Genomic DNA, 57,671 nt, shown 5'->3' on the forward strand with positions numbered 1-57,671 from the left:
TATACTAACCTTTGTAAAATAATATAAAATCTTTAAATTTGAGGAAGGGAGGATCTAACTTAGAAAAGCTAAAAAAATTGTCTTGACAATGGGGAGCATTATAATTTCTGCTTCTTTAACTTCTTCTCCACAATAAACCTCAAACATTCTTCCGTCAAAGGATAGAAACTCGTGCTGTATTCATAAGGCTGGCTTTTCATTCCGCCCCTCGCCCATTGGGTTATACTCCCGACAATCGCATTGGTAAAATAATTTACAATCATATCGAATTCAACGGGTGCAATTTTATTTTCCCCCAGTACTTCTTCCGTTTTTTCCTTAATAGATTCATATATAATCCTGAAAAAATGCTCGCTGAGATTGTTTTGCACATTTGAAGTAAGAGCGGCAACATAAAAGTCCCTGTTTTTATACAAGTGCTCCACAAGCTCATCTAATACCGAATTGTCATGATTAACATCCGTAAGACTTGCAAACTCAGTATCAAAAATCCAACAGACCAAATCCTGTTTATCTTTAAAATGATAATAAAAAGTTTTTCGATTAAGACCGCATGCATCTACAATTTCTTGAACGCTTATTTTGTCCAAAGGAATATTCAGCATAAGTTTCTTTAATGTTTGAGCTAGCAACTGTTTGGTAAGCTCGGGCTTTGCCATCATCAATCACCTCATATACGCAAATTAGCTATAACTTATCCGAAAATTACACACTTTAGGCCATTTGTGTAAAAACCGGACACTTAGTTAAAAATATTGGTTTTTTTAATCTTATCTCATGGTAAATTATTTGTAAAGACAGTTGGAAATTAAAGCTTAATGCTTTAACGTCACTGTTCCAAGCCAAAACATTAAGACATAATATTTACTGGCTAATTTAGGTTATGCTAAAAATCAATAATCAAAATAAAACAATAAGGAAAGGACGTGGCAAATGAAACATTATTTCGAAAGTATTGAAGCTGTATTAAATCAAATGGAGAGCTCCAAAAACGGTATTGACCCGAAGGAAGCTTCTTTGCGGCTTGAAAAACACGGCCGCAACAAGCTGGACGAAGGCAAGAAAAAGACCGTCTTTGCCAGATTTTTAGACCAACTGAAGGACCCCATGATCATTGTTTTGATTGTAGCCGCCATTATCTCAGGCTTCGCCGGAGAGCCGGCCGACTCAATCATCATACTGATGGTTGTAGTTGTAAACTCAATACTGGGCGTAGTACAGGAAGGAAAAGCCGAAAAAGCTATTGAAGCTCTGCAGAAAATGTCATCTCCTTACTCAAAAGTCAGGAGAAACGGTCAGGTGATGCAAATCAAATCCGCGGAAATTGTGCCTGGTGATATAGTCCTTATTGAAGCAGGTGATGCTGTGCCTGCAGATATGAGGATAATAGAAGCCTCAAGCTTGAAAATCGAAGAAGCATCCCTTACCGGAGAATCAGTACCTATTGAAAAAGCTGCCGATGCAATACCTCCATCGGATAAGGATATTCCCCTTGGCGACCGCCGCAACATGGCCTACATGGGTACCAATGTTGTATACGGCCGCGGTGAAGGTGTCGTAGTCAGCACCGGAATGTCAACAGAAATGGGAAAAATCGCAAACATTATTTCCAGCACAGAAGAGGAAAAAACACCTCTGCAAAAGAAGCTTGCCGGATTAAGTAAGGTACTTAGTGTGGCTGTACTGGGAATTTGTATATTCATATTTGTCTTTGGTGTATTAAGAAACGGAGGTTTCTCAGGAGATAATGTTCTGGAGACGTTTTTGCTGGCAATCAGTCTGGCCGTTGCTGCAATCCCTGAAGGTTTGGTAGCGGTTGTCACCGTTGTTCTTTCCATCGGTGTCACAAAAATGTCCAAACGCAATTCCATCATCCGAAAACTTACCGCAGTTGAAACGCTGGGATGCACACAAATTATCTGTTCCGATAAGACAGGTACTCTGACCCAAAATAAGATGACTGTTGTGGATTCCTTTGGGGATGTGCAAAAGCTCGCTGCCTCCATGGCTCTTTGTAATGATGCCGCTCTATCGGGAGAAAACGGAGAAGTAATCGGCGAACCTACAGAAAGCGCCCTTGTACGCTATGCTTTCGATATGGGGATCAATAAAAACGAACTGGAAAAGACAATGCCCCGCGTTGCAGAAGCCCCCTTTGATTCCGTTAGGAAAATGATGTCCACAGTCCACAAGACCGAGAACGGAAAATTCATTCAGTATACAAAGGGAGCACCGGATGAGCTTCTCAAAAACTGCACTCACATACTCACAAAAGACGGTGTGGTTCCTCTGACAGATAAGCATCGCACGGAAATTCTTAATGAAAACAAAAGAATGGCGAATAAAGCCCTTCGCGTATTGGCATCGGCAATGAAAGAGACAGATTCTTTGCCTTCCGATATATCTCCGGAAAGCTTGGAGCATGATTTAACATTTATTGGCCTTGCAGGTATGATTGACCCTGTACGTCCTGAGGTAAAAGCAGCAATCGAAAAATGCCGCCAGGCGGGTATACGCCCTATTATGATTACTGGAGACCATAAAGATACTGCAGTAGCTATTGCAAAAGAACTGGGCATTATATCCGATGAAAACCAAGCAATCACAGGAGCGGAATTATCCGAAATATCGGACAGCGAATTTGAAGAAAAAGTAAAAAATTACTCCGTCTATGCCAGAGTACAGCCTGAACACAAGGTTCGAATTGTGACTGCATGGAAAAAACGCGGAAAGATTACTGCAATGACGGGAGACGGCGTTAATGATGCTCCGGCTCTTAAATCTGCTGACATAGGTGTTGGCATGGGTATTACCGGTACCGACGTTACCAAGAATGTGTCCGATATGGTTCTGGCTGACGACAACTTTGCTTCAATTGTCTATGCAGTTGAGGAAGGACGCAGGATATATGACAACATACGTAAATCCATACAATTCCTGTTGTCTTCAAACTTAAGCGAAGTTATTGCGCTGTTCATAGCTACCCTCAGAGGATTTATACTGTTTTCGCCCATACACATTCTGTGGATTAACCTTGTAACCGACTCTCTACCGGCTATAGCACTGGGTATGGAAGAAGCGGAAGAAGATATTATGAAAAGGCCTCCTCGAAGCACAAAAGAAGGTATTTTCGCCAACGGCTTAGGATTTAATATTATATATCAAGGTATTGCCATTGCAGTTTTAACGCTTATATCCTACTTTATAGGCAACGCACATTCCCATATAACCGGAATGACGATGGCGTTTTTGACAATGTCCACATGTGAGGTTTTCCAATCCCTCAACCTAAGGTCAATGACAAAATCCATTTTCACATTGAAAACCCACAATAAAGTTTTATTTGGCGCAATGGTGCTGGCTTTCGCTTTATCACTGTTTGTAATATATGTACCGGGCATAAACAACATATTTAAGCTGACACCGCTTTCGGGAGTAAACCTTCTTATTTCAATTGCCTTAGCCTTTGCGATTATTCCTATTGTGGAAATAGTTAAGCTTATAATATCCTTGGTAAAGAAAGCATAATAATGGAGGGGGACACATTACCCCTCTATTATTTATCAAAGATTAAAGAATTTGAGGTGACAAAATGAATTGGCTACGAACATTTATGGCGGACAGATACGGCAGTGACCGTCTTTCCATATTTTTAATCATCCTATCCATAATATTAAACTTTATCGGAAACCTGCTGAAAACTCCCGTGTTTGGCCTGATTGGCTATATTCCCTTGGCTATAAGTATCTATAGAATGTTATCAAAAAACATAACCCGGCGCAGAATGGAAAATTACAAATTTGTGATGTTTACGGATTCTTTTACTGCATGGTTCAAAAAAGCAGTAGACAATATAACAATACGTATCAGGGATGCAAAAACACACAGATATTTCTCATGTCCCGATTGCAGGGCAAAGTTGCGGGTACCTAAGGGCAAGGGAACAATTATTATTACCTGCCCCAAATGCAAAACTGAATTCAAGAAAAAAACATAAATTAAAAATGATTAGACCGAAACATGGAAATGACCAGCCCCAATATAATGGCTACTACAACTCCCAGCCCAATCCGTAGTGCCATAACATTTACAAAATACATTTCGCTTCCTGGGCTTGCACTCTGGCTGGAGCCTATAATAATCCCCGTAATAATAATACTTACGGCAAGAAGTACTACGCTTAGAGACATCCGATTGAAATTTCTGTCCAGCCTCTTCATAATTTTGTCAATGTCTTTAATTCCCAACTGCAGAGTGTAGTCCCTGTCTTCGTATTTTTCCAAAATGCCTAATAGAATGGAAGGAAATTCACTAAACAGGTCCACCACATCCCGGTAATTTAGAGCATTCTTTTTGATGCTGTCGGTAACATTTTTTATCGAAAAGGATTGATAAATAAGTTTCTTTGCTATGGGCTTTGCAATTTCTATAGTGTTAAGGTCCGGTGCCAGCTTTTCCAAAACTCCCTGGGCCGTTCCAAGGGTTTTTGCCAGCATGGCAAATTCACGGGGTATCTTTATTTCATTTACAAAGGCAATATTAAATACCTCATAGAACAGGTCAACTATTTTTATTTCACTCCAAGGCATAGCAATGTATTTATCAATCATTCTATCAATGTCTTTTTCAAACCTTTTTAAATTACGTCTTTCGGACATTTCTCCCAGGTCAACAATCGCTCGGGCAACTATCTTGCTGTTTTTGGTGGAAACACCTACAAAGAAATTCGATATAATTTTCTTTCGAGACTCACTGATTTTTCCGACCATCCCCAAATCCAAAAAAACTATTGTGCCGTCCCTAAGAATTCTGATGTTCCCGGGGTGCGGATCTGCGTGATAAAATCCATCCGTTAATACTTGATTGCATATTGATGTAGCAAGGTTTTTGGCAAGCTCCACCTTGTCAATTCCCGCTTTTTCCAATCCCTCAATGTCACCAATCTCAATACCTTCAATGTACTCCATCGTAAGCACACGCCTAGTAGTATATGTCCAATTAATCTCGGGAACTCTTGCAATCCCTTCTTTAGCAAAATTCTTCCTGAAAGTCTCGGCATTTTCTCCCTCTCTGGTAAAATCCAGTTCGTTTTTTATGGTGTTTTCAAAGTCTATTACCATTCCGATAAGATCGTAAATTTTCCCGTATTTTGTGTGATTTTCAATAAAATGCACAAGGTCCTTAAGAATATTTAAATCCAACGCTATATTTCTCTCTATACCCGGTCTCTGAACTTTAACCGCAACCTTCTCTCCCGATTTAAGCTTTGCACAATGAACTTGGGATATGGAAGCCGCCGCAATAGGTTCCTTTGAAAACTCCAGGTAAATATTCTCAAGCTTATCCTCAAATTCGCTTTCTATTACTGTCCTGACTTCATCAAAGGAAAAGGGATGCACGGACTCTTGAAGCTTCTTTAATTCTTCGATAATGTCGGATGGAACCACATCGGGTCTTGTACTGAGTATCTGCCCTATCTTTACAAAGGTTGGGCCAAGTTCTTCACAGGACAGCCTTATCCGTTCACCCATAGAGAGTCTTGAGCTATCATCCTCTCCTTCATCGGATGAAATCTTTTTTCCCATCTTTAAATAGTCAAAAATCCCCAATTGGTCAAACAACAGCCCAAAGCCATGTTTGGCAAAAACAGATATTATTTCTTTATATCTCTTAATATTGACCCTTTTGCTTATAACCATGTCATCCCCCGGTTTTTTGCCCTAGTTTCATTTAAAATGCTTTTTATTTCCCGCTCTTATATTTTACCACTTTTAGTGTTGGATATTTACACTATTAACTAATCTAATATTATCACGGTGCAAGGAAAACAATCAACAATTGCCGGAAAATCGGAATAAATACCATAATCTTTTCAAATTTAATAAGGCCCGATAGAGGCCTTATTGAAATTTCCAAAATAAATTATCCATTACTTTTATTTTATCTTATATTTTGCCAATTTGTCGTCGAGCTCCTTCACAAGTTCGCTAAGGCTGTTGGAAGCCTCCCTCATATCGGCAATATACTTTATCTGGTCCTCTGTTGTCATTGCCACCTCTTTGCTGAACGCCGCCGTTTCCATCGAAACTGCCGAAATGTTTTCAATTGCCGAAATTACCTCTCTTTTATCATTCTGCATTTTTGCAACTGCCTGATTTACATCATTGATTCTTAGAACTATGGAGTTTATTGCGTTGGCAATGTCGCTAAAAGCACTGTCCGTCTGGTTAACAGCTTCATTTTGGTCTGCCGACACTCTTCTCATTATTTCCATTGACTCTATCGCCAATACAGATTCTTCCTGTATACTGTTTACCAATAAGTTAATCTCTTCTGTAGATTTCCTGCTCTGATCGGCAAGTTTTCTTACTTCATCGGCAACTACGGCAAAACCTTTACCCGCTTCTCCCGCCCTTGCTGCCTCTATCGCTGCATTCAGCGCCAACAGGTTTGTTTGCTCCGCTATATTTTCAATGGACTCAACAAAGAGCCCTATATCTTTTATACCGTTTGCAAGCTTTTCAACAACTGAAAATATCTTTTCCGTCGTTTCATAGTTTTCCTTGGATCTGTCCCTCAATACTTTAACCGACTGCAATCCAATGTTGTTCAATTCGCTGATTTTTCTTGTATCATCGGTAATGCTGTTATAGTTTTGATACACCAAAGTGATCTGCTCCGATAACTTATCCATAACCTGTACACCTTGTTGTGCCTCATTTGCTTGGGAGGATGCTCCTGTAGCTATTTGTTCCACCGTTTTGGATATTTCCTCTATGGCCTTTGATGCCTCCTCTGCGCCGGAACTAACTTTCTCCGTGGATTTCATAATAAGGGATGAAAGTGAGAGGAAGCTTTCAATCAATGCGCAAATCTCTTTTAACATAGAATTGACCGCCACAGTTATTTTTTTCACTTCGCCGGTGTCTTTGGTCTCAATGTGGTGAGACAAATCCCCCTGATTTACCTTTTCCATATCCGTATTGATTTTATTAACTATTCTTCTGAAGGTAATATCGGTTGCTATTTTTATTACAATTGCTACAAATGCGCACACAAATATATTGGTAAATAGAGCCGCTATTCTCCTTCCCGACATTATATAAATAAATATACCGTTGCCCATTGCAAGTATCGCAGAAATCAAATAGGCCACCTGTAAAGGACTGTTGGAACTCCTAAGCTTTTTCATACATTGCACCCTCCCATGGATTTAATTATATATCTATTCAAATTGAAGGCTGTTCAGTATAAGTTGTGAAGAGTCCTTTTAAATAGACTTGCCAAATTATGATGATGTTTGGTAAACATTTAAAGAAAATTTTATGTAATTATGTAATTTCTACATTCACAATTAAAATCCTTCTCGATTTTAAATAATATTTTCTATTTAATATAAAAAAATGCATTAAAAAACGCTTACCCATTCGGATAAGCGTGAATATTCTTGGTTGCGGAGGGAGGACTTGAACCTCCGACCTTCGGGTTATGAGCCCGACGAGCTACCAACTGCTCCACCCCGCGATATTTTAAATGGTGCCGGAGACCGGAATCGAACCGGTACGGGATTATAAGTCCCGCAGGATTTTAAGTCCTGTGCGTCTGCCAGTTCCGCCACTCCGGCAACTCTGAAACTTCCTGTTCAAACGACTTTTTTATTATAATATATGTTTTTTGCGATGTCAACACTTTTTTTCACGGGGATTATTTCCAATTACAATGAAATATCTGCCTTTTTATCCTGCTCATTCAGCCTTAAAAGCCAATACACTCAAAAAGAGACTTTTATTCACCAATAAAAGTCTCAATAATACTATGCATCATATTCTATTAAATATTACAGGTAAAAAATGCAAAAAACAACCTAAACCTTGGTTTGTTACCAAAGCTTCATATAATCAACCTTTTCGCGTGGAAAACAGGTTTACTGTACAAACTTTCTGTATCCTCCGCCGCCCCTCTTTGATTCAAAATTCTTTTTGAGGTCATGCATTCTTTCATCACTGTCTCTCATGAATTTAGCAAGACGCTCTTCAAAGGTAAGGTTGGACGAATTATGACTACCCCACTCCACTTCCTCAGGTTTAGTAGATTTTGCAACCGATTTTTTGGGGTCTAACGCCCTCTTAATAGACAGGCTGATTTTTCCGTTTTTGTCCACAGAAATAATTTTGACCTTTACCGTTTGATTTTCTTTGAGATGAGACTTAATGTCCTTTACGTACTCCTCAGCAACTTCAGAGATGTGAACCAAGCCGGTCTGACCGTTTGAGAGCTGAACGAAAGCCCCGAAATTAGTAATCCCCGAAACTTTGCCCTCAACAATTTTACCTACTTCAACGAGCATAAATTAATTAATCCTCCTGATTAAATAAAGTACTTTGATTATATAATATGACATTGACTTACGTCAAGTATCATGAAATTCTTAAATCAAGGAAAATAGAGGGTAATCAGCATCAGACTACCGATTCACATCAACAAAGACCCTTTCTCCGTTCTTGACCATTCCAAGACTCTCACGGGCAATCTTCTCATTATACTTCTCCGATGCAACTTCTTCTTTCTGTCTGAGAAGTTTCTCATTAAGTTCTTTTTCCTGTTCTATATTCTCTTGAATCTGTTTTAACTGTTGTCTCTGGGAATGAATTATTGCCTGTTGTCTGACAAGAACAGTCCCAATATAAAACACCAACGCTCCAGTTATAATAATTAAACCCCAATTGTGTTTTTTTCCTTTGTTCATTAATTGCCCTCTCCCTGCTAAAAGCAATGTGGATTATTTAACAATATAATATTATACACCTATTATAATTCTACGTGTATTAGTAAAATCCTCCTTTCCTATATTTTTTTCCTAAGATTATTAAATATCCTTCCCGACATTTTTATTTTGCTCAATTTCCTTTTGCTTGCTCCTTTTATTTTTCCGGCACCCCGGGTAATAGCTTTATATGCTTTTTTTGCCGGCACGCCCAGTATTTTTAATATTATCCTTATCGGAATCAACAGGATACCGCAAAAGGTAATAGCCACCTTGTATATTGTTCTAATAGCAAACAAGAATACAGCCATGACTATTCTGCTTAAAAGCAAAGCGTACAGGACGATTCCATTGGCTATCCCCAATATGAGGTATCCTCTTAATTCACCCTCATTGCTCCTGTATATGATCGCGAAAAGAATTAATGCTACAATAATCCAGTAAATAAAGTCCTCGAAGTACACAATGAGGTTACTTGATTTTATAGCCTTCCTTCTAACCCTGAAAATATCATATATGAATGCTACAATCATGCCTCCAAGGACACAATTCAAAAACACATATGCTTGGTTGCTAACAGATACCCACAATTTGATCACTTATCCTATCTGAACATTTTTGCAAAGAAGCCCATTCCTTTTGATCTTCCGTCTTTGTCGCTGTACTCAAGACTCGTTATATACCCTTCAATACTGAGTTCTGAGCTTTCCACGCTTAATTTGTTTATATGAAGGTCTTCTCCCCGTACAATTAAAAGTCCCAATTCCGTGTCGGCCACAACCATTTCATCGTTAAAGCTCTCCACATCAACAACTCCCGATATGCTAAGCCTTTCTCTGTTTTCAAGTATAAGGTTATGCATCCCGGTCTTTTGCACCTTTTTATCATCAACCATACCTTATCCCTCCAATTTTATGTTACACCTTTAAATATTTATGCATGTACAATAATAAAAATGACTCTTAACAATCAATTTCACAAATAAAATAAAAAGGCATCTTTCTTTCAATGCCTTTTTGTTGAATTGCCTAGTTACAATCACCTAATAATATACATATCTTTCGATTCCGATTTTAAAACGTGCTCACTTATCGCTGTCACTTCAACCCTGGTAGTATTGTTCCCGAACCGGATTTCTATGATGTCTCCAACCTTCACCTCAGCACCGGGTTTTACCACCTTGCCGTTTATCATCACTCTGCCCTGTTCACAGCCTCATTGGCCAATGTACGTCTTTTAATAAGTCTTGAAACTTTAAGGTATTTGTCAATTCTCATAATAAAATCCCCCTCAAACCTCTTTCATTTCTCTTAAAAAGGCAAATAAAAAGGCTTCACCCTAGGAAGCCCTTTTACCTCAATTTTATTTTACAAACACTGTACTTTATAATACTCTAGTTTAGTGTTCAAATCTTATTTGTTAACTAACTCTTTTAATGCCTTTCCAACCTTAAATACCGGTGTTTTAGTAGCAGGAATTATAATTTCTTCTTTTGTCTGAGGATTTCTTCCTTTTCTTTCAGCCCTTTCCTTTACTTCAAATGAACCGAATCCTACCAACTGAATCTTATCTCCTTTTGCCAGTGCTTCCTCAACACTTTCAATAAAAGCGTTAAGAGCCTTTTCCGCATCCTTCTTTGACAATTCACTCTTTTCTGCCATGCTTGCTATTAATTCCGTTTTGTTCATATTATAATCCTCCTGTTTATTATATTGGATTTGATTTGAAACTTTATTTCTTTATTAAAATAAATACCATGCTTTGTAAATCCTAAGTAATTTTTATTCGCTGAAAACTTTGAAATTCCTCCTTTCTTTCAGTATTTTAAGAAAATTTTTCTTGATTTTCGGTCTTCGCTTTATTCCATAGCTCGTCCATCTCTTCAAGGGACATTTCCGTAAGGGTTTTCCCGGATTTTGCTGCCTCTTTCTCAATAAACTCAAATCTTTTTATGAACTTGTTTATCGAACCGGCCAGCGCAAGTTCCGGCTGAACCTTCAAAAATCTAGATAAATTTACTATGGAAAATAATACATCCCCAAGTTCATCATTTATTCTTGCCACATCTTTACTCTTATATACATCTCTCAATTCGTTTATTTCTTCATAAACCTTTTCAAATACACTGTCTGCGTCTTTCCAATCGAATCCCACCTGGCTGGCTTTTTGCTGAACCTTGTAACTTCTCATCAGCGCCGGGAGATTTGAAGGCACATCCTTGAGCACCTCCGTTTGGCTTTTCATTCCCTTTTCCTTTTTCTTTATTTCCTCCCAGTTGGTTAAAACCTCATCGGCAGTATCCGCTTTATCGGTACCGAAAACATGGGTGTGCCTCTGTACCATCTTCCTGCAGATACCCGATATTACATCATTCATGTCAAACTCTTTGTCCTCACTTGCTATTTGAGCATGAAAAACAATCTGCAGCAAAAGGTCACCCAATTCCTCACAGAGCCTTTTTTTGTCATTTAAATCTATTACCTCAAGGACTTCATATGTCTCCTCGATAAGATACTTTTTAAGACTCTCGTGGTTTTGCTCCCTATCCCACGGGCATCCGTTTTCACTTCGCAGCAGCCTCATAATTTCAAGCAAATCATCAAAAGTATATTTCTCTTTTATCATATCATCAGCTCCCTGGCAGTACTTGGCTGTATTAATTATACCAAATGAGGCCAGCAATTGCCATAAATATATAAAGTCATTAATCTTCAAAGCAAAAATAAGTTTTAAAAAATAACAGGCAATCCTAAGCGGTTACCTGTTATTTTTTAGGAATAAAAACCTATCCATATTTACCTCTTTTTCCAAAGAGCACTGCAGTCCGTATAACTTTAGGCTATTGCTTATTGTTCCATTTGTTTTCCTAAGAAACCTGCAGCTGTTTGAGCAAGCTTTGCCTCGACTTCACCCATGCGAACATCAGGATCCGTTGATAAGAATATTACTGCTCCAATGGGGTCACCCTCTGAAATAATCGGAGTCACTACCTGTGAATAATATTTTGTTTCTCCCGATTCGTCGGCTAAAATGCTTATAGCTTTTTCCTCAGGTGCTTTTACAACAAGAGTAGTTTTTTCTTCTATTATTTTTTCAACTTCCGGACTTAAGGATTTTTCAAGATATTCTTTCTTTGATGCTCCCGAAACTGCAATTATTGTATCTCTATCTGAAATACAGGTTATATGACCACTTGTCTTATGCAAGGATTCAGCATACTGAGCAGCGAAGTCGCTTAATTCACCTATTGGCGAATATTTCTTTAATATTACTTCACCTTCTCTATCGGTAAATATTTCGAGAGGATCACCTTCTCTGATTCTCAATGTTCTTCTGATTTCCTTCGGGATTACTACTCTTCCGAGGTCATCTATCCTTCTAACTATTCCAGTTGCTTTCAATTTATTATACCTCCTTTTCTAATATAGTTATTAGTACAGTTTTATTATTAATATTTTATTGGAGTTTTATACATTACAGGTGAATTATGATAACTAAAATAATTATGAAAGTCCTTGCCAGAAATATGTAGAAATAATTGACTTTAATTGGTAATTTCAAGAAGGCAGCAAAAAGAAAGGAGGCCAGAAAGTAGTAAAATGAGTAAAGTGACGGTAAATTAAGCAGCATAAAAGCAAAAATGCAGAGCGGTACATTTGAGGAAATTACTCCAACTCGCATGTCAAAAGAAGGGAAACTTGCAGCATAATCGTGAAATTATATATTTTGATTTGCGTAAATTTTATTTTATAAAGGTAAAGGATAACTTATTTTTTGGTAACCGGCTGAGTAACAGGAGGAGCAATAATGACTTCTTGGTTGTAAGTGAATATTTTATCGCTGTATTCCTTTCCCGCCCAGCTTTTAACTATATCATACGACTCCTTGTATATCTCATAATCCTCCGGCTTGTGGGCATCGGATGCTACAAATTGCACCAGTTTCAGATCAATAAGCTTTTTGGTAAATTTTTTAACGTTGGAACCATGAATTCCAACTATACTTGCAGCATCCAACTGGACAAGACAGCCTGTTTCTATCAATTCAATGAATTTTTGCATGTTCTTTACAAAGTACATATTCCTTTCCGGATGAGCTATGATGGGAACTATTCCTTCCGAATGCAATTTCAAAACAGTTTCATTGATATTAACCGGCATTATATCGAAAGGCAGCTCAAACAGCAAATACTTGGAATTGTTCAGGGTGTATTTTTCTTTGTACAAAAACACATCATTAATTGAAGAAATCAAAATACCTCATAGCCCAAAAACAAGTCTATTCCAAAGTCTTTTATCCTGGATTTGACTTTATAGAAATTTTCCAGGACATTGTCGGAATTATAAACGTTTTTTTTGTAGTGGGGGGTAACAATAATTTTGTCCACTCCTATTTTATCCGCTTCCAGTATCATTCTTACAGAATCTTTAATTGTTGTTGGCCCGTCATCCACCCCAAAAATAACATGGCAGTGTATATCAATCATATTCTCCCCTCTTTAAACTCTTTAAATTCTTAATTAATTGCGACCATTTTTTCATGTATTTTTTTCTGGAGTTGTAATAGTCATAACTACCATAATAGTTTTTGTACTCTGACTTGCTTATTTTGTTTAAAACAGCACCTAAAATATTGGCATTGGCTTTTACCAACTGTTCTTTCATTCTTAAAGCATTTTGGCATCTTACTGCGTTTGCTTCAATAACAATAATCGTTCCATCTACCTGAGCGGCAATAATAGCCGCATCTATAACGCTTCCTAAAGGTGGAGTATCGATAATAACCGTATCATAAATCTGCCTTACTTCTCGAATTAAGTTGCTGAATCTGTCGGAGGTTATAAGTTCTACGGGATTGTTGGTTTTAATACCGCAGGTTATAAAGTCGAAGCCGTCAATATCGGTTTTATTTATTATTTCATTAAGTTCTGCCTGGCCTAGTATATAATTGGTAAGACCTTTTAAATTAGTGCTCATGAAATATTTGAAAGGCATTGGCTTACGTATATCCGCGTCAACATATAAAACCTTCATTCCAGCCTTAGCCATTGAAATTCCCAAATTTATTGATGTTGTTGATTTCCCCTCACCCGGACTATAACTTGTAACAGCTAAAGTTGTGATTTTTTTGCTGGATTCGCAAAACTGAATATTTGCCCTCAAAACATTATATGCTTCTTCTACTGTTTGATTCAAATCATACTTAATTACATAGCTAATTTCCGACAATTGTCAGCACCCCCCTATTTGATGTTAAATGTGGGTATAGTCCCAAGTACATTCAGTTCTAAATATGTTCCTATATCCTCAGATGTTTTGATGGTTTCATTTAATATTTCAAACAGATAAAATGCGCCTACAGCTGCACAAAGGCTTATCAAAAAAGCTATCAGCGTGTAAAGCAAAGGCTTGGGTTTTACCGGACTTCTAGGAACCTCGGCCGGGTCAACAACGCTTACATTGGCTATTTTTGTTATGCTTATTGCTTCTTTAACAAATACTTCGCAGACTTTGTTTGAAAGTTCCTTGCTTCTTTCGGGGGATGTATCTCTTACCTTTACTTCCAAAACTCTGGTATCGTTTTTTGAAGTTACAGTAATATTCTTAGCCAATTGTTCAGGAGAAATATCTGTTATATTCAGTTCTTCCAATGTGGTTTTAACAATGAGTTTGCTTTTTATAAGTTCTCTATAGTCTTTGACCAATTGCTGATTCTTCAAAAGCTCATTATAAGTTACATCTTCTTCGGAAGCTGCGTTTTGACTGATTATATATAAGGTTGTAGATGCCTCATATACCGGAGCAATAAATGCCACGCTTACCAAAACGGTAATAATGGATACAACAATTGGAATCAAGATTATAAACACTATCTTTCTTTTTATCATTACCAAAAACTGTTTTAGTTCCACTATGAATCACCTTTTTCAAGATTATTGATTTTAAAATTGAGCTATTTAATAGTATTCGTTTGGCATAAAAAAATTACCATGTCAATGTGACTTACTAAGAAACAAATACTCAAGCCGCAGTTATAAACTATTTTTTAGCATAATATGCGGCTTGAGCTAACATGCTTTAAATTCTAGTTTTCAGCTTTGCCGTTTCGTATCCAGAATATTTTTGCCAAAATTCCGGCTATAACTCCAAGTATCGTTGCTACTATTACACTAAGAATTCCGTATTTTAAAGTAAAATGTAGGCATTCAAAATGCTCAAAAAGGTCTTCTACTGTGAGCACATCATTGAAGATGCGCAACCCGATAAGGTTGATTATAAAAATAAGCAAATCAAATATTAGTGCAGTGGCTACAATTGTTCTTTGTCTTACTCGAGATAACCAGTTATAGAACCACTCAGAGATTAATCCCGGAACCAGAATCATCAAAAAGTAAATAATCGCATTCAGCACTATCATGTTTTATACTCCTTTCCATATGATTCAATTAATCTATTTTATAATACTCGGAATGAAGATTTATGGTTCCATACATTGACAAAAAATAATTGGACCATTTTCAATGAAAAGATAACCGCCTGGAATTTTTAATTAACATCTATTATCAATCTTACATAATATGAAGCATGCTAATTATTTTTGAAAGAACTGTAAGAACATAAAGCCATTTATATATTTTTCTTATAAGCCGCTTTTATGTAGCTTCTGTAATTGGGAGGTTTAGATATGAAGAATTTAAACAATAGAACATTTCTTGTTGCGGATTGTCTATTCGTAAACATGGCTTTATTCATCGGCCTTATAATAAGGTTTGATGCAGACATTCCGGAAGCTATGTCGGGAATGATTCCTTTTAATTTTCTTATTACAACTATAGTAAGCATACTAATATATAATATATTCGGTATTTACTCAATGCTGTGGAACTATGCAAGTGTCGAAGAGCTTTTAAAAATATTTTGGTCAACAATAACATCAACAATCGTACAACTTCTCTTGGCAACATACTTTAATGTGTTATTCCCCGTTTCGGTATATATCATAAGTTGGATGATTACATTTTATCTTGTAGGATCAGTAAGATTCATCGGCAGGATAACCAAAAGTATAAAAATAAAAAACCAAAAAAAGCACACAAAAAAAAGAATAATGATTATAGGCGCGGGCGATGCCGCTTCGCTGCTTATTAAGGAAATGAAGAACAATAAACGCAGTACTTATGAACCGATAGTTGCAATTGATGACGACCCCAAAAAACACAATACTCAAATAAACAGTGTTCCTATTGCAGGGGGCAGAAATAAAATTATAAAGACTGCAAAGGAAATGTCTATAGAAGAGATAGTTTTAGCCATACCCTCAGTTTCGAAAAAGAAAACACTGGAAATTATAAATATATGCCAAAAAACAGATTGTAAACTAAAGGTATTGCCGAGTGTATACAGCCTTGTAAACGGAGAAGTAAGCATCAAGGAAATAAGAGACGTTACCGTTGAGGATCTTCTTCCAAGAGATGAAATTTCCCTTTCCATAGAAGAGATATCCGGCTATCTTAAAGGTGAGACCATTTTGGTTACCGGAGGAGGAGGCTCGATTGGTTCCGAACTTTGCAGGCAAATAGCATCCTTTGAGCCCGAAAGCCTTTTGGTATTTGATATATACGAAAACAATGCTTATGAGCTCCAAAATGAACTTATTCAAAAATATAAAGACAAGCTGGACATTAAAGTGATAATAGGTTCGATAAGGGATAAAAAAAGATTGGATTATGTGTTTTCGCGCTACAGGCCGGGCATAGTGTTTCATGCGGCAGCTCACAAACATGTTCCGCTAATGGAATTTAATCCTCAGGAAGCTGTCAAAAACAATGTATTCGGCACATTAAATCTTGCCGAATGCACCCACCAATATAATTGCAAAAAATTTGTGCTTATATCGACCGATAAAGCGGTTAATCCAACAAGTATAATGGGAGCAACAAAAAGAATTGCCGAGCTTATCATACAATATATGAACTCAATAAGCAAAACCAAATTTTCTGCCGTAAGGTTCGGCAATGTATTGGACAGTAGCGGAAGTGTCATTCCCCTTTTTAAAAAGCAAATTGAACATGGAGGTCCCATAACAATAACCCATCCGGAAGTTACCCGGTATTTTATGACCATTCCTGAGGCAGTAAGCCTTGTCATTCAATCCGGAGCAATGATGGAAGGGGGAGAAATATTTATACTTGACATGGGTAAACCGGTTAAAATTATTGACCTTGCCAAGTCATTAATTTCTTTATCGGGATTAAAACCCGGTACTGATATAGATATTGAATATATCGGATTAAGACCCGGTGAAAAGCTGCATGAGGAACTGCTTATTTCAGAGGATGGAGTAGGCATAACAAAAAATGACAAGATATTCATCGAAAAGAGCAAATTGATTGACTTTGACCGGTATATGCAGGAGATAAAAGATTTCGAGTTTGATAATTTGGATGATACCGAAAAAGTAATAAGTTTTGTTAAAAAGCTGGTCCCGACATACCAGAAAGATTTGTAACCGAAACTTGGGAAGCTGCATATTATGTAACAAAATAAAAAGTTGGAAACACAAAAGCCCTTGTTGCTAAACTGATATACCTAAAGATAAACAACTCTTTTGCTATAAAAGTCCGAAAAAACGATTTCAGCAACTTGCAAACAGAATAACCTTTTGGCAGGAAGGATGACCGGAATGGCTTTGAAGCTTATGTATATCACTAATGAAGTTGAAATTGCCAAAATAGCTGAAAAAGCAGGAGTCGATTGGATATTTGTCGATTTGGAGATTAACGGTAAAGAGAAAAGGCAAGGTCATCTTGACACTGTTATTTCAAAACACATGATCAGTGACGTGAAAAAAATTAAATCAGTACTGGAAAAATCCGAGCTTTTAGTCCGTGTTAACCCGATATTCGAAGGCTCAAAGGACGAAATTGATTCGGTGATTGAATATGGAGCAGATATTGTGATGCTTCCTTTTTTTAAAACTAAAGAAGAGGTTGATAAATTTGTTGGTTATGTTAACAACAGGGCAAAGGTCATGCTTTTGCTCGAAACACCACAAGCTGTTGACAATGTTGATTCAATACTAAGCGTAAGCGGAATAGATTATATCCATATCGGACTTAATGATTTGCATTTGGGTTACAAAATGAAATTTATGTTTGAACTGCTGTCAGAAGGTACGGTTGAAATGCTTTGCAAGAAAATCAAAGAGAAATCTATTCCTTATGGCTTTGGAGGAGTGGCACGGCTTGGAACAGGTCTTTTGCCGGCAGAAAACATACTTGCCGAACACTATAGATTGGGTTCTTCCATGGTCATCCTTTCAAGGAGCTTTTGTAACATAAAAGAACTTTCCGATTTGGATATTATAAGCCAAACATTTAAAGAAGGCATCGCAGACATAAGAAAGTATGAAGCTGAACTTTCCTTAAAAAGTGAGGAGTTTTTCCGGCAAAACAAGATAAATCTGAAAATGCTGGTGGACAAAATTAAAAACTCTTGTGTAACAGATTGAGGGGTTTATATATGGGAAGTGAGGTAAAAAAAAGTGAACCCTTTTCCAAAACATTTTATAAACTTTTTCTTAAAAGAATTATAGATATTTTTGCTTCGGCAACAGCTCTAATGCTGTTAATGCTTTATTCATTATTATCGGTATATTTATAAAAATTGACTCAAAAGGACCGGTCATTTACAAACAAAAGAGAGTCGGCCAAGGCGGAAAAGATTTTTATGTATATAAATTTAGAACAATGTACTTAAATGCAGACAAAATCGGACCCACAATTACAAAAGAAGGAGACCGCAGAATAACGAAGGTTGGCAAAATCTTAAGGAAACTTAGTATAGACGAATTACCCCAAATGGTAAATGTCTTTTTAGGTCAAATGAGCCTTGTCGGTTACAGACCCGGAGTAAGAGAGAATTACAGCGAAGCTGACCTAAAAAGCAGAATTTTCGATTTAAAACCGGGTATAACAGGATACGCCCAGGTAATGGGCAGAAGTACATTGACAAGGGAAGAAAAAAGAAACTGGGAACTAAAATATGCCGAAGATGCTTCCTTTCTAGTTGACCTTAAAATAATTCTGTTGACAATTAAAAAGGTTGTGACTGGAGAGGCAGCATATTAAAAGGGGGCTTATGTTTTTGAATACATGCATTGGATTAATAGCCGGCCATAGCGGTGATTCTCTTACAGACATATTGAAAAGAAAGGGATATCGGGTTGCCATTGTTGGAGGAGTTAAAAATGAGCCCGGAATGGATAAAGCTGACTTTGAATTGGTTGAGGATTTGTCGAACTACAAGGAGATTATCGGCTTTTTCAGGGAGCATGAAGTAAACAAGGTCATTATAGGAACAGGACACCACAAGGCTATTCTGCTGGCAGATGTTTTGGAGAAAAGCGGAATTAAAACCAATATCAATTATTCTAAAAGCCTCTTAGCGAAAGATAAAATCAAATTTAAAGAGGAACTTATAAAATTAGAAATAGCCACTCCCAAATATTTAAGTATAGATGTTAATAAAGACGTTTCAATCGATGAAATAACCGGAAAAATTGCAATTCCTTGTGTGGTAAAATCCTCTGTTGATGCCATTCAACCGGTAAAAGCAAATTCGGTGGCCGAACTTAAAGAAGCCATTGAAAAAGTAAAGGCAACCAATACTGTCGTACTGATTGAAGAATATATCAAGGGTAATGACTGTACTGTTGCTGTGGAAAGCAACGGGAAAAACATTCGAAGCCTGGGAGTGACATATTACTGTAAAGCTAAAGAATACAGGCTAAAAGGATTTGACGGAGCTTACTCAAGGAAAATGTCCGAGGATAAAGAATCCGAGATTTGCAAAATAGCCGTTGAAATTGCTAAGCAATTGGGTTTTACAGGCTCTTAAGAATTGACTTCATAGTTGATGAATGCAGCGAAAAAGTTTATGTTTTGGAGCTAAACACGGTAATTGTAACAGGATATAAAGGCAGTGCATACCCCTTCTTTAAGAAACAAGGCATAGACATTGCGGAAGTTATGATATCAAACTCCCTAAAATTACTGGGACTGGAGACATAAGCATGAAAGAAGTTTTCTTTGTAACTTACGGCGGAGGCCATGTGAGAAGTGTAATTCCGGTTATTAAAGAATTGAAATCAAGGGGCCATAGAGTCTCTGTCCTTGGCCTAACAAGCAGCGTAAAGGATTTAAAAAAAGAAGAAATTGAATATAAAGGCATCAAGGATTATTTGAATTTGTTCAGAGATGAAGAAGTTCAATTGATTTTAAAATACGGAGATATGTTTATTGATGAACATTTTGATGCCGGTTCAGGCTTGGATAAGCCGGAAATCAAAGTTTACTTGGGGATGAATCTATGGGATTTGTCCGTTCAATTTGAGAGTTTTGAAAAGGCTGTCGAGCTGTTTAACGAAAGCGGCAAAAATTGTTTTTTACCCGTTAATTCAATGGAAAGAATATTAAGCTGTGAAAAACCGGATGTAACTGTGGTCACATGCGGGAAAAGAGCCGAAAAAGCTGCTGCCTTCAGTGCCAATAAAATGGGCATAAAGGTGGTACGTATAGTTGATCTTTTGGGAGAAAATTTAGAAATCCCATACAAAGCAAAGGTGTGTGTATTAAATAGCTATGCCAAAGCAAACATACTTTCAAGCAACAAAAACATGGACGAACAGGACGTAGTTGTGACAGGGCAGCCGAATATTGAACCGACTTATACCAAAGAACAGCTTAGGGATTTTATAAAGAAATATAGTCTTGATAGATTTAATAAGGTTATTTCTTTTTTCTCCCAGCCCAATATAGCTTACAGAGAGGATGTTCTGCTTGAATTTATTAAGCTTATGGAAAAAAGAACAAATTTTATGGGCATATGGAAAACTCATCCCAATGAGCAAATGGATTTATACACCAAGTATTTGAATACATTACCGCCAAATTTATTGATTCTTAAAGAAGAAGATACCAATTTGATTTTAAGTAAGTCCGATTTGGTAATTACCTTTTACTCTACAGTTGGTTTACAAGCTATAGCTGCAGATAAACCTCTTATAACCGTTAATTTTTCAAAAAATGCACATCCGGTGGAATATGACAAGTTGGGATGCGCAACTTCTTGTCAAAAATACCGAAGAATTCAAGAATACTATAAGTCTTTTACTTGAAAACAACAATCTGCGTGCCCGCCTTAAGGAAGCAAGGAAAAAACTGAAGCCGCCTAAAAGAGCGGCTCAAAATATTGCCAATGTTATTGAATATTCATAAAAGGAGACAGAAATATGAGCAAAATTTTAGTTACCGGTGCCGATGGCTTTATCGGAAGCCATTTGACAGAAGAATTGGTGAAACAAGGATATAAAGTCAGAGCTTTTGTGTACTATAATTCTTTCAATTCTTGGGGTTGGCTGGATACTTTTCCTAAAGAAATCTTGAAAGAAATAGAAGTATTTACGGGAGATATCCGGGATTGTAACGGCGTTCTCGAAGCAATGAAAGGAATAGATAAAGTTTTTCATCTTGCAGCATTGATAGCTATTCCCTTTAGTTATCATTCACCGGAGGCTTATGTGGACACAAACATCAAAGGTACTTTGAATGTACTGCAGGCAGCCAGAATCCTTAATACGTCAAGGCTCTTCATTACCTCTACATCGGAAGTGTACGGAACGGCACAATATGTCCCCATAGACGAACACCACCCTTATCAGGGACAGTCCCCCTACTCTGCTACAAAGATAGGTGCCGACAGACTGGCCGAATCTTTTTACAGGAGCTTTGACATGCCAATAACAATAGTAAGACCGTTCAATACATATGGACCAAGGCAATCGGCTAGAGCTGTCATACCGACAATCATAACCCAGCTTCTTTCCGGAAAAGAAGAGATTAAACTTGGTTCATTAACTCCCACAAGAGATTTTAATTACGTTAAAGATACCGTAAACGGCTTTATTGAAATATCCAAAACAGACAAAACCATAGGTGAAGAAATCAATATTGCAAGCCAGCAAGAAATATCAATCGGTAAATTGGCTGAGGAACTGATACGGCAGATTAATCCGAATGCAAAAATCGTGTGTGATGAAGAAAGATTAAGGCCCGAAAAAAGTGAAGTCAACAGGCTATTGGGTTCTAATGAAAAGCTAAAAAGGCTTACAAACTGGAAGCAAAACTATACCTTGAGCAAGGCCTGGCAGAGACCATTGAGTTTATTAGATGCAATTTAGACAAATACAAAACCGACCTTTACAACATCTAATCGGAGGTGCAAAAGTGAGCAGGGAATTGTTACCGTTATCGGTTCCCAACTTAATGGGAAAAGAAATTGAATATGTCTCAAATGTCGTCAAATCCGGGTGGGTTTCAACTGCCGGACCTTATGTGTCTGACTTTGAATCAAAGCTTTCGGAGTATGTGAATTGCAAAGGTGCGGTTTCCTGTCAAAACGGAACATCCGGACTTCACATAGCTCTCCAAGTTTGCGGTATCTCAAAGGATTGTGAAGTCATTGTTCCGACCCTTACATTTATTGCTGCCGTAAATCCGGTAAAATATACCGGTGCCGAACCGGTATTTATGGATTGTGACGATTCCCTAACTTTAGATGTTGCCAAACTTAGAGCTTTTTTTGAAAACGAATGCAGTTTCATAGACGGCAAACTCATAAATAAGGCTACAAAGAAGCATATAAAAGCAATACTTGTGGTACATGTATTCGGCAATATGGCTGATATGGAAGGCATTATGGAGCTTTCCCAAAAATACAATCTAAAAGTCATAGAAGATGCCACAGAGGCCCTTGGAACTTACTATATTGACGGAAAATACAAGGGCAAATACGCCGGAACCATCGGTGATGCCGGTGTGTATTCCTTTAACGGAAACAAAATTATCACAACCGGCGGAGGCGGAATGATTGTATCGAATAATGAGAATTTTCTAAAGAGAGCAAAGCACCTCACAACCCAGGCAAAATGCGACGAACTTTACTTTATCCACGATGAAATCGGATACAACTACCGGATGACAAATATCCAAGCTGCGCTGGGACTTGCACAATTGGAGCAAATTGAACATTTTATAGAAACAAAGAGAAAAAATTATGAGTTTTACAAAAGGGAAATAAGCAAAATTCATGGACTAAAGATTTTGGAATTTAAGGATAACATAAGGCCAAATTATTGGTTCTATTCCTTGTATATAGATGAAAATTATCCGTTAAACAGAGATGAGGTAATTGGATACCTGGCATCTAAGAAAATTCAAACAAGACCGATATGGGGGCTTATTAGTGAGCAAAAACCCTATAAAGCAAACCAGACATACAGGATTGAAAAAGCATTTGAATATTTAGAGCATGTAGTTAACATTCCTTGCAGCTCAAATCTTCAAAAAGAAGATGCAGAATATGTAGTTGAATGTTTAAAACAAGCAGGGGTATAGAGCAATGGATGTTGTAGATTTTTTAATAGATGAAGAAGCAACGGTGCTAAATGCAATGGAACAACTGGATAAGGTCGCAAAAAAGGTCCTCTTTGTCATAAATGCAGGCCGCTTTGTTGCAACTGTTACCGACGGGGATATAAGGCGTTGGATTTTAAAGAAAGGAAATCTTGATGCTAAGGTTAAGGAAATTGCCAACTACAGCCCAAAATTTCTATATGAAGAAGAAAAGAGCAAGGCTAAAGGATATATGAAAAAGTACTCTGTTGAGGCCCTGCCCATACTGGATAAAGAGCGCAATATTGTCTCCGTCATCCTCTGGAATGATGAGCAAATTGAGCCAAAGAAAAGCCTGGATGTTCCGGTGGTAATCATGGCCGGAGGCCTGGGTACCCGGCTTTATCCATATACCAAAATACTTCCCAAACCGCTAATACCGATAGGTGAAATACCTATCGCAGAACATATAATGAACAGGTTTAACAAATTCGGATGCAAAGAGTTTTATCTCATTTTAAACCACAAGAAAAATACCGTAAAAGCATACTTTAGCGATATTGAAAAAAGCTACTCTGTAAATTACGTGGAAGAAGAAAAGCCTTTAGGAACAGGCGGTGGACTTAGCCTTTTAAAAGGGAAAATTACTTCCACCTTTATCCTTTCAAATTGCGATATTTTAATAGAAGAAAATTATGAAAAAATATATAACTACCATAAAAAACACAACAATCTGATAACCATGGTTTGCTCGCTAAAGAATATTAAAATTCCCTATGGTGTTATTGAAATCAATGACAAGGGTGAAATCGAAAATATAAAGGAAAAGCCCGAACTGGTGTACTTTGTCAACACCGGGCTGTATTTTGCCGAAGCCAAAATCATTGAAGAACTTGAAGAAAACCAACCCGTTGAATTTCCTGACATTATTAAAAAATACAAAAACGAAGGAGAAAAGATTGGAGTCTATCCAATAAGCGAAAATAGTTGGATGGACATGGGACAGTTTGATGAAATGGAAAAAATGAAGAGAAGGTTGGAAAAAGATGAATAAAAAAATTTTGCTAATAGGCGGCGGGGGCACTGTAAATCTATTTTAGACAGCCTTCTTAATTTAAATGAGTATGATGATATAGGGATCATTGATACTAAAGAAAATGTTGGGAAAGCCGTACTTGGAATACCAATAATGGGTTATGACAAGGATCTTCCCTCATTATACAAGGATGGATACCGTCATGCGTTTGTTGCTGTGGGAAGTATAGGTAATCCCTCTGTGCGCATCAACATTTTCAATACTCTGTGCGAGATGGGATTTGCAATTCCCAATATAGTTGATACTTCAGCTAAAGTGAGTAAATACGCTCAAATTGATAAAGGGGTTTTTATCGGCAAACAAGCCATTGTAAACGCCGGTGCCGTAATTCGTCAGGGAGCAATTATAAATTCCGGTGCCATTGTCGAACATGACTGTGAAATCGGAGAGTTTGTGCATATAGCCCCAGGAACGGTTTTATGCGGAGGAGTAAAAATCGGAGAACATTCCCATATTGGCTCAAATAGCATTGTCAAACAAGGAATCCTCATTGGTTCAAACTGCATAATCGGAATGGGAAGCGTTGTAACAAAAGAAATAAGGGATAGCGTAATGGCCTATGGAAATCCATGCAGAGAGGTGAAGAAACTTTGAAAGTATTTGTCATAGCAGAGGCAGGCATAAATCACAACGGAAGCTTAGAGTTTGCAAAGAAACTGGTAGATGCGGCTAAAGACGCCGGCGCTGATTGTATAAAGTTTCAAACCTTTATCTCTAAGAATCTTGTTACAAAAAACGCTTTAAAGGCCGAGTACCAAAAGCAGCAAACAGGAGCAAAAGAATCTCAGTATGACATGCTCAAAAAGTATGAACTCTCGTTTGATGAATTTGTTAAGCTAGGCAGGTACTGCCAGGATAAAAACATTGAATTTCTTTCTACAGCCTTTGATTTTGAAAGTATAGAATTTCTAAAAAGTTTTGATATGAAAAGGTGGAAGATTCCTTCGGGGGAGATTACAAATCTTCCTTATTTAATAAAAATAGCAAAGTTAAACAAACCCGTCATTCTATCTACGGGTATGAGCACAATGGATGAAATAAAAAATGCGGTTTCGGTATTGAAAGAAAACAGTGCCGGAGAAATTACAGTTCTTCACTGTACGACAGAGTATCCGGCACCCTTTAGTGATGTAAACCTTAGAGCCATGCTCTCAATAAAAGAAGGGCTCGGCGTAAAAGTAGGATATTCCGACCATACGAAAGGAATTGAAGCAGCCATTGCAGCTGTTGCATTAGGAGCATCTGTTATAGAAAAGCACTTAACTTTGGATAAGAATATGGAAGGCCCTGACCACAAATCAAGTCTTGAGCCAAGCGAAATGAAAGCCATGGTAGAATCCATCAGAAATATTGAAATTGCTTTGGGCGACGGAACAAAGAAGCTTCAGAATCGGAGAAAAAAAACATTTGCGTTGCCCGCAAAAGCATTGTGGCCAAAAGATATATCAAAAAGGGAGAAATTTTCACTGAAGAAAATTTGACGGTAAAAAGGCCCGGTAACGGTATCAGCCCGATGCAATGGTTTGAAGTACTCGGGAAAAGAGCCGTAAGAGATTTTCAGGAAGACGAGTTGATAGAGTTATGAAAAAAGTAATAAGCGTGTTTACAGCCACAAGAGCCGAGTATGGTTTGTTAAAACCTATAATATATAAATTGAATAAAATAAAAGAATTTGATGTAAGGATTGTGGCAACGGGTGCACACCTTTCACCGGAGTTTGGGCTCACTTACAAAGAAATAGAGAAAGACGGATTTCATATCGATGAAAAAATAGAAATTCTGTTAAGTGCGGATACACCGTCTGCAATATCCAAATCAATGGGTCTTGTTATGATTGGATTTGCAGACTATTTTAAAAAGATTAATCCGGATTTATTGATTGTTCTCGGAGACAGATATGAAACCCTTGCAGTTTCAATGGCAGCCGTAAATCAAAGAATTCCCATTGCCCATCTTTACGGCGGCGAATCAACGGAAGGAGCTATTGACGAATCAATCCGTCATGCCATAACCAAATTAAGCTATCTTCACTTTACAAGTACGGAAGGCTATAGGAAAAGAGTTATACAGTTGGGAGAACATCCGGACCGGGTGTTTAATGTGGGGGCCATTGGCATAGAGAATATACTAAACGAAAAACTGCTGTCAAAAGAAGAATTGGAAAAAGAATTAAAGCTGGATTTAAGTAAGCCTTATGCAATAGCTTGCTTTCATCCGGTTACTTTGGAAGAAAACACTTCCAGAAAGCACATTACTGCTTTGCTTGAAGCATGCAGGGCATATGAGAATATAAATTTCATATTTACCAAAACCAATGCCGACTCGGACGGACGCATTATAAACCAGCTTATTGATAAATACACAGAGGAAAATGACAACATTACTGCCTTTACTTCACTAGGTATGGTTAATTACCTAAGCGCCCTAAAGCACAGTGCCATGATAATAGGCAATTCCTCAAGCGGATTGCTGGAAGCACCTAGCTTTGGCATTCCCACAATAAATATCGGTGAACGGCAAAAAGGAAGAATACAAGCCACAAGTGTCATAAATTGCAATCCTACTAAAAAGGAAATAAAACAGGCAATTAGAAAGGCTTTGTCAGATTCATTTATCAAACAAGCAAAAGAAACTGTCAACCCTTATGGAGACGGAAACACTTCCGAGAAAGTAATTGAAGTAATTAAAGAATATGTATTGAGTAAGAAAATAAATCTTAAAAAAGAGTTTTACAACATTGAGGTTGAGATATGAAAAATATAGCAATCATTCCGGCAAGATCCGGCTCTAAAGGCTTGAAAGATAAAAATATTAAACTGCTCAACGGAAAACCTCTATTGGCATATTCAATTGAAGCGGCAAAGGAATCCGGTTTGTTTGAGGAAATAACGGTATCCACCGATTCGGTAAAATATGCAAAAATCGCCGAAGAATGGGGTGCCAACGTTCCTTTTCTAAGACCTGCGGAACTTTCCAATGATACGGCTTCATCATGGGATGCGGTTAAATACGTTATAGAAAAATACAGAGAACTTGGCCGGGAATTTGATACAGTAGCCTTGCTGCAGCCAACTTCCCCTCTAAGAAACTCTACTGATATTATCAAAGGGTATGAAATCATGGAGAAGAAATCTGCGAATTCTGTCATAGCAGTATGCGAAGCGGAACATTCGCCGTTATGGATGAATACTTTGCCAAAAAATCATTCCATGGCTGGCTTTATCAGGCCGGATATTGCAAATATCCCAAGGCAAAGCATACCTACCTATTACAGGATTAATGGGGCTTTATATATTGTCAAGGTTGAGTATTTGATAAATTGTCAAAATATTTACTCTGATAAAAGTTATGCTTTGATTATGGATAAAGAAAATTCGATTGACATTGACGATATATTTGATTTTAAGATTGCAAGTTTGATATTAAAAGAAAGAATGCAATAGCTTCGTATCTCTAAATGTATATTTTTTAAGTCAGGTGATAAAACATGGCATCAAAGGTAATTTATTTTTCGGTTCTTATTATAGGTCTTATAAACATAGGAATACTTCTTCGAAGCAATTCGAAGAAAAAAAGAATCGCAGGCGATTCGATATTTTTGCTGTTTGTACTGACACTTCCCATTATAGGCAGATATGAATCCCTGGCTTTATTTATAGTGTCGTTTTTGCTAATGCTATATAAAATTCGAATAGAAAGAAACGGATTAACGTTTATATATTTCCTTATTATATTGGTAGGATTTTTAGGTATATTCAATTCAATTTATATTTCAACATCCTTTAGAGAACTTCTCATAGTCGTATCATATTTTTTAATCAGTATTACGGCTACTGTGTTGGTTTACGAGTTTAAGGAAGCATTTATTGAAAAAGCTTTTCGATTTATTATTGTATCCGCTTTAAGCGTATCATGTTTAAATCTCATTGATTTGACAGGTCTTTTTAATTTTAGAAAATATATAATCTTATTAAAAACCGACAACCATTTTGCATACTATATTGGGGGCATATTAATAACTGTTATTGTAATGTTATATGATAAAAATAAAACTTTCAGTAAATTAAATTTCCTTCCTATAATTGTTTTCGCTACAGCGTTAATATCTGCAGGCAGCAGAGGTTCGTTGGTTGCGATCGTTGCAACTCTTGGAATCTTTGCTATTTATAACAAAAAATACAAAACAGTATTTGTTATGGCTTTGATTTTCATTATAGGATACTTCAACTTCGATAAACTGCCCTACGACATTCAAAGGACCCTGTTGTCAATAACCAATAAAGCAACTACTTTCTCAAACACAGAAAGGCTTGCAATTTGGAATGCAAGTATACAGATGATTAAAGACCATCCTTTGGTTGGCGTGGGAATTGACAACTGGAGGTATTATTATTTGCTGCCGCAATATATGCAATCTGTAAATATCTATCCCCACGCCCACAACTTTTATCTTCAGACGGGAAGTGAAATGGGGCTTGCGGGATTGGTTTTGCACATTTTAATTTTTGCTACGAGTATTTACTATTCCATTTATGTTTTTAAAAGGACAAAGCACGAGATGAGAAAGTGTATTGCACTTTCCTCCGTAATGCTTATTATCTTCACGGCCATATACTGTATGTTCAACAATCCTCTTTTTAACAGCAAACCAGCCATGCTCTTTTATATAATTGTAGGGCTAAATGCCGGAATTTACAAACTAACCAGAGAGGAAGTGAAAATCGATGAAGAAAAGTCTGACAATACTACAAATCAGATCCGAGTTTAGAGACAACGGTCCCGGAACACAGAGTTTGGAAATTGCCCGTGAGATGAAACGGAGAGGCCATAATACAATTTTTGCATCAAGCGGCGGAATCCTTGCCGATGAAATAAAAAAAGAATTCAAGCACATTGATATACCCACATTGGCAATAAATAAAAGAGACCTCGTTTCTACAATAAAAAATATTATAAAAATAAGAAAAATACTCAAAGAAGAGAATATTGACGTGATACACGGCCATAATGCCGCTGCGGCCTTTACTGCATATTTGGCTTCAAAGACCGTAAATAGAAAAACAGCAATTACCCATAGTGTCAGAGGCATGGAAATTCGAGAAGGTTATCAGTGGAGAAATTTAATATACAGACTTTATCCGGCCACTTTTTTTGCCGTATCGGATTTTACAAAGCAGATGCTGATTAAAGCGGGGGTAAGAGAGGATAGAATTATAAATACTTATAACGGAGTGGATACCGAGAAATTTAATGTATCAAACTGTAACAGAAATATTTTCAGAAATGAAATCGGTGTTTCAAATGATACGGTTCTTATCGGTACTGTGGGAAGAGTTAATTATAATAAAGGCCAAGAAGTCCTAATAAGGGCAATTCCATACATTCTTAAGAAAACCTCAAATTTTAAAGTTGTGATAGTCGGAGACGGAGAAAAGCTCGAAGCTTGCAAAACACTTGCAAAAGATTTGGACGTGGAAGAATTTGTGCATTTCACCGGATTTAGAAGAGATATACCCAACATTCAGGCAGCCTTGGACATATACACCCTTGCTTCGGTTAGAGGAGAAATGTTTCCCAATTCCATACTTGAGGCAATGGCAATGGGTAATCCATGGGTTGCCAGTAAACTTAGCGGTATTCCGGAAATATCCGAAAACGGGAAGAATGGACTCTTGGTTGAGCCAAACAACTGTGAAGACTTGGCGAATAAATTGAGTGAATTGATTGTAAATGAAAGCTTAAGAAAAGAAATGGGAGAAAACTGCATTAAAACTATTGGCGGGAAATACACCATAGAAAAAGTCTGCGATGCTGTAGAATATGGGTACTTGAATGCTCTAAGACAATTAATGTGACAAGGGTAGTGGATAGTATGAAGAAAGTTGCCATAGTATTAGTTATTATAACAATCATATCAAAATTTTTCGGTTTCTTTCGGGAAATAACTCTGTCGTACTTTTACGGTGTGAGCAATGAAAGCGATGCCTATATAATAGCACTAACAATACCAAGTGTTATTTTTGCATTTGTCGGCACAGGGCTTGCCACAACATTTATTCCCATATACAACAATGTATTGGCAGAAAAAGGGGCAAATGCCGCAAACTCTTTTACAAACAAAGTTGTGAATTTAGTTTTTGGTATTTCTACAGCAATAGTTCTTTTGATATTTATTTTTACAGAGGAGATAGTCAAACTATTTGCATACGGTTTTGATAATGATACGCTGAACTTGGCAGTTCAATTTACCAGAATAATTTCGATAAGTATTTATTTTATCGGACTTGGATATATTTTTAAAAGCCTGCTTCAGATAAAAGACAATTTTATTATCCCGGCAATAGTGGGATTTCCCTACAACTTTATAGTTATAGCATCTATTATAGCAAGTACAAGTTGGAATATTATGATTTTACCTTTAGGCACTTTTATTGCCCTCTCGTTGGAAACTATTGTTTTGTTCCCCAGTATAATAAAGTCCGGATATAAACACAGGCTGGATTTTAAGATTGACAACTATATTAAAAAGATGTTTCTGCTATCACTACCTGTTATATTGGGAACCTCCGTAAACCAACTTAACAAGCTTGTTGACAGGACTTTGGCCTCACAAATTTCTGTAGGAGGAATTTCTGCCTTAAATTATGCATCAAGATTGAATAATTTTGTTCAAGGTGTATTTGTTGTTTCGATAGTTGCGGTGATGTATCCCGCAATATCAAAATTGGCGGCTGAAAGCAATATGAAAGAACTAAAAAAAGTATTGTCGGAATCCATTATCGGAGTAACGTTGTTACTAGTGCCACTGACTGTCGCGCCATGATTTTTTCAAGAGAAATAGTTGTACTGTTGTTTGGCAGAGGGGCATTTGACGGAACGGCAATAGATATGACTTCCATATCCTTGTTCTATTATTCCATAGGTATGCTGGCGTTTGGAATCAGAGAGGTTTTGGCAAGAGTGTTTTACTCTATTAAAGATACCAAAACTCCAACGGTTAACGCAGCTGTTGGTATGGCATTAAATATTGTTTTGAATATAATTTTATCCCAGTACCTAGGAATTGGAGGTTTGGCACTGGCAACCAGCATAGTGGGCATATTCATTACAATTTTAATGTTTGTAACACTGAGAAAGAAAATAGGCCCTTTAGGAATAAAGTCAATGAGTTTGAAATTCTTTAAGATTTTGGCGGCCTCATTGCTTATGGGATTAATAGCATATATATCCAATCTATATATTAGAAACTTTCTTAGCTCCAATATTTCAATTATAATATCAATCATAGGCGGTGCATTGTTGTACTTTGTTATCATCTATTTTATGAGAATTGATGATGTGGATGTTTTGGTTACGCAGTTTAAACAAAAGCTAACCGGTAAGAAAAAGATTAATTGATTTTAGTTTTTAATATGCAAAAAAGGAGCTATTTCAAAATTCCGTTTTGAAACAACTCCTTTTATTGTTGTCATAATTCTATTTTTTATTCTTTTATTAAACTTTTATTCTCCTTAACGCAAACTCGTTTTCCTTTAAATCGTACTGGGATTCTTCTGTCCATTCCTTAAGAATATTATTATATTTTTCTGCCAATATTACATTTTTAACATTTTGCACAACGTCTTTATATTCCGTTCTCTTCTCCAATCTTACAACGTGGTATGCATAATCTGTCTCTACTATGTCTGTATCTCCAACTTTATGTTCGAAAGCCCATTTAACAAGATCTGCTAATTTAGGCTCACTTGCCTTGGTGTAATTGAGTTCAAGCAATCCCTTATTTCCCTCAACACCGCTGTCTTCCGAAAGTTCCAAGGCCAATGCTTCCATGTCCTCTCCCTTGTTTACTTTCTGAAGAGCATCCTTTGCCTTGTCGTATAATTTTTGCTTGTCCTCTGCCGACAAGGAAACTTCTGTCTTAGGATTAACTGTATAAAATATTATGTGTCTTATGGTTATTTTATCAAAAGTGTCTTTATTTTCATTATATCTGTTTTCCAGTTCTTCTTCAGTAACACTAATCTTTTTCTGCTCATCTTCCACAAATTTAAAAACCAGCCTTAGGTCTTTTAAAATCTCTTTATACTCTTCAATGTTGATTCCATAGGTATCTTTGAACATTTCTTCAGCTGACATGATTTTAACTCCAGTGTTCTTCGCCGCCTGATTGAACTGCGCCATTTGACTTAGAAGTGTGGTAATCGAATTTTCAACTTCCTGCATATCCTTGTCGTTCAAAAACAATCCTTTTTCCTTTGCCTTCAAAAGCTGTATCTTAAACTCCTTGCAACTGTCAAGAGCTCTTTGCTTTGCAAGCTCTCTTGCATCAACACCTTCTATTTTCGAATCCCAGAAAGCCTCTTTTGATGCCTGGTCTTCAAGTTGGGCATCATTTTCCATTTGAATCTTTACCGAACCAAGAAAATACTTATACTCTTTACTGGTAATTTTTTCGCCTGCAACTGTAGCTACATAGCTGGTAGCATATGAGTACCACACACCACACCCTACAGCCAAGGCCACAGCCAGTACCGCTATAACAGCAATGACTGCTTTCTTTTTTCCGCCAATCTTTTCCCTCATATCCAATAGAATCCCTCACATTTCCTAAGTAATATACTATTTATGCTGCCTTCCCGGTGCAAGAAAAATAGCACAATAGCTTGCCTTGAAAATAAAGCTTTTGTAGGACTAATTTAATTGTTTTATGTCTACACAAAAATCCCAACTATATCTATTATAATAAATTATGAACCCTCCTGCAATTTCTTAATGTCTTGTAACAAAATCTTAATAATTTCGAGCAAATCCTCTCTTTTTACTCCTGTTATCTTAAAAGTAATATAGGGTTTGTTGCTAGCCGAAAAAAGAAGCTTTCTTCTGTATTTATCCATGAGTTTTCCCAATATCTCAAAATTTATAATTGTGTTTTCGGAGTACTGAAGGATTACCGCATCGTTCTTCTCCTGAACAGCTGAAAACCCGCATGCTTTAGCCAAAGATTTTATGTATGCAATTGTAAGCAAATTCTTTACCGGCTGAGGTATCTCCCCGTAGCGTCCATCAGCTCGTCTTCGTTATCCAATACATCCTGTTCGTCATTTATAGAAGCAATTTTTTTGTACATATCGATCTTCTGATTCTCGTCACTGATATAATCATTATCTATATAGGCGCTTACATTTATATCTATGGAAATCTCCTCTTCCTCTTTGGAGACAGGTATACCCCTAAGCTCGTTCACCGCTTCAGCCAAAAGCTTGCAATACATGTCATAACCCACAGAGTCTATGTGTCCGTGCTGCTGCGGTCCTAGAAGATTTCCCGCGCCCCTTATTTGAATGTCACGCATTGCTATTTTAAATCCCGAGCCAAATTCCGTAAACTCTTTTATGGCCTGGAGCCTCTTTTCAGCGATTTCAGTAAGAACCTTATCCTTTTTATATGTTATGTATGCATGGGCAAGCCTGTTTGAACGTCCAACTCTGCCCCTAAGCTGATAAAGCTGGGCAAGCCCCATTTTGTCCGCATCTTCTACTATAATGGTATTTACATTTGGCATATCCAGGCCCGATTCAATTATGGTGGTACACACAAGAACATCATATTCACCGTTTATAAACTGAAACATAATGTTTTCCAGCTCCGTCTCGTTCATCTGCCCATGGGCAATGGCCACTCGGGCTTCAGGAACCAGTTTCTGTATTTCTCCCGCTTTCAAATTTATAGTTCTGACCCGGTTATAAAGATAAAAAACCTGTCCTCCCCGGCTTAATTCCCGGTTTATGGCATCTCTAATAACTTCGTTGTTGTATTCCATCACATAAGTCTGAACAGGATATCTTTCTTCCGGAGGGTCTTCGATAGTGCTTATATCCCTTATACCGACAAGGGACATATGCAGAGTTCTCGGTATTGGTGTGGCCGTAAGGGTCAAAACATCAATATTTGCCTTCATGCTTTTGATCCTTTCTTTGTGGGCTACTCCAAAACGCTGCTCTTCATCTATCACCAAAAGCCCAAGGTCTTTAAAGGAGATATCCTTTTGAAGTAGTCTATGGGTTCCGATAAGTACATCCACCATGCCCGCCTTTACATCCTTTAATATCCTCTTCTGTTCCGCCTGTGTCCTAAACCGGCTTATTACTTCAACTGTTACGGGAAAGTCCTTCATCCTTTCCTTGAAAGTGTTGTACTGCTGCTGAGCAAGAACCGTTGTCGGAACCAGATAAGCCACCTGCTTGCCATCCATAACCGCCTTAAATACCGCTCTCATTGCCACTTCGGTCTTGCCATAACCCACATCGCCGCAAAGCAGCCTATCCATCGGCCTTTGCGATTCCATATCCTTTTTTATCTCCTCAATGCATTTTAGCTGATCCTCCGTTTCCTGATACGGAAACAAGTCCTCAAACTGCTTCTGCCACACCGTATCTTTCCCAAAGGAATGCCCCTTTGACGCCTCTCTCTGGGCATATAGATTGATAAGCTCCTCGGCAAGTTCCTTTAACGATTCCTTTGCCTTGGCCCTGGCCTTCGTCCAATCCGTTCCCCCCAGTTTGCTGAGCTTCGGCGTTTTCCCTTCCGAACCTATGAACTTCTGTATCAGATCAAGCTGGTTTGTTGGAACATAAAGATAATCCCCTTCACTGTATTGAATCTTGAGATAATCCTTTTTTATGTTCTCTACCACCAGTTGCTCAATTCCAATATATTTTCCTATCCCATGAATCTGATGAACAACATAGTCACCGACATTCAAATCGGTAAATACACTTATTTTCTTTCCTTTTGCCGATTTATGCTTTCTTAATTTCTTCTCCTGTCCAAACAGTTCTTTTCCGCTCACTACCACAAAGCCAATGCTTGGGTATTCGAACCCTCGGTTTAAAATACCATGGGTTATTACCACCTCTCCGGGCTGAATGTCCCGGTGAGGCTCCTCCATGTATACAGCTTCGATATCTTTTGTCCTTAAAGTCTCGGCCAACATTTCACTGCGGCTTTTACTCCCTGAAAGTATGACCACTCTTGCACGATTTTTCTTCCAGTGACTTATGTCTTCTGCCAGCATCTCAAAATGCCCCTGATAGGAGTTAAGAAGTTTTGACACTATGTTTTCCTTCTGGCCTTCCTGCCCTTCGCCGGAAGGAAGAGTGCTAAAATACAATGCATTTTTTCTTTTCTTCAGCCCCTCCCATAGATAATCATAATCAAAGAAAATATCGAAACTTCCCGCAAGAAGCTGTCCGTTTTCAAGGAAACTTTTACACATCTCATTAGTTTCCATCAGAAGACTCTCAAGTCTCTGCTCAAATCTTTTAGGTTCATCCACAAATGTGAGTATATCGGAGCCTATATAGTCAGTTACGGTAGACGGCTTTTCGATAATATATGGAATATACCTGTCCATTCCTGCAAAATAATATTCCTGGGAAAATCTCTCGATATCGGAACTTATTTTTGCTTCAAGCTTCTCTATCTGGCTCTTGCCATTTTTCGCCCCCATTTTCTCTATTTGCTCTTTGAGGTCTTCGGATATTCTTTTTAAAATAGCATCTCTCAAGCTCAGGGGATAAATTAGTTCTCTTGCAGGCAAAACCGTTACTCCATCAAGATTTTCCATAGACCTCTGGGTCATGGTGTCAAAGCTTCTTATCGAGTCTATTTCATCGTCAAAGAGCTCTATTCTTACCGCAGTGTCACTGTTTACCGGGAAAATATCTATAATTCCTCCCCGGACTGCAAACTGGCTTTTCCCTTCAACAGTTGCCACTCTTTCATAACCTATGGATACAAGCTTTTGTATAAAAAGACTAAGATCAATCCTATCCCCCAAAGCAAGACTTATTATGCTTTCTTTAAAAAGCTCTTTGTCAATAAGCTTCTGACACAATGCTTCGGTACTTGTCACTATAAAGCTGTAATCATCGTTCACAATCCTGTAAAGAGCACTTATTCTTTCATAAACCGAATCATAACTCTTTGCCTCCACATCATGAAGCATAATCTCCTTTGACGGGAAAAATACAACATCTCTTCCAAAGAAAAATGAAATGTCCTCGAACATTTTTCTTGCCTGTATCTCATTATAAGCTATGTATATACCTTTTAAACCCAAATGGTAACATAGCCCGCAGGCTATATGAGCCTTCTGGGACTCCGAAGGACCTGTCAGAGTTGTAGGTATACCCCTTTTGACGTTCTCAAGCACGTCAGTGTATTCCTTTATCTCAAAAAGGGGCTCTATCAGATACTGCTTATCCATTAATATACTCATGTCTGGTAAACCTCTTAGCATCAATATATTATTTGTTGTATCTATTCATTGCGCTGTCAATACCGGATTTTACTATGGCCTCAACAGCATCCGCCGCACGCTCAATAGTATCTTCAATCTTCTTTCTTTCGTCACCGGAAAACCTGCCAAGAACATAATTTGCCAGGTCCCACCCTTCCGGCGGCTTGTCAACACCGATTCTCACCCTGGGGAATTCATCGGACTGTATCTGGTATATCACAGATTTCATGCCGTTGTGGGTTCCGGCACTGCCCTTGGGTCTTAATCTGAGCTTCCCCACAGGCAAATCTATATCATCATATACTATTATAATATTTTTTACAGGAATCTTATACCATTCAACTATTTCCCGTACACTTTCACCGCTAAGGTTCATAAAGGTCTGGGGCTTTGCAAGAATCACCTTCCGTCCGCCTATATTCCCATCACCGATAAGAGCCTTGTGCTTTAGCTTTGTAAGCTTTATATCATGTCTTCTTGAAAGAAGTTCCACCGTATCAAATCCCACATTATGCCTCGTATTTTCATATTTTGCTCCCGGATTGCCCAGTCCTACTATTACAAACAAATCCTCCAAATTTGCCACCTCTTCTTGTAATGTTATACAGACAACTAATAAATTGCCTCCCTAATTCTCTTAAGGAGGCAATGTAAAATTTTAATATATCATTATTTACAGAAAACCCGCTAAAAATCGATAATTAGTCTTGCTGGGTAAACAGCGAGCTTATGGAAATATCTCCATATATTCTTTCAATGGCTTCGGCAAATACAGAAGCAACAGATAGCGATACTATCTTATCGATTCTCTTGTTCTCATCCAACGGAATTGTATTTAATGTAACAAGCTTTTTAATTTCTGACTCTTTAATTCTGTCAATCGCAGGACCTGACAAAAGTCCGTGAGTACAACAAGCATATACTTCTTTTGCACCTATTTCCATAAGTGCATTTGCGGCATTAACGATTGTTCCTCCCGTATCGATAAGGTCATCCACCAATATTACTCTCTTATTGTTAACATCGCCTATTATGTTCATTATTTCCGAAACATTGGCTTTCGGTCTTCTCTTGTCAATAATAGCCAAGGGAACATCCAACCTCTGGGCAAACTTTCTTGACCTCGAAACGCTGCCTACATCAGGCGATACTACTACAACATCACTCATATCTCCAAATTTCTCGAGGAAATAGTTTGCCAGTATATTTCCACCCAGCAGATGATCCAGCGGAATATCAAAAAATCCCTGCAATTGAGGTGCATGAAGGTCCATTGTAAGTACCCTGTCTGCTCCCGCAGTTGTGAGAAGATTCGCTACAAGCTTTGCTGAAATAGGATCTCTTGCTTTAGCTTTTCTGTCCTGTCTTGCATAACCGAAATACGGCATTACAGCAGTTATCCTTCCTGCTGAAGCCTTTTGAGAGCGTCTATCATAATCAATAATTCAACAAGGTTGTCATTAACAGGCGGACATGTGGATTGAATAATAAACACATCGGAACCTCTAACAACCTCGTTAATATTAATTGCAGTCTCACCATCGCTAAACTTTCCTACATTTGCCAACCCAAGCGGAAGCCCTATTTTTTCTGCAATTTCCAAAGCCAACTCCCTGTTTGAGTTTCCTGCAAAAATTTTAATATCCTTTCCATGTAAATTCATCTTATGTTCCCCTTCTTACCTTTTTATTTTATATTAATATTAATAAATAGTAAAATTTTTATTGACGTTATTCTTTCTCCTGCCTTAACATTCCTTTTTTTACAACCCAGTCCTCCTTGATTATCTGCCGGCTTCTGGCAATAGCAAGAGATTTCTCCGGAACTTCTTCCGTAATCGTAGAACCGGCTGCCACATAAGCATTGCTTTTAACTTCAACAGGTGAAATCAGATTTACATTGCAGCCCACAAATGAATTGTCCCCCACAATTGTCTTATTCTTTTTCTGCCCGTCATAGTTTACCACTACAACACCGCATCCGAGATTAACATTCTTTCCAATTTCGGCATCTCCCACATATGTAAGATGTGATATCTTGGTTTTATCTCCTATTACGGACTTTTTAACCTCAACAAAATCACCAATCTTAACCTTTTTGCCTATCCGGCTTCCCGGCCTTATATAGGCAAAAGGACCGACTTTTGTATCATCGTCTATAGAGCTTTCCAGCACGACAGAATTCTTTACCTCTACCCCGTCGGAAATTTGGGCACCGACAATCCTGCTTCCCGGACCGATTATACAATCTTCGCCTATTTTTGTCTTCCCTTCAATGATTGTGGAAGGATAAATCACTGTGTCAATCCCTATTTCCACATCCTCGTCAATATACGTTGAAGCAGGGTCAATTATCGTTACGCCGTTTTCCATATGTTTTTTTAGAATTCTGTCTCGAATTATCCTGCCTGCCTCAGCAAGCTGGGCTCTGTCATTTATGCCCAATATCTCACTGCTGTCCTCAACTTTTATTGCTCCAACTTTTTTTCCTTTGTTTATAAGTATTTCGATAGTATCCGTCAGGTAGTATTCTCCCTGGCTGTTATTGTTATCAAGCTCTTTTAATGCTTCTGTCAAATCTTTTATATTAAAACAGTACATTCCGGAGTTGATTTCTTTTATATTCCTCTCCTCCAAAGAAGCGTCCTTGTGTTCAACAATTTTTCTGACACTGCCGTCACCGCTTCTTACTATCCTGCCGTATCCGTCAGGTTTATCAATGTCTGCAGTAATAATTGTAGCTGAATTTGCATTTTCTTTATGGTAATTAACGGTATTGGAAATGGTTTCTGAAGTGATTAGAGGAGTATCTCCGCACAGCACTACAACATAACCGTCTTTATTGTTCAGATACTCCTGAGCCTGCATAAGTGCATGCCCCGTTCCCAATTGCTTTTCTTGAAAAGCGTAAAGGCTTTGTCCCCATCTTTTCTTTTACCTCTTCTGCCTTATGCCCAACTACAAGCACAACTTCATCTATTCCGGCTTTTTTTACCGATCTATAAACCCATTCAACCAAAGGCATACCGAGAATTTCATGCACAACCTTTGCTTTTTTGGACTTCATTCTTTTTCCTTCTCCAGCGGCAAGAATGACTGCCATCAAGCATCCCATTAAAAGTTTCCTCCTTATTCTTAAGCTCCACCAAGAAAAAAAGCTCTCAAATCACTTTGAAGATTCCTTTATAGTATCTATAAAAGAATTCTGCAATTAATCCATGAAGCTTTCTAAAATTAATAACCAATAATATAATTATGCAACAAGTACTTTTTTATAGCCATCTTTATTTTCTCATTTTTTAATAAACTTTTCAACCACAAAAGTTGATTTCACATAAATAAAAATCGTCAAAAGTACGCACTAACCTATTGCCTATTCATTAGAACCCTGTTTTCCTCTGTGTTAGGCCGAAAGATACCTTAAGAAAACAAACAGTCCCACCACGAAAATCCTGAATAAGCATGGATTTAATGCAGTCCTTTTCACGATTTAGTAATTTTAAAATTCAATATCTTCTCGTTTTTATATGGTTTTAAAATAATCTAGTTGTTTTTAATTACCTTCTTCTGTTTCAATGCTGCCTGAAGAAATTGACTCATATTTATCCAAAATGGCGCTCTGGATCTTGCCCCTGGTTTCTGCATTGATAGGATGAGCAATATCCCTGAATTCCCCATCTGGAGCTTTTCTACTAGGCATTGCAATGAATAAGCCATTCTGACTTTCAATAACCTTTATATCATGAACAACGAACTCATTGTCAAAGGTTACAGAAACGACAGCTTTCATTTTTCCTTCAGAATCAATCTTTCTGATGCGAACATCGGTAATTTCCATGAGATGTTACCACCTTCCGTAAATTGTGTATTCATCGTGTACTAAATATTATATTCGGCATTATTTTTGATTTTCCTTCTTATTTTTTTATGTTTTTTATTTTTTTATAAACTTATACCCTTTTTATAGCATTTCTCTTTATCAATATATTATTCATATATAAGCAAATCCGAATAATAAAGGAATTTTTTTCTACATCCATCCTTTACTGGGCTTTACATCTATAAGTTTTTCCTCGGTGTTTACAATATTCAATGTTAACAGAGATACATAATCATCCACCAGTTTTTTCGACGGCTCCAAAGTCTCAATAACGACACCGATTCCTACAACCTCACACTCAAACTCTCTTACCATATCGATTATACCTTTTGCTGTACCTCCGCCTTTCATAAAATCATCTATGAAAAGGAGCCTTGAATAGCCTTTAAGAGCCTCATGGGAAGAACCATTGTCTGAATCTTCTTTGATGAACCGGACACATAATTTATGTTTACCGACGGTCCGTCTGTGGCTTCACTGTTGTGTCTTGCTATAACCAGAGGCACACCCAGCTGTTTTGCAGTGGCAAAGGCAAGAGGAATACCCTTTGTCTCAACCGTGATAACACAATCTATTTCTTTTTTGAAAAAATGTCCTGCAAAAATATATGCAATATCGGATATCCTTTTCGGATCATAGATAATGTCCAGCATATATAGGTAACCGCCCGGAAGAATCCGCTGACTGTTTGACAAATCTTGACACAGAGAGTTTAGGATGGATTTTATCTTGTCTTTTTTGTATCCGGGGACAAATCTTATACCCCCCGTGGAACCGGCCATGCTTTCGATAGACCCCAAATCAAACTTTTCAAGCAAATTCTGTACAATATCTATATCTTCACTTATTGTGGATTTTGCAGAGCCAAACATATCTGCAAAGCTGCCAAGGGTAAAGGTTTCTCCCGGTGAATCACACAAGGTCTTTATCAAAACAGCAAGCCGTTCATTCCTATGAAACTTTTCCATCAAATCCCTCCAGGCTTATTTTGTACTCAATCTTTAAGTCATATGTAGGTTAATCAAGGCAAATCTACTGTTTCTTCCAATTAATCTTCGTATATTATACTATATATTTCCGAATATTTTAAGCCTTTTAGGATACAAAAATCCACCTCTTTTGAAAAATCATTAAATTTTATTAAGAGGTGGATTTTATTCTTGCAAAATAAAGTAAACTTTACTTTCTCATTTTACTTAAAATTTTTTAGTTGTATTTCTCCCCCAAAAATATCGAAATCTACTTTTCAATTTGATTAATTTCCTTCATGTCAAATTAATTAGTCTTAACTCGTTTTAAAAAATAAAAATACGGAAACACTTATAAATGTGCTAAAATTTTCATATAATACTAATTGGATATTTTTATTGTTATATTAGCCGGTTAGTATTAATATAAGACTATAAGATTAATTGATATGACTATAAAATTTATGTTGGAATTTAATAAAATATAGATTATGATGTTATCTGGCTGTATATTAAAGTTTAAGGAGTGTTGGCATTGGAACAATTAAGTATACTAGACTCAAAAGAATTCAAACATGTACATTTCATCGGTATAGGCGGAATAAGTATGAGCGGGCTTGCAGAAATCCTTTTAAACCTGGGATTTAGTGTGTCCGGCTCTGACATGAAACCTTCAAACATAACTTCAAAACTTGAGAATAAAGGAGTTAAAATAAATATAGGGCATAGTGAGGAAAACATTGGCGATGCAGATCTTGTAATATATACAGCCGCTGTAAAAAGTGACAATCCTGAGCTTATGAAAGCCAAAAGTCTCGGAATTCCCACTTTAGACAGGGCAACACTGTTGGGTGAAATAATGAAAAAATATCCTTTTAGTGTCGCCGTATCCGGTACTCACGGAAAAACCACAACTACATCCATGATTTCCCTGATCATGCTTAAATCGTCTCTCGACCTACCATTCATATTGGCGGAGAGCTGGATGCTATTGGGGGAAATACAAGGATAGGCGGAAATAACTATTTTATTGCCGAGGCATGCGAATATGTGGAGAGCTTTTTGAAATTTCACCCATATCTTGCCGTTGTGCTGAATATTGAAGCCGATCACCTTGATTATTTCAAGGATATAGAACATATTAAAAGCTCGTTTTTAAAATTTATTCATCTTATCCCCAAAAACGGCTATGTGGTTGCATGTGTTGACGACAAAAACATTTTGTCTCTTCTCAAAGATGTGCACTGCAACATAATCACCTATGGCCTAAATTCAAAAGATGCAATGTGGAGAGCTGAAGAAATTTCCTTCGATGAGAACGGTTTTGCATCCTTTACAGCACTCAAAAACAGCAAAAGAATCGCAAGCATACAGCTTAAGATTCCGGGTGTACATAATATCAGCAACGCCCTTGCATCAATCGCTGCATGTGATGCCTTAGGCTGTAGTATTGAAAACATAAAGAAAGGCCTTGAGAGCTATACCGGAATTCACCGCCGCTTTGAATTAAAGGGAATTGAAGACAATATAAAGGTTGTTGACGACTATGCCCATCATCCATCGGAAATCAAGGCAACATTAAAGGCCGCAAGAAGCGGAAACTATCCGAGGATTTGGACGGTGTTTCAACCCCATACCTATACCAGGACAAAACTCCTTTTGGATGAGTTCTCTCAAGCCTTCAAAGATGCGGATAAAGTTATTGTTACAGATATATATTCTGCCCGGGAAAAGGACACCGGTGAAATACATTCAAAGACCCTGGCGGAAAAGATACGGGCAAACGGCCAGGATGCCATATACTTGCCCGACTTTGAAGGAATTGTTGAATATCTCAAGGAAAATGCTTCGTCGGGTGATTTGATACTTACCATGAGCCGGCGATGTTTACCGGGTCGGCGAAATGTTTCTCAAAGATAAACAAATGATTGCCGTAAGCTGATTTATTTGGTGTTGTTCCAATTTAAACCAATAGAAGAAAACACTAAAAAGTCCGATGATTTCACGATATGCGTGTGGTCCTCGGACTTTTCCGTATTAAATACTCTTAATATTAACCGTTTTTGTTGGTATCAATCATTGCAAACTTAATCTGGCCTTCCGCTGCAACTTGTCCGTCTACAGTAGCCAAAACCTTTACTTTTCCCATTCCCAGCTTGAACGTCAAAAACTCAGCCTCAAGCTTTAATGTATCTCCCGGAACAACCTGCCTTCTGAATTTCATAGACTCAATACCTGTAAATACACCCAGTTTCCCTTTATTCTCTTCAACCATTAGCCCTGCAACACATGCTGTCTGAGCTAAAGCCTCAACTATAAGAACCCCCGGCATAATTGGATTTCCCGGAAAATGACCCTGGAAGAACGGCTCATTTACGGTGACATTCTTTATTCCTACTGCCTTCTTTCCCGGCTCAACCTCTATTATTTTATCAATCAATAAAAAGGGGTATCTGTGGGGAATAATATTCTGAATTTCTACATTGGTCAGCATCAAAACACCTCTTTCCAAAAATAGTTATGTACGAAATACATTATAGCACTGAGTTATAAATAAGTAAAACATTAATACAATAATAGTCTAATAACTTTAATAAGCTAATTTGCTAAATCTTTACTTACAATGACCACAATTCCGCCGCCCAGCATTCTTTCCCGGGCAGGGAGCCTGTTTACCGTCTCGTTTTCTATAACCATCTGGGTTGAAGCTCCGCCGTCCAGCATGGCAGCATCTTTTACCCCCAGACTTACCAGATAGCCTGCAAGCTCCCTCGATGAAAGACCAAGACTGTATCCCGGCTGCCGGCCATCTACGGTAATAAGCAGTACCTTGCCGTCATACCTTACACCTATGGCCGTTCTCGGATCCCGATTGGTCAACAACCCAACCACTCATCCTTGTCAACGGCTGCCACCTTTCCATCCCTTACAAGCCAGCTTCCGCACTCGTATGCCTGAAACTCCGGCCCAAAATCCGGATCAATATCGATTCCGACCCAATCTCCCACTTCAAATTTCCGCTCCAATGAAATGGCTCATAAAGGGTAACCACCATTCCGTTGGAAGGAATTTTGCACTCCGTATCACCGCGGAATTTCTTTACAACTCTGTTGTCCTCTATAATATATGAAGTATTGAGCTTATTCGCCCTGTTGGTGAGTCCGAACACCGGTGTATACACAACTATTTCTCCTGGCTTTCCCTCTCTGTTTATATTATCCGCCAAAATCCTTCTATTGCCGTGCAGTATCCATATATTGCTCCAAACTTCGCTTATGAAGCATTTTTCCCTTGTACAACAAATACAGGAAATCTCCCCGTAGACTTTGTATAGGTTTTTCCGTCAATCGCCACCATACCTGAGGGTTCACCATACGAGTAAAAGAACCCTGCATTTACGGCTGCATAAGCATTGTTGCTAACCGCGATATCTTTAAGGCTTTGAAAACCGTATATAGAGTCAAAGGCTAATGCCGGCTTTATTTTAACGCCGCCAAAGCTCAAATCAATCTCCAATATGTTTATTTCCTGTTTCATTCCATTGATTTCTGTACTGACAGCCTTATGTTCCATGGGAAATGGTTTGTTGTCTGACGGAACAGTATCTATATCAGCGGCATTTCCGACCCCTTTATCGTTTACCTGATTTCTTTCTTCAAATAAAAAACGCCCTGCATAAATAATTATGAGGGTTGTAATTATTAAAATCATAAATTTTATTGTATTGACCGCTGCCTTATTGTTCATCGATCTTTATACTCCCTTAGCCTGCAATTTCAGCTTTTTCTCAGCTATTTGCATCACTTGGCCTTGAAATTCTTTGAAAGCTGCTTGTAAAGGCTATCCGCAAGGCCCAAGTTAATACGCCCGTTCGACTCCTTTACCAGCTCCTCATCCAGCATATCTTCAAAAATCTCCCTGCCCGGATCAGCAGGTATAAAATCAGATTTTGGAACAGTGGCTTTCATCTGTTTGTATACAATTTCCAGTAAAATCCCTTCAAATTCTTTGCATGCTTTTTTGAGTTCTTTCTCATCCTTGTTCTCAAGAGCATTCTGAAGTCTTTTCTCAAAATCGTCATCGGAAGACTTCACACTGCTGCTCTGTATTGAACTGTTAAAATATTTATTGGTAATCGCGCTTATATCCATTATAATCGCTCCTATTTAATTTTTCCAGTAAAAATATTGAAGGTTTTTCAGCAAAGCCCAAGTCTAAATTATCTCTTCAAATTGTTTGCTATTCCCAGCATCTCTCTGCGGACTGAATTGCTTTGGAATTGATCTCATACGCCCTTTGGGCAACAATGAGCTTAACCATTTCCTCAACTACCTGTACGTTTGACGATTCAAGATAATACTGTCTTATATTGCTCTTTTTGCCCAATTCCTCATCAGGTACCGCTTCCCCTGATGCGGAAGTGCCGGCATAAAAATTGCTTCCTATGCTCTCCAAACCATTTCTGTTCGGGAATTTTACAAGACCTATTTTCTGTCCCAAAGGCACTACTACTCCGTTTTCATCGGTGTAGCTCATTTCTCCGTCAGATGAAATATTCAGCTTTGACACATCAATATCAAGTATTATTTCCACTCCGGATTCATCCAGCACAGGATATCCATCCGATGTTGTAAGCATATTTCCGTTATCGGTCACACTGATTTTAAAGCTTCCGTCCCGGGTATAAACTATATCTCCCCTTGGACCCAACACAGTGAAAAAGCCGTCGCCGTCTATGGCAAGATCAAGAGGATTGTCGGTCTTTTCGAAATTTCCGCTCTGGAAGTTTTTCAGTGTAGCCATCGGAACTGTTCCGTATCCTACCTGCAGATTTACCGGTCTTCCTTCCCCATCTAGGATATATGCCCTGTTTAAAGTATCATACAGCATATCCTTAAATTCCAATCTTTCCTTCTTGTACGCAGTGGTATTAACATTTGAAAGATTGTTTGATATAACATCAACATTCAGCTGCTGAGCCGTCATTCCCGACCCTGCTGTCCACAGTGCTCTCATCATAATAATTATCCTCCTATCTTACGACTCCTATTTCGTTTACTGCTCTTTCAAGCGTTCCATCCTGGGCCTGAAGAATTTTTTGATTTGCTTCATAAGAACGCATTATTGTAATCATATTAATCATTTCATTAATGGAATTAACATTTGACTGTTCAAGATAGCCCTGTCTTACTATCCCGTCAAACGGTTGCTCCTGTGTATTCTCCGTTCTTTGCACAAGGTTTGAACCAGTTTTTCTCAGCGTCGTAGTATCCGTAAAATTTCTTATCAACAGTCTGTCAACGGCCTGCCCGTTTTCGACAATCGTACCGTCATCACTAACATTGAAATTCTCCGAATTAAGGGTAATAACGCCGTTTTGACCCATTACCAAATAGCCTTCCTTTGTTACCAGTTGACCGTAAGCATTCAGCGCAAAAGAGCCATCCCTCGTGTAATATTCTCTAAACTCTCCGTTTCCGGCAGGTACCGCTACGGTAAAGAAGGCTGTATCGCAATTGGAAATAGCCATATCCAAATTGTTGTCTGTCTTCTGGAGCTGTCCCTGATTATAGTATGTAAAAACCTCTCCTACGTCATTTCCGAGCTGTACATTCCCCAATCTTCCTGAAGGATTACTGCTGCTGCAGCTGTCGTTAATCCTCTTTACCAACACATCGGGAAAGCTTTCCAATATCACCGTATCTTTTTTGAACCCGGTGGTATTGACATTTGCAAGGTTATTGGATACAACATCCATTTGCTTGCTGTTTGCCAGCATACTCCAACCTGACGTGTAAAGACCTCTAATCATAACTTAATCTCCTAAATACGTATTTATCTTATTCGGCTTATCTTACTTCTCTTACAATATAGAATATCGGAAATTTATCGAAATGGTTTAGTAGAAATTATTATCTGAAAAAACAACAAAACATTTCACTCCAAAAGCCCAAACTAAAAAAGGCCGGGCAAAAACCCGACCTCTAGCATAGTCAAAGTTAAACATATTTAAAATTTCTTAAATATAATTTACAGTGTTATCGCTCAGTTCACTCTTCTCAATAGTTTCTATATGTTCAAGCGCTTTGCCTGTCCCAAGAGCAACACATGACACGGCATCATCTGCAATAACCACATTTATACCTGTCTTTTCCTGTATCAACTTGTCAAAACCGTATACCAGACTTCCGCCGCCTGTCATGACAATTCCGCGGTCGCTAATATCCGAAGCAAGCTCAGGCGGTGTCCTTTCAAGAACTGAATGCACAACTTCCACAATACTTGAAATCGGCTCTTCCAAAGCTTCCATAATTTCAGAGGAAGTAACGGTAATGGTCTTTGGCAAGCCCGATATGAGATTTCTTCCCCTAATTTCCATGGATACTTCCTGTACCCTGGGATAAACCGTACCAACATTGATTTTTAACTCTTCCGCAGTACGTTCCCCTATCATAATGTTGTGTTTTTTCCTCATATATCTTGAAATGGCTTCATCAAACTTATCTCCTGCAACCTTAATGGAAGAACTTACAACAATACCGCCGAGAGATATAACGGCTATGTCAGTGGTACCTCCACCCACATCTATTACCATGCTTCCGCAGGCTTTTGAAATATCGATGCCGGCTCCAATCGCAGCAGCTATAGGCTCTTCAATAAGATATGTCTTTCGCGCACCGGCCTGCATTGCTGCCTCTCTGACCGCTCTTTTTTCCACCTCGGTAACTCCGCTGGGCACACATACGATAATCCTTGGCTTGAAAAACTTAAATGCCTTATTGCCGCACACCTTGCCGATAAAATGCTTTAACATTTTCTCAGTGATATCATAATCGGATATTACACCATCTCTTAAAGGTCTTATCGCGACTATATTTCCAGGAGTTCTGCCAAGCATTCGCCGGGCTTCCTCTCCTACAGCCAGAAGTTTATTTGTATTTTTATCGATTGCCACAACAGAAGGTTCTTTTAATACTATGCCTTTTCCCTTTATATAAACAAGTACTGATGCCGTTCCCAAATCAATACCTATATCCTGTCCAAGCCCAAACAAAGCGCATCTCCCTTTCAAAACTTGTATTGGAAAGCTATACTCATAATTAAATATTATCATATTATTTTATTATTGCAACAATTTTGCAACATATGAGCAAAAATCCGCCTGTGTATTTATTCAAAAAATTAAAAGTCGGTTTCCCGACTTTTTTATGTTTTTTGGTATTTATTTTATTTTTTAGCCCCCATGTTTTCCTTTATATTTTGCTTTTGTTGCCAACCCGCCTCTTATGTGTCTTTCTGCTTTATTTTTGTCCAATACCGCCTTTGCCTCCTCGGCCAGGGCAGAATTAATTTTCATCAATCTTTCAGTCACGTCCTTGTGAACAGTGCTTTTGCTTATTCCGAATTTCTTTGCAGCAGCCCTCACGGTCGCCTTGTTTTCAACGATGTAATTTGCAAGCTCCACAGCTCTCTCTTCTATATACCTTTCAACGATACGCCCCCCTTACAGTTGATACTCTAGACTATTCAACCTAGCTTGATATTTTTTATCTATTACCGCTGACTTGCTGCCGACGTTATCGAAACTGTCAAACTAAAGTCTATCACGGGCTTTTTTAAGTCAGGTAATTTTGTGTATCCATGCTTAAGAATTTTATTGATATCTGTATGCGTAAATTACATATCTTAAAGGCTTTAGTTGCTACACTAATATATATGCCTCTTTGAATTGACTTATGATTGCAGGACATTTTAAAATTACACTGTTTTACGTTTTTGGCGATTAAGTCTATATAATGGTGTAAAAAGAAGTTGAGCCAAAGCTCACACCTCGGTTAAAATATAAGTTGCCCAACAAATACCAAACCGAGGAGGATGAACCATGGCTCAGTTTAATATTACAATAACCGAGGAACTTTTGCACGGACTTTTTTTATCAAATGGTAAAGATGAAGCATTTTCCAAACTGTTGGAGGAAATCTTCAACCAGGTACTCTTAGCACAATCTACAGAACAGTTAGGTGCTGAGCCTTATGAAAGGACGGAAGGAAGAACCGCCTATCGTAATGGTACCAGAGAAAGGCAGCTAACTACACGAATTGGGACGTTAACCTTAAGAATCCCCCGACACCGCAACGGACAGTTCAGCACAGAGCTTTTTATGCGCTATCAACGGAGTGAGCAGGCACTGGTGTTGGCAATGATGGAGATGGTCATCAATGGGGTTTCTACTCGAAAGATTGAGTCGATTACTGAAGAACTCTGTGGAAAGAAGTTTTCAAAATCGACTATCTCCACTCTATGCAAGAACCTGGATCCAATGGTGAATGCATTTAGAACACGGCCTCTGAAAAGCCATTATCCTTTTCTAATGGTGGATGCCATTTATGTAAAAGTACGTGAAAACAAGCGTATACAATCCAGAGGACTGCTTATAGCCATCGGCATCAATGAGGAAGGACATCGCGAGGTAGTTGGATTTCAGTTGGCGAACAGTGAGTCCGAAAACAGCTGGGGCGAGTTCTTTGGCTCCTTAAAAGAACGGGGGCTGAAAGATGTCCGCGTGGTTACCTCAGATGATCACAAGGGCCTTGTTAATGCTGTAAGAAAACACTTTCAGGGAGCCAGCTGGCAGCGTTGTCAAACCCACTTCTCCAGGAACATGCTGGACCATGCACCTAAGGCATTGCAGCCAGAAATCAAGGAAGACCTGCGCCGGCTATACGAGTCTGTCGATCTTGAGAGTGCCCGCAAGGTTCGGGACCAGATTATCGCAAAGTATGAAGCCAGGGCACCAAAAGCCACAAACTTGCTGGACGAAGCTTTTGACGATATCACTGCTGTTCTGGCGTTGCCTCTCAGATATCGGAAGCGGCTTCGTACCACCAATGGAGTAGAGAGACTTAATGAGGAAATCCGACGCCGGGAACGGGTTATCCGGATCTTCCCCAATGAGGCATCTGTTATCCGGCTCATGGGAGCTCTTTTAATGGAGCAGGATGAAAAATGGCAGACAGGCCGTAAATACTTTGATATGGAGCTATATTACCATACTGTCCGGGATAATGACTCAGAAGACGACACTGCTGCTTAAATTGCTTGCCCTGTATAGCCGCATTTATTCCACGGTCTGTTGACAACGAGCCTCCCATGGCATGTTGATGGGCATCAAGCCATCACTCCACAATGATAGGCAGGCCTTACGCTGGTGTAGTGATGCCCGGCCAACCAGCCTAACATGCCATGTACTCATTGTCAACAGCTTTCGCGGCATAAACGCTTAGACTATTGTTTGATTAGCTACTGCTTTGATGACCGAGGTATTTTACACACAAATTTGGACTTGACTTTTTTGGCTTTGATGTTATAATAAATTTGATATAAATGTAATATTTTCTATAGAAGTAGCAGGATAACAATTTAAAAAGTTAGTGGAATTATGACTTTTTTATTCTTGTTAAAGGGGGGTGGGGAAAAATGTCTATTAAGAAAAGCGTAATTTTAGTTACTGCCGCAGCAGCTTTGCTTTTAGGTGCTGCCGGCTGCAGCAATAATAATGCTGTGCCAGCCCAAAATACCGGTGAAAATGTAAGCGTCAGGGATAACAACGCTACACCGGCATATAATTTAGACCATAGCAATGGGTTGCCAACAGATACTGCCGGCGAAAGTTTAAGTACCGATAATAGCAACGCCGTACCCACAGATAATGCCAATGAAGTTAGGAGAGGCCTTCGAATGGGCGGAGGTATAATGCCCAATATAGCCGGTGAGTACATGAGTGTAGCAGAGGTAAAGAAAAAATCGGAAGAAATTGTTCATTTAAAAGCTATATCGTATGAAACTATTGAAAAAGTAGGATTCCCTAGTACTATAACTAATGCAGAAGTATTAAGCGTTATTGAAGGAAGCCTTTCAAAGGGAGATATAATAAAACTGGTTCAAACCGGTGCCATTAACGGTGAACAAGAAATAAGCATGCCGGGAGATCCCATTTTCAGACCAGGCGATGAAATGGTACTTTTTCTGGTAAAAGCTAAAGTTGACAATGCGGAAGATGCATATCTCACCGTAGGATTTAATGAAGGCAGATTTGATGTCATAAACTCAAAAATTCATGCGCGGGGACCTCAGCATATTAGTTATTCATCAACACCAACTCCAATAGTAAGAAAAGAAGTTAAAAGGTCCGATTCGATTGCCGAAATGAGTTATTACGACATTACCCGCTTTAGCTTTACTGTGGAAGAGTTTTCCCAAAAGATTAGAGAATTAAAGGATTAGAAAATATTAAAAGCCAGTGGAACTATATATACAATACCACTGGCTTTTAATATTTTTAATGTGTCTTCATAAATCAACATCTATTTTTTGTCATCCGAAGGCAACTGGAGATAACTCTTCGGGTCAACAGGTTTGTTGTCTTTCAAAACTTCAAAATGAAGGTGTGCAGGTTCTGCTGATTCAATAATTGCGGTATTTCCTACGCTTCCGATTATTTCTCCCTGTTTGACCTTCTGGTTTGGAGTCACCATGTCTCCGCTGGCAAGATTTGCGTACAATGTCTTTATGCCGTTTTCATGCTCTACAATTACTGTTACACCAAACCTGGGATCGCTTTTAACCTCAGTTACCACTCCATCGGCAACGGCTTTGACCGGAGTGCCTCTGTCCGCTCTCAAATCCACTCCGCTATGAGCCCGCCATTCATCCAAAGTTTTTGAATAAACCAGCCTGTCCATTGCATATTCAAAAGTCACTTCTCCAAAAACAGGCATTACAAATGTAAGTTTCTTGCCACTCTCAGACTTGCCCTCGGACTTGTTTGCGGATTTTTCTGATGTCTTTGCTGCTTCAACCTTTTGGCTGTCTGCCTCTGTTTTTGTTGATGTCTCTGCTTTTTGAGGCTTTGCCGAAGGTTTTGGACTTTCTTCTGCTTTAGGACTTGCAGCAGGACCGGAAGGCTTTATTGCTTCGATTGCCTCTCCCGATGTTTCTGCCGCAATTTCACTTTCAAGACCGTCTTTCGGCAATAAATAAGTACTGTTGCTTCCGTTTTCATCAACTATGCTGCTTGCCATATCCGGTGAGATAATATCCTCTTCACCGATGTCTTTTGATGAACGTATGTTATGTGCTGTAATGAATACCGCTGTAGCTCCAATAACCGTTATACACAATGCCAAAACAATATAAAATCCTTTTTTATCGAGAAAATCCAAAACTTTCTTTTGTGAAATCTTCTTGTCGGGAAACATTTTTTTAAAATCCACTTTTTCCACCTCCATATATTATTGTTACCGCATATGGCAGCAATATACATGGAGAAGAAAAAATATTTAATCTTTACGGTTACCGGTTACATGCTTCGAAATTCTCAATAGTGTCAAGGTATACCCCAGTATAATAGTGCTTTAAAATCTCCTCATACGTTCCGCCGTTTTTTGCAAGGTAATTTGCCCCCCATTGGCTCATACCGACCCCATGCCCGTATCCAATCGTCGTTATTATAACCTCGCCGTCATCTCCCTTTTCAATATTGAATTCGTAGATCTAAGGCCCAGCAAGGTTCTTAGCTGTGTACCCTTAATAACCACATCCTCAATCTTAAGTTCCTTTACTCTTCCCGCCGGAGTTCTCTCCAATACCTCAATTTCTTCTAAAAGGTTTTCCGGTTCTATATCTATATCCGGGTATTCTTCCTCCAGTTTTTTCGTTATTTCTTCTTCCTTAAACACCGTCTCAACCTTGTACCCCGAACTTTTATCCTCACCTTCACTCTTTACGCTTTTCAAATAAGGTACTTCCACTCCTTCCCAGACATCTTCCGCATTCTCGGTCATCCCTCCGCTGTTTGCATGGAATACCGGATTCACCACTTTTTTGTCATACAGAATGATTATTCCCTCTGTTTCCTTGACTGCTCTCTCAATTTTATTCCAATTGTCAAGGGCTTTGAAAGTGCCCCATTTTGCCATTGCATCCTCCTTTTTTGTCCATGCCTGGCAGTGTCCCGGGTCAGTACAGATATCGGCCCCCTTGTGGGTATCTTCCTTTGGGGAATAGAATTTTTTCATTCTTCCGTATACATAGGTACGGGCAGCAACAGCCTGTGCCTTAAGGCTTCCAATTCGAAATCCGCAGGCATTTCAGCCGCCACCACGCCCTTGAGATACTCCTCCAGAATCATTTCCTCAACTTCATCCCTGTCTTTAATATACACCTTTAACGTCATGTCCTCTTTTTCCTCGGGTACAATGTCCTCAATTACTGTACTGCATCCTCTCACGATAATCAGAGGGAGAATAACTACTATTATAGTCATTAACAAAACATATCTAACGAATCTTTTCATTATCCATACCTTTTCCCGATGCTTTGTAGTTTCTTACCAACAAGTGCATGTCAGTACTAATAAATATGATTGCAAATTACAAGTTATTCTTTTTTTACGGACAATGAAAAGCAGTGGAAAGGATAATATAATAATGCATTAATAAAAGCAAAATAATTAAAGGACGAGGTAAATAACCTGCGTCCTTTAATATGTACTTCATTTTACTCTATTAAAATTTTACTGTTCATCTTCGACTCTTTGAATGTTTGCTCCAAGGGAGTTGAGCTTTTCGTGTATTCTTACGTACCCTCTTTCAATATGCTCTATCTCGGTAACTTCGGTAACGCCTTCAGCTACAAGTCCTGCCAAAACAAGGGCTGCACCGGCTCTTAAGTCTGTTGCCCTTACCTTTGCTCCCGTAAGTTTGCTATTACCTTCAATAATCGCGCTTCTTCCCTCAATTTTAACATTTGCTCCCATTCTTTTGAGCTCTGCCAAATGCATAAACCTGTTTTCAAAAATAGTCTCGATAACCATACTGGTTCCCTCTGCTTTGGTCATCAAAGAAGTCATCTGTGCCTGCATATCCGTCGGGAAACCGGGATACGGATGTGTTTTAATATCAATAGGCCTTATTGCATCATTGGCTTTTACATGTATGCTTGAGAGCTCTTCGGAAACTTCAACGCCCGCTTCCCTCAGCTTTGCAGTAATCGGTTTTACATGATCGGGCACAATATTTTCAATAATTACATCTCCGCCGGTCACCGCTGCAGCCACCATAAATGTCCCCGCTTCAATCCTGTCGGGTATTACTGCATGGTTGGTTCCGCTCAAGCTATGAACACCGTGTATCTTAATGGTATCGGTGCCTGCACCCTTTATATCGGCGCCCATGGCAGTAAGATATGTGGCAAGATCCACAATTTCCGGTTCGATTGCAGCATTTTCAATAATTGTCTGGCCCTCTGCCAAAACTGCAGCCATCATAATATTTTCCGTAGCACCCACACTGGGAAAATCCAGGTATATCTTGCTCCCTTTGAGTCTTCCGCTTACTCTTGCTTCTATATAACCATGTCCTTGTTCTATCTCGGCTCCCATCGCTGCAAATCCTTTTAGATGCAAATCTACAGGTCTTGTACCTATAGCGCATCCACCCGGAAGGGAAATTTTGGCTATTCCTGTTCTGGCCAACAGCGGACCCATGACAAGAATAGATGCCCTCATTTTATTTACCAACTCATAAGGTGCTGTTGTATTTAAAATATCACTCGTGTTAATGCAAACTTTTGACTTGCTTTCGGAGAATTTAACATTCACCCCAAAGGACTCCAACAGATCACACATAATTTTTACGTCAGTGAGATCCGGAACTTCCTCAATAATGCTTTCCCTGTCCCCTAAAATTGAGGCGGCAATAATAGGCAGAACAGAGTTCTTTGCGCCGCTAATTCTTACTTTTCCCCGTAAAGGCTTTCCTTGAGTTACAATTAATTTGGGCACGTCGATTCTTCCTTTCGTTTTTTTATTGTAATTTATCTTTTGTATCCACCTTGCGCGGCTGCTTGTATCAATATTCAACAGTTATCACAGGTGTCGCAAGCCATATGTATGTTCTGTCTTCATAAGAATTATACCTGATTGCGATGTTCATATTCACCCTTTCGCCATTTACCAGTATTGAATTGTCAATACTCGGAGCGAAAGCCGAAACACTTATTAAATTTTTTTCTGCAATACCGTTTACCTTTTTAGCCCTTGCACTTTTGAGTATTCTATTACTCATTTTATTTAAATCTTTGTGATCCATCTTTCCTTCAAAATATCCGGTAATACAGATATTCAATTCCGATTCAATTTTATATTTGTCAAGCACATCAACTAAATCATCATGTATATCCTCAAGTCCAATTTCATCGGGCCCGGAAGTGAGGCTCAGTGAAATATAAGACTTTCCTGCATCTTGCCCGCTTCTATTGGATTGGGCACATATGTTTACCATCTTCCCGTTGCCAACAGTTCCGATTATCTCTATCTTGTCAATCTGATCATTTGTTATCAATCTTCTTGAATACAGTTCGTTATTCTCTATATTCAAATCCTTTGCTAGATTGTCTGCCATCTTTGACAATTCTTCAAAACTTTTTTCTGTTTTTGACCATGCATAAAATTCAGTGTTGGCAAGAGTTGCCCCCGATGCCACAAAAGCTTCTTTAAGGGCGCTTGAAGATGACCCTTTATTATAATATAGCTTTAAACACCCAATTGTAAATAGTATAATTAAGATTATTAGCAAATAAAAGTATTTCGACGAAAGTTTCATATATATCTCCCTTTTCTACCATTTTGTACATCTTCATTAGAAATGGACACAGCTATAGTAGAATTATTGCCTTTTCGCAAGAGGGATATACATATATTATTTTTTAAGAACTGTTTGAAATTTTCAATTGTTTAGAAATTTTCAACTGTTAAGAAGTGCTCTTTTGTACAACCACCTCCTAAAAAAGCGGCATAGAATTATTGTAAACTTTTTTTCGTCGTAATGCAAAATCGTAAATTAAGTAGCTTGGTACAACAAAGGATCTGGCTTCTATATCAGTATGTGGAGAGTGCTCTGCTTACCATCATGGAACAGTTGGCTCTAGTTATTGCAGCTTCTTCGTCAAAATTCTTGTAGAGGCTGTCATTAACCGTCAGGATACCTACATCAAACATTTTCTTTACTGATTTGCTGTACCATTTATCCGGATTTAATTTTGAATAAATCCCGTTTTTTGTAGTCTTGAACTCGAACGCTCTCGCTACAACCGAACAGGCCTCAGCTAAAGTTATAGGCCGATCGGGCCTTACCGTCCCGTCTTCATAACCTGAAATCAATCCGTGTTTTGATGCAACAATTATTATATCCCTTGCCCAATGTCCGTCAATATCGGTAAATCCCGAAGTATTCTCCGTTGTCCCTTGAAGATTCAACGCCTTTACCAGAAGAACCATAAACTCTGCTCTGGTAATACTACTTTCTGGCTTGAAGGAACCGTCCGGCATTCCGTTCACAATTCCCGCATCATGAAGATGAGTAATATACTCCTGGGCTTCAATGCCCCTTATGTCGCTAAAAGGTACCCAATCGGCATCATTAATGTTTGAAAGGATTATTCTAATCGGCGGAACAGCACCGGTCAAATCGTAGTCAAGATGTGCCCGGGATGCTCCTTCAACCGTCTCATAACCAATATTGAGCGTTTTGCCGTTTACCAGGAAATAATGGGTAATGGCAATGCCTTTGTCTTTATTTTTTTCTTCATCGGACCACTTTAATGTAACCCTTATTTTGTTTTCGTCTATTTGCCGCGTCTCGAACACAACTCCGTGAGCATTGACATTTTGCACACTCACAATCATAACAAGCAATATAAATATTATGCTCACACATATAGTCTTTATATTCATTATTTCCTACCTCAAATCCTCTTTTTTAAAGTAGAAATTAACCTTGTTTTTTATTCCAATTCTCCAATATATACCAGTAGTTTCTCAATAAGCACAAGAACTTCATGTCTTTTTATCGGCTCATTGACCATGATTGTTTTACCGCCATCTCTTACCAGTTCAAAGCCATTTTTTTCAATGAACTCTGCCTTTGTTTTGGCATCCGTTATTTTTCCGGTTTTCAGCTCAAAGAGCCTGATTATCATTTTGTAAGCCTCACCCACTGTACAATTTCTGCTTGAAGCCTTAATATCATTGGAAGTAATAAATCCTGCTTTCAAAGCCTTGTTCATATAGTCGCTTCCATATTCGTAATCCAAGACATCGAGCATAAATTTTACTGTATCTCCCAATGAGGCATAATTGTCCGGTTCGAAAA

Annotated in this window: 52 protein-coding genes, 2 tRNA genes and 10 pseudogenes (1 of these 64 running past the window's edge); 23 read left to right on the forward strand and 41 right to left on the reverse strand. The window is 38.3% G+C overall.

What is annotated here, in order from left to right; all coding sequences use genetic code 11:
• Window positions 1-98: 98 nt before the first annotated feature.
• Window positions 99-662: a TetR/AcrR family transcriptional regulator C-terminal domain-containing protein gene (locus tag JCM21531_RS01960; RefSeq protein ID WP_038287002.1), complete on the reverse strand. Its 564-nt coding sequence runs from the start codon at window positions 660-662 to the stop codon at window positions 99-101.
• A gap of 271 nt (window positions 663-933) precedes the next feature.
• Here JCM21531_RS01960 and JCM21531_RS01965 point away from each other — a divergent pair, with 271 nt between their 5' ends.
• Both JCM21531_RS01965 and JCM21531_RS01970 read left to right on the forward strand, forming a co-directional pair.
• Window positions 934-3,528 (forward strand): calcium-translocating P-type ATPase, PMCA-type, encoded by a 2,595-nt coding sequence (locus JCM21531_RS01965; RefSeq protein WP_038287003.1) that lies wholly within the window; start codon window positions 934-936, stop codon window positions 3,526-3,528.
• A 64-nt stretch (window positions 3,529-3,592) separates the two neighbouring features.
• On the forward strand, window positions 3,593-3,997 hold the full coding sequence (locus JCM21531_RS01970) for a hypothetical protein (RefSeq protein ID WP_038287005.1): 405 nt from the start codon (window positions 3,593-3,595) through the stop codon (window positions 3,995-3,997).
• 1 nt (window position 3,998) lies between these two features.
• Here JCM21531_RS01970 and JCM21531_RS01975 read toward each other — a convergent pair whose 3' ends face one another.
• From JCM21531_RS01975 to JCM21531_RS02050, 17 genes and pseudogenes are all read right to left on the reverse strand, one after another.
• Complete coding sequence (locus JCM21531_RS01975; RefSeq protein ID WP_038287007.1) at window positions 3,999-5,699, reverse strand: ABC1 kinase family protein; 1,701 nt, start codon at window positions 5,697-5,699, stop codon at window positions 3,999-4,001.
• A 236-nt stretch (window positions 5,700-5,935) separates the two neighbouring features.
• A complete protein-coding gene (locus tag JCM21531_RS01980) occupies window positions 5,936-7,192 on the reverse strand; it encodes a methyl-accepting chemotaxis protein (protein WP_038287009.1) in 1,257 nt (418 codons plus the stop codon).
• 256 nt (window positions 7,193-7,448) lie between these two features.
• Window positions 7,449-7,524, reverse strand: a tRNA-Met gene (locus JCM21531_RS01985).
• A gap of 10 nt (window positions 7,525-7,534) precedes the next feature.
• A tRNA-Leu gene (locus JCM21531_RS01990) sits at window positions 7,535-7,624 on the reverse strand.
• A gap of 300 nt (window positions 7,625-7,924) precedes the next feature.
• Window positions 7,925-8,347, reverse strand: coding sequence for a S1 RNA-binding domain-containing protein (locus JCM21531_RS01995; protein WP_038287011.1), 423 nt, complete (start codon window positions 8,345-8,347; stop codon window positions 7,925-7,927).
• Window positions 8,348-8,464: 117 nt separating this feature from the next.
• Window positions 8,465-8,746 (reverse strand): FtsB family cell division protein, encoded by a 282-nt coding sequence (locus JCM21531_RS02000; RefSeq protein WP_038287013.1) that lies wholly within the window; start codon window positions 8,744-8,746, stop codon window positions 8,465-8,467.
• A gap of 98 nt (window positions 8,747-8,844) precedes the next feature.
• On the reverse strand, window positions 8,845-9,363 hold the full coding sequence (gene yabQ / locus JCM21531_RS02005; RefSeq protein ID WP_273479667.1) for a spore cortex biosynthesis protein YabQ: 519 nt from the start codon (window positions 9,361-9,363) through the stop codon (window positions 8,845-8,847).
• Between the two features lie 5 nt (window positions 9,364-9,368).
• Window positions 9,369-9,659: a sporulation protein YabP gene (gene yabP / locus JCM21531_RS02010; protein WP_038287017.1), complete on the reverse strand. Its 291-nt coding sequence runs from the start codon at window positions 9,657-9,659 to the stop codon at window positions 9,369-9,371.
• A 143-nt stretch (window positions 9,660-9,802) separates the two neighbouring features.
• Window positions 9,803-10,041 (reverse strand): annotated as a pseudogene (locus JCM21531_RS02015) (RNA-binding S4 domain-containing protein).
• A gap of 135 nt (window positions 10,042-10,176) precedes the next feature.
• Window positions 10,177-10,452, reverse strand: coding sequence for a non-specific DNA-binding protein Hbs (gene hbs, locus JCM21531_RS02020; protein WP_038287019.1), 276 nt, complete (start codon window positions 10,450-10,452; stop codon window positions 10,177-10,179).
• 136 nt (window positions 10,453-10,588) lie between these two features.
• Window positions 10,589-11,389, reverse strand: coding sequence for a nucleoside triphosphate pyrophosphohydrolase (gene mazG / locus JCM21531_RS02025; RefSeq protein ID WP_038287022.1), 801 nt, complete (start codon window positions 11,387-11,389; stop codon window positions 10,589-10,591).
• Between the two features lie 221 nt (window positions 11,390-11,610).
• Window positions 11,611-12,165, reverse strand: a complete 555-nt coding sequence (gene spoVT / locus JCM21531_RS02030) for a stage V sporulation protein T (protein ID WP_038287025.1) — start codon at window positions 12,163-12,165, stop codon at window positions 11,611-11,613.
• Between the two features lie 366 nt (window positions 12,166-12,531).
• Window positions 12,532-13,017 carry a CpsB/CapC family capsule biosynthesis tyrosine phosphatase gene (locus JCM21531_RS02035; protein WP_279378957.1) on the reverse strand — a complete coding sequence of 162 codons (486 nt, stop codon included), beginning with the start codon at window positions 13,015-13,017 and terminating at the stop codon, window positions 12,532-12,534.
• Entirely contained in the window at window positions 13,014-13,250 is a 237-nt protein-coding gene (locus tag JCM21531_RS23435) for a CpsB/CapC family capsule biosynthesis tyrosine phosphatase (RefSeq protein ID WP_279378958.1), read from the reverse strand. The genes JCM21531_RS02035 and JCM21531_RS23435 overlap by 4 nt, the downstream gene beginning before the upstream one ends.
• Window positions 13,243-13,992: a CpsD/CapB family tyrosine-protein kinase gene (locus JCM21531_RS02040; RefSeq protein ID WP_038287027.1), complete on the reverse strand. Its 750-nt coding sequence runs from the start codon at window positions 13,990-13,992 to the stop codon at window positions 13,243-13,245. The genes JCM21531_RS23435 and JCM21531_RS02040 overlap by 8 nt, the downstream gene beginning before the upstream one ends.
• Before the next feature lie 14 nt (window positions 13,993-14,006).
• Window positions 14,007-14,675, reverse strand: coding sequence for a YveK family protein (locus JCM21531_RS02045; protein WP_243467076.1), 669 nt, complete (start codon window positions 14,673-14,675; stop codon window positions 14,007-14,009).
• Window positions 14,676-14,848: 173 nt separating this feature from the next.
• Window positions 14,849-15,181 (reverse strand): hypothetical protein, encoded by a 333-nt coding sequence (locus JCM21531_RS02050; RefSeq protein ID WP_038287031.1) that lies wholly within the window; start codon window positions 15,179-15,181, stop codon window positions 14,849-14,851.
• Between the two features lie 267 nt (window positions 15,182-15,448).
• Here JCM21531_RS02050 and JCM21531_RS02055 point away from each other — a divergent pair, with 267 nt between their 5' ends.
• The 18 genes and pseudogenes from JCM21531_RS02055 to murJ all read left to right on the forward strand — a co-directional run bounded on the left by JCM21531_RS02055 (window position 15,449) and on the right by murJ (window position 31,710).
• Window positions 15,449-17,272, forward strand: a complete 1,824-nt coding sequence (locus JCM21531_RS02055) for a nucleoside-diphosphate sugar epimerase/dehydratase (protein WP_038287033.1) — start codon at window positions 15,449-15,451, stop codon at window positions 17,270-17,272.
• Between the two features lie 174 nt (window positions 17,273-17,446).
• Window positions 17,447-18,274, forward strand: a complete 828-nt coding sequence (locus JCM21531_RS02060) for an aldolase/citrate lyase family protein (protein WP_038287118.1) — start codon at window positions 17,447-17,449, stop codon at window positions 18,272-18,274.
• A gap of 175 nt (window positions 18,275-18,449) precedes the next feature.
• The gene (locus JCM21531_RS02065) at window positions 18,450-18,893 is read left to right on the forward strand and encodes a sugar transferase (RefSeq protein WP_243467105.1); all 444 of its coding nucleotides are present in this window, start codon (window positions 18,450-18,452) and stop codon (window positions 18,891-18,893) included.
• Window positions 18,894-18,909: 16 nt separating this feature from the next.
• Window positions 18,910-19,662 carry an ATP-grasp domain-containing protein gene (locus tag JCM21531_RS02070; RefSeq protein ID WP_243467077.1) on the forward strand — a complete coding sequence of 251 codons (753 nt, stop codon included), beginning with the start codon at window positions 18,910-18,912 and terminating at the stop codon, window positions 19,660-19,662.
• A gap of 44 nt (window positions 19,663-19,706) precedes the next feature.
• Complete coding sequence (locus tag JCM21531_RS23440; protein WP_279378959.1) at window positions 19,707-19,835, forward strand: hypothetical protein; 129 nt, start codon at window positions 19,707-19,709, stop codon at window positions 19,833-19,835.
• 2 nt (window positions 19,836-19,837) lie between these two features.
• The gene (locus JCM21531_RS02075; protein WP_243467078.1) at window positions 19,838-20,941 is read left to right on the forward strand and encodes a CDP-glycerol glycerophosphotransferase family protein; all 1,104 of its coding nucleotides are present in this window, start codon (window positions 19,838-19,840) and stop codon (window positions 20,939-20,941) included.
• Window positions 20,942-21,055: 114 nt separating this feature from the next.
• Window positions 21,056-22,035: pseudogene (locus JCM21531_RS02080) on the forward strand (NAD-dependent 4,6-dehydratase LegB).
• 14 nt (window positions 22,036-22,049) lie between these two features.
• Entirely contained in the window at window positions 22,050-23,219 is a 1,170-nt protein-coding gene (locus JCM21531_RS02085; RefSeq protein ID WP_038287034.1) for a LegC family aminotransferase, read from the forward strand.
• Between the two features lie 4 nt (window positions 23,220-23,223).
• The gene (locus JCM21531_RS02090) at window positions 23,224-24,270 is read left to right on the forward strand and encodes a sugar phosphate nucleotidyltransferase (protein WP_038287035.1); all 1,047 of its coding nucleotides are present in this window, start codon (window positions 23,224-23,226) and stop codon (window positions 24,268-24,270) included.
• Window positions 24,263-24,906, forward strand: a pseudogene (locus JCM21531_RS02095) (acetyltransferase). Before JCM21531_RS02090 ends, JCM21531_RS02095 begins: the two are co-directional and overlap by 8 nt.
• Window positions 24,903-25,793: an N-acetylneuraminate synthase gene (neuB, locus tag JCM21531_RS02100; RefSeq protein ID WP_243467079.1), complete on the forward strand. Its 891-nt coding sequence runs from the start codon at window positions 24,903-24,905 to the stop codon at window positions 25,791-25,793. The pseudogene JCM21531_RS02095 and the gene neuB overlap by 4 nt, the downstream one beginning before the upstream one ends.
• On the forward strand, window positions 25,742-25,897 hold the full coding sequence (locus JCM21531_RS20110) for an SAF domain-containing protein (protein WP_243467080.1): 156 nt from the start codon (window positions 25,742-25,744) through the stop codon (window positions 25,895-25,897). Before neuB ends, JCM21531_RS20110 begins: the two co-directional genes overlap by 52 nt.
• On the forward strand, window positions 25,894-27,066 hold the full coding sequence (neuC, locus tag JCM21531_RS02105) for a UDP-N-acetylglucosamine 2-epimerase (protein ID WP_038287037.1): 1,173 nt from the start codon (window positions 25,894-25,896) through the stop codon (window positions 27,064-27,066). The genes JCM21531_RS20110 and neuC overlap by 4 nt, the downstream gene beginning before the upstream one ends.
• Entirely contained in the window at window positions 27,063-27,755 is a 693-nt protein-coding gene (locus tag JCM21531_RS02110) for an acylneuraminate cytidylyltransferase family protein (protein ID WP_038287039.1), read from the forward strand. Before neuC ends, JCM21531_RS02110 begins: the two co-directional genes overlap by 4 nt.
• A 44-nt stretch (window positions 27,756-27,799) precedes the next feature.
• The gene (locus JCM21531_RS02115) at window positions 27,800-29,080 is read left to right on the forward strand and encodes an O-antigen ligase family protein (RefSeq protein ID WP_038287042.1); all 1,281 of its coding nucleotides are present in this window, start codon (window positions 27,800-27,802) and stop codon (window positions 29,078-29,080) included.
• On the forward strand, window positions 29,037-30,167 hold the full coding sequence (locus JCM21531_RS02120) for a glycosyltransferase family 4 protein (protein ID WP_038287044.1): 1,131 nt from the start codon (window positions 29,037-29,039) through the stop codon (window positions 30,165-30,167). The genes JCM21531_RS02115 and JCM21531_RS02120 overlap by 44 nt, the downstream gene beginning before the upstream one ends.
• A gap of 17 nt (window positions 30,168-30,184) precedes the next feature.
• A complete protein-coding gene (locus tag JCM21531_RS23445; RefSeq protein ID WP_279378960.1) occupies window positions 30,185-31,135 on the forward strand; it encodes a lipid II flippase MurJ in 951 nt (316 codons plus the stop codon).
• Complete coding sequence (gene murJ / locus JCM21531_RS23450; protein ID WP_279378961.1) at window positions 31,132-31,710, forward strand: murein biosynthesis integral membrane protein MurJ; 579 nt, start codon at window positions 31,132-31,134, stop codon at window positions 31,708-31,710. The genes JCM21531_RS23445 and murJ overlap by 4 nt, the downstream gene beginning before the upstream one ends.
• A 96-nt stretch (window positions 31,711-31,806) precedes the next feature.
• Here the strand turns inward: murJ and JCM21531_RS02130 are convergent, their stop codons facing one another.
• From JCM21531_RS02130 to purR, 7 genes and pseudogenes are all read right to left on the reverse strand, one after another.
• Complete coding sequence (locus tag JCM21531_RS02130) at window positions 31,807-32,895, reverse strand: peptidylprolyl isomerase (protein WP_038287120.1); 1,089 nt, start codon at window positions 32,893-32,895, stop codon at window positions 31,807-31,809.
• A gap of 164 nt (window positions 32,896-33,059) precedes the next feature.
• Window positions 33,060-36,592 (reverse strand): annotated as a pseudogene (gene mfd, locus JCM21531_RS02135) (transcription-repair coupling factor).
• A 28-nt stretch (window positions 36,593-36,620) separates the two neighbouring features.
• Window positions 36,621-37,190 carry an aminoacyl-tRNA hydrolase gene (gene pth, locus JCM21531_RS02140; protein ID WP_038287047.1) on the reverse strand — a complete coding sequence of 190 codons (570 nt, stop codon included), beginning with the start codon at window positions 37,188-37,190 and terminating at the stop codon, window positions 36,621-36,623.
• 124 nt (window positions 37,191-37,314) lie between these two features.
• Window positions 37,315-38,276 (reverse strand): annotated as a pseudogene (locus tag JCM21531_RS02145) (ribose-phosphate pyrophosphokinase).
• 67 nt (window positions 38,277-38,343) lie between these two features.
• Window positions 38,344-39,727 (reverse strand): annotated as a pseudogene (glmU, locus tag JCM21531_RS02150) (bifunctional UDP-N-acetylglucosamine diphosphorylase/glucosamine-1-phosphate N-acetyltransferase GlmU).
• 438 nt (window positions 39,728-40,165) lie between these two features.
• Window positions 40,166-40,450: a septation regulator SpoVG gene (gene spoVG / locus JCM21531_RS02155; RefSeq protein ID WP_038287050.1), complete on the reverse strand. Its 285-nt coding sequence runs from the start codon at window positions 40,448-40,450 to the stop codon at window positions 40,166-40,168.
• A 192-nt stretch (window positions 40,451-40,642) separates the two neighbouring features.
• Window positions 40,643-41,460, reverse strand: a pseudogene (gene purR, locus JCM21531_RS02160) (pur operon repressor).
• Window positions 41,461-41,995: 535 nt separating this feature from the next.
• Here purR and murC point away from each other — a divergent pair.
• Window positions 41,996-43,402, forward strand: a pseudogene (murC, locus tag JCM21531_RS02165) (UDP-N-acetylmuramate--L-alanine ligase).
• A gap of 111 nt (window positions 43,403-43,513) precedes the next feature.
• On the opposite strand, the gene fabZ reads toward murC, so the two are convergent.
• The 9 genes and pseudogenes from fabZ to spoIIID form a co-directional block, all read right to left on the reverse strand.
• Entirely contained in the window at window positions 43,514-43,954 is a 441-nt protein-coding gene (fabZ, locus tag JCM21531_RS02170; protein WP_038287052.1) for a 3-hydroxyacyl-ACP dehydratase FabZ, read from the reverse strand.
• A gap of 104 nt (window positions 43,955-44,058) precedes the next feature.
• Window positions 44,059-44,352 carry a phosphodiester glycosidase family protein gene (locus JCM21531_RS20115; protein WP_243467081.1) on the reverse strand — a complete coding sequence of 98 codons (294 nt, stop codon included), beginning with the start codon at window positions 44,350-44,352 and terminating at the stop codon, window positions 44,059-44,061.
• Window positions 44,337-44,486, reverse strand: coding sequence for a hypothetical protein (locus tag JCM21531_RS20120; RefSeq protein WP_243467082.1), 150 nt, complete (start codon window positions 44,484-44,486; stop codon window positions 44,337-44,339). The genes JCM21531_RS20115 and JCM21531_RS20120 overlap by 16 nt, the downstream gene beginning before the upstream one ends.
• A gap of 247 nt (window positions 44,487-44,733) precedes the next feature.
• Window positions 44,734-45,171 carry a hypothetical protein gene (locus tag JCM21531_RS20125; RefSeq protein ID WP_243467083.1) on the reverse strand — a complete coding sequence of 146 codons (438 nt, stop codon included), beginning with the start codon at window positions 45,169-45,171 and terminating at the stop codon, window positions 44,734-44,736.
• Window positions 45,172-45,260: 89 nt separating this feature from the next.
• Window positions 45,261-45,611, reverse strand: coding sequence for a rod-binding protein (locus tag JCM21531_RS02180; RefSeq protein ID WP_038287054.1), 351 nt, complete (start codon window positions 45,609-45,611; stop codon window positions 45,261-45,263).
• Window positions 45,612-45,679: 68 nt separating this feature from the next.
• Window positions 45,680-46,479: pseudogene (locus tag JCM21531_RS02185) on the reverse strand (flagellar hook-basal body protein).
• A gap of 13 nt (window positions 46,480-46,492) precedes the next feature.
• The gene (locus JCM21531_RS02190) at window positions 46,493-47,272 is read right to left on the reverse strand and encodes a flagellar hook-basal body protein (protein WP_038287057.1); all 780 of its coding nucleotides are present in this window, start codon (window positions 47,270-47,272) and stop codon (window positions 46,493-46,495) included.
• A 207-nt stretch (window positions 47,273-47,479) separates the two neighbouring features.
• Window positions 47,480-48,514, reverse strand: a complete 1,035-nt coding sequence (locus tag JCM21531_RS02195) for a rod shape-determining protein (RefSeq protein ID WP_038287060.1) — start codon at window positions 48,512-48,514, stop codon at window positions 47,480-47,482.
• 180 nt (window positions 48,515-48,694) lie between these two features.
• Complete coding sequence (gene spoIIID / locus JCM21531_RS02200; RefSeq protein ID WP_243467084.1) at window positions 48,695-48,925, reverse strand: sporulation transcriptional regulator SpoIIID; 231 nt, start codon at window positions 48,923-48,925, stop codon at window positions 48,695-48,697.
• A gap of 417 nt (window positions 48,926-49,342) precedes the next feature.
• On the opposite strand from spoIIID, the gene JCM21531_RS02205 reads away from it, so the two are divergent.
• Both JCM21531_RS02205 and JCM21531_RS02210 read left to right on the forward strand, forming a co-directional pair.
• On the forward strand, window positions 49,343-50,554 hold the full coding sequence (locus JCM21531_RS02205) for an IS256 family transposase (RefSeq protein WP_038287064.1): 1,212 nt from the start codon (window positions 49,343-49,345) through the stop codon (window positions 50,552-50,554).
• A 383-nt stretch (window positions 50,555-50,937) separates the two neighbouring features.
• Window positions 50,938-51,744 carry a hypothetical protein gene (locus JCM21531_RS02210; RefSeq protein WP_038287066.1) on the forward strand — a complete coding sequence of 269 codons (807 nt, stop codon included), beginning with the start codon at window positions 50,938-50,940 and terminating at the stop codon, window positions 51,742-51,744.
• Window positions 51,745-51,824: 80 nt separating this feature from the next.
• Here JCM21531_RS02210 and JCM21531_RS02215 read toward each other — a convergent pair whose 3' ends face one another.
• The 7 genes and pseudogenes from JCM21531_RS02215 to JCM21531_RS20140 all read right to left on the reverse strand — a co-directional run.
• Window positions 51,825-52,733 carry a M23 family metallopeptidase gene (locus tag JCM21531_RS02215; protein WP_038287067.1) on the reverse strand — a complete coding sequence of 303 codons (909 nt, stop codon included), beginning with the start codon at window positions 52,731-52,733 and terminating at the stop codon, window positions 51,825-51,827.
• A gap of 79 nt (window positions 52,734-52,812) precedes the next feature.
• Window positions 52,813-52,935: a hypothetical protein gene (locus tag JCM21531_RS23455; RefSeq protein WP_279378962.1), complete on the reverse strand. Its 123-nt coding sequence runs from the start codon at window positions 52,933-52,935 to the stop codon at window positions 52,813-52,815.
• Window positions 52,936-52,967: 32 nt separating this feature from the next.
• Window positions 52,968-53,815, reverse strand: a pseudogene (gene spoIID, locus JCM21531_RS20130) (stage II sporulation protein D).
• Between the two features lie 219 nt (window positions 53,816-54,034).
• On the reverse strand, window positions 54,035-55,303 hold the full coding sequence (murA, locus tag JCM21531_RS02225; RefSeq protein WP_038287122.1) for a UDP-N-acetylglucosamine 1-carboxyvinyltransferase: 1,269 nt from the start codon (window positions 55,301-55,303) through the stop codon (window positions 54,035-54,037).
• A 67-nt stretch (window positions 55,304-55,370) separates the two neighbouring features.
• On the reverse strand, window positions 55,371-56,123 hold the full coding sequence (locus JCM21531_RS02230) for a YwmB family TATA-box binding protein (protein ID WP_038287068.1): 753 nt from the start codon (window positions 56,121-56,123) through the stop codon (window positions 55,371-55,373).
• 275 nt (window positions 56,124-56,398) lie between these two features.
• The gene (locus JCM21531_RS02235) at window positions 56,399-57,253 is read right to left on the reverse strand and encodes an S-layer homology domain-containing protein (RefSeq protein ID WP_038287071.1); all 855 of its coding nucleotides are present in this window, start codon (window positions 57,251-57,253) and stop codon (window positions 56,399-56,401) included.
• A gap of 50 nt (window positions 57,254-57,303) precedes the next feature.
• A protein-coding gene (locus JCM21531_RS20140; RefSeq protein ID WP_243467087.1) for a fibronectin type III domain-containing protein crosses the window boundary here: on the reverse strand, window positions 57,304-57,671 show its 3' end. The gene runs 1,486 nt beyond the window's last position; only the last 368 of its 1,854 coding nucleotides appear in the window; the start codon falls outside the window, past its right edge — the gene reads right to left on this strand; its stop codon occupies window positions 57,304-57,306.

The organism is Acetivibrio straminisolvens JCM 21531, from assembly GCF_000521465.1.
Classification (GTDB): domain Bacteria; phylum Bacillota; class Clostridia; order Acetivibrionales; family Acetivibrionaceae; genus Hungateiclostridium; species Hungateiclostridium straminisolvens.

Bases quoted from the DNA above. Each gene is read 5' to 3' on its own strand.
- JCM21531_RS02055 (WP_038287033.1), top strand. From the start codon at position 15,449: ATGAAGAATTTAAACAATAGAACATTTCTTGTTGCGGATTGTCTATTC.
- JCM21531_RS02210 (WP_038287066.1), top strand. From the start codon at position 50,938: ATGTCTATTAAGAAAAGCGTAATTTTAGTTACTGCCGCAGCAGCTTTG.
- JCM21531_RS23455 (WP_279378962.1), bottom strand. From the start codon at position 52,935: ATGAGCCAATGGGGGGCAAATTACCTTGCAAAAAACGGCGGAACGTAT.
- JCM21531_RS01980 (WP_038287009.1), bottom strand. From the start codon at position 7,192: ATGAAAAAGCTTAGGAGTTCCAACAGTCCTTTACAGGTGGCCTATTTG.
- JCM21531_RS01960 (WP_038287002.1), bottom strand. From the start codon at position 662: ATGATGGCAAAGCCCGAGCTTACCAAACAGTTGCTAGCTCAAACATTA.
- JCM21531_RS02050 (WP_038287031.1), bottom strand. From the start codon at position 15,181: ATGATAGTGCTGAATGCGATTATTTACTTTTTGATGATTCTGGTTCCG.
- JCM21531_RS02130 (WP_038287120.1), bottom strand. From the start codon at position 32,895: ATGAGGGAAAAGATTGGCGGAAAAAAGAAAGCAGTCATTGCTGTTATA.
- JCM21531_RS20125 (WP_243467083.1), bottom strand. From the start codon at position 45,171: ATGATTTTAATAATTACAACCCTCATAATTATTTATGCAGGGCGTTTT.
- JCM21531_RS23435 (WP_279378958.1), bottom strand. From the start codon at position 13,250: ATGATTGATATACACTGCCATGTTATTTTTGGGGTGGATGACGGGCCA.
- JCM21531_RS01965 (WP_038287003.1), top strand. From the start codon at position 934: ATGAAACATTATTTCGAAAGTATTGAAGCTGTATTAAATCAAATGGAG.
- yabP (WP_038287017.1), bottom strand. From the start codon at position 9,659: ATGGTTGATGATAAAAAGGTGCAAAAGACCGGGATGCATAACCTTATA.
- mazG (WP_038287022.1), bottom strand. From the start codon at position 11,389: ATGATAAAAGAGAAATATACTTTTGATGATTTGCTTGAAATTATGAGG.
- JCM21531_RS02230 (WP_038287068.1), bottom strand. From the start codon at position 56,123: ATGAAACTTTCGTCGAAATACTTTTATTTGCTAATAATCTTAATTATA.
- JCM21531_RS02115 (WP_038287042.1), top strand. From the start codon at position 27,800: ATGGCATCAAAGGTAATTTATTTTTCGGTTCTTATTATAGGTCTTATA.
- fabZ (WP_038287052.1), bottom strand. From the start codon at position 43,954: ATGCTGACCAATGTAGAAATTCAGAATATTATTCCCCACAGATACCCC.
- JCM21531_RS01995 (WP_038287011.1), bottom strand. From the start codon at position 8,347: ATGCTCGTTGAAGTAGGTAAAATTGTTGAGGGCAAAGTTTCGGGGATT.
- JCM21531_RS02000 (WP_038287013.1), bottom strand. From the start codon at position 8,746: ATGAACAAAGGAAAAAAACACAATTGGGGTTTAATTATTATAACTGGA.
- JCM21531_RS01975 (WP_038287007.1), bottom strand. From the start codon at position 5,699: ATGGTTATAAGCAAAAGGGTCAATATTAAGAGATATAAAGAAATAATA.
- murJ (WP_279378961.1), top strand. From the start codon at position 31,132: ATGATTTTTTCAAGAGAAATAGTTGTACTGTTGTTTGGCAGAGGGGCA.
- JCM21531_RS02075 (WP_243467078.1), top strand. From the start codon at position 19,838: ATGAAAGAAGTTTTCTTTGTAACTTACGGCGGAGGCCATGTGAGAAGT.
- hbs (WP_038287019.1), bottom strand. From the start codon at position 10,452: ATGAACAAAACGGAATTAATAGCAAGCATGGCAGAAAAGAGTGAATTG.
- JCM21531_RS02090 (WP_038287035.1), top strand. From the start codon at position 23,224: ATGGATGTTGTAGATTTTTTAATAGATGAAGAAGCAACGGTGCTAAAT.
- JCM21531_RS02180 (WP_038287054.1), bottom strand. From the start codon at position 45,611: ATGGATATAAGCGCGATTACCAATAAATATTTTAACAGTTCAATACAG.
- neuC (WP_038287037.1), top strand. From the start codon at position 25,894: ATGAAAAAAGTAATAAGCGTGTTTACAGCCACAAGAGCCGAGTATGGT.
- JCM21531_RS02060 (WP_038287118.1), top strand. From the start codon at position 17,447: ATGGCTTTGAAGCTTATGTATATCACTAATGAAGTTGAAATTGCCAAA.
- JCM21531_RS02235 (WP_038287071.1), bottom strand. From the start codon at position 57,253: ATGAATATAAAGACTATATGTGTGAGCATAATATTTATATTGCTTGTT.
- JCM21531_RS02205 (WP_038287064.1), top strand. From the start codon at position 49,343: ATGGCTCAGTTTAATATTACAATAACCGAGGAACTTTTGCACGGACTT.
- JCM21531_RS01970 (WP_038287005.1), top strand. From the start codon at position 3,593: ATGAATTGGCTACGAACATTTATGGCGGACAGATACGGCAGTGACCGT.
- JCM21531_RS02110 (WP_038287039.1), top strand. From the start codon at position 27,063: ATGAAAAATATAGCAATCATTCCGGCAAGATCCGGCTCTAAAGGCTTG.
- spoVG (WP_038287050.1), bottom strand. From the start codon at position 40,450: ATGGAAATTACCGATGTTCGCATCAGAAAGATTGATTCTGAAGGAAAA.
- JCM21531_RS02190 (WP_038287057.1), bottom strand. From the start codon at position 47,272: ATGATTAGAGGTCTTTACACGTCAGGTTGGAGTATGCTGGCAAACAGC.
- JCM21531_RS02120 (WP_038287044.1), top strand. From the start codon at position 29,037: ATGAAGAAAAGTCTGACAATACTACAAATCAGATCCGAGTTTAGAGAC.
- JCM21531_RS23445 (WP_279378960.1), top strand. From the start codon at position 30,185: ATGAAGAAAGTTGCCATAGTATTAGTTATTATAACAATCATATCAAAA.